Source organism: Bradyrhizobium sp. 192, from assembly GCF_023100965.1.
Lineage (GTDB): Bacteria > Pseudomonadota > Alphaproteobacteria > Rhizobiales > Xanthobacteraceae > Bradyrhizobium > Bradyrhizobium symbiodeficiens.
In genome coordinates, this window is record NZ_CP064690.1 from 7,897,180 (window position 1) to 7,953,556 (window position 56,377).

The 56,377-nt window shown below is 64.9% G+C and carries 49 protein-coding genes, 1 tRNA gene and 1 pseudogene (2 of these 51 running past the window's edge); 31 read left to right on the forward strand and 20 right to left on the reverse strand.

What is annotated here, in order from left to right; genetic code table 11:
- The 3 genes from IVB24_RS37115 to IVB24_RS37125 form a co-directional block, all read left to right on the forward strand.
- A protein-coding gene (locus IVB24_RS37115) for a TetR/AcrR family transcriptional regulator (RefSeq protein ID WP_166476996.1) crosses the window boundary here: on the forward strand, positions 1-107 show its 3' end. The gene continues 526 nt to the left of window position 1, outside the view; the window shows 107 of its 633 coding nt (coding positions 527-633); its start codon lies beyond the left edge, outside the window; it ends in the stop codon at positions 105-107.
- A 146-nt stretch (positions 108-253) separates the two neighbouring features.
- Entirely contained in the window at positions 254-1,525 is a 1,272-nt protein-coding gene (locus IVB24_RS37120; protein WP_247771518.1) for a DUF892 family protein, read from the forward strand.
- 142 nt (positions 1,526-1,667) lie between these two features.
- Positions 1,668-3,287: an ABC transporter substrate-binding protein gene (locus IVB24_RS37125; protein ID WP_247771519.1), complete on the forward strand. Its 1,620-nt coding sequence runs from the start codon at positions 1,668-1,670 to the stop codon at positions 3,285-3,287.
- Here the strand turns inward: IVB24_RS37125 and IVB24_RS37130 are convergent.
- Positions 3,263-4,627 (reverse strand): glycoside hydrolase family 3 N-terminal domain-containing protein, encoded by a 1,365-nt coding sequence (locus tag IVB24_RS37130; protein ID WP_247771520.1) that lies wholly within the window; start codon positions 4,625-4,627, stop codon positions 3,263-3,265. The genes IVB24_RS37125 and IVB24_RS37130 overlap by 25 nt on opposite strands.
- Positions 4,628-4,817: 190 nt before the next feature.
- On the opposite strand from IVB24_RS37130, the gene IVB24_RS37135 reads away from it, so the two are divergent.
- From IVB24_RS37135 to IVB24_RS37145, 3 genes are read left to right on the forward strand one after another with little or no spacing between them, the layout of a single operon-like run.
- Positions 4,818-6,326: a DUF4173 domain-containing protein gene (locus tag IVB24_RS37135; RefSeq protein WP_247771521.1), complete on the forward strand. Its 1,509-nt coding sequence runs from the start codon at positions 4,818-4,820 to the stop codon at positions 6,324-6,326.
- Positions 6,327-6,338: 12 nt separating this feature from the next.
- Entirely contained in the window at positions 6,339-7,043 is a 705-nt protein-coding gene (locus IVB24_RS37140; protein ID WP_247771522.1) for a response regulator transcription factor, read from the forward strand.
- The gene (locus IVB24_RS37145) at positions 7,040-8,626 is read left to right on the forward strand and encodes an ATP-binding protein (RefSeq protein ID WP_247771523.1); all 1,587 of its coding nucleotides are present in this window, start codon (positions 7,040-7,042) and stop codon (positions 8,624-8,626) included. Before IVB24_RS37140 ends, IVB24_RS37145 begins: the two co-directional genes overlap by 4 nt.
- On the opposite strand, the gene IVB24_RS37150 is transcribed toward IVB24_RS37145, so the two are convergent.
- The gene (locus IVB24_RS37150; RefSeq protein ID WP_162848615.1) at positions 8,623-8,763 is read right to left on the reverse strand and encodes a hypothetical protein; all 141 of its coding nucleotides are present in this window, start codon (positions 8,761-8,763) and stop codon (positions 8,623-8,625) included. The genes IVB24_RS37145 and IVB24_RS37150 overlap by 4 nt on opposite strands.
- Positions 8,764-8,842: 79 nt before the next feature.
- Here IVB24_RS37150 and IVB24_RS37155 point away from each other — a divergent pair, with 79 nt between their 5' ends.
- The 4 genes from IVB24_RS37155 to IVB24_RS37170 all read left to right on the forward strand — a co-directional run bounded on the left by IVB24_RS37155 (position 8,843) and on the right by IVB24_RS37170 (position 11,614).
- On the forward strand, positions 8,843-9,412 hold the full coding sequence (locus IVB24_RS37155) for an alpha-ketoglutarate-dependent dioxygenase AlkB (RefSeq protein ID WP_247771524.1): 570 nt from the start codon (positions 8,843-8,845) through the stop codon (positions 9,410-9,412).
- A 201-nt stretch (positions 9,413-9,613) separates the two neighbouring features.
- A complete protein-coding gene (locus IVB24_RS37160) occupies positions 9,614-10,021 on the forward strand; it encodes a DUF3606 domain-containing protein (RefSeq protein ID WP_247771525.1) in 408 nt (135 codons plus the stop codon).
- 24 nt (positions 10,022-10,045) lie between these two features.
- Positions 10,046-10,540: a hypothetical protein gene (locus IVB24_RS37165; protein ID WP_166467237.1), complete on the forward strand. Its 495-nt coding sequence runs from the start codon at positions 10,046-10,048 to the stop codon at positions 10,538-10,540.
- Positions 10,541-10,684: 144 nt separating this feature from the next.
- Positions 10,685-11,614: a carboxylesterase family protein gene (locus tag IVB24_RS37170; RefSeq protein WP_346771386.1), complete on the forward strand. Its 930-nt coding sequence runs from the start codon at positions 10,685-10,687 to the stop codon at positions 11,612-11,614.
- A gap of 73 nt (positions 11,615-11,687) precedes the next feature.
- Here IVB24_RS37170 and IVB24_RS37175 read toward each other — a convergent pair whose 3' ends face one another.
- Complete coding sequence (locus tag IVB24_RS37175; protein ID WP_162308345.1) at positions 11,688-13,250, reverse strand: adenylate/guanylate cyclase domain-containing protein; 1,563 nt, start codon at positions 13,248-13,250, stop codon at positions 11,688-11,690.
- A 191-nt stretch (positions 13,251-13,441) separates the two neighbouring features.
- Here IVB24_RS37175 and IVB24_RS37180 point away from each other — a divergent pair, with 191 nt between their 5' ends.
- A complete protein-coding gene (locus IVB24_RS37180) occupies positions 13,442-14,533 on the forward strand; it encodes an enolase C-terminal domain-like protein (protein ID WP_247771527.1) in 1,092 nt (363 codons plus the stop codon).
- 9 nt (positions 14,534-14,542) lie between these two features.
- Here IVB24_RS37180 and IVB24_RS37185 read toward each other — a convergent pair whose 3' ends face one another.
- Entirely contained in the window at positions 14,543-14,965 is a 423-nt protein-coding gene (locus IVB24_RS37185; RefSeq protein ID WP_247771528.1) for a RidA family protein, read from the reverse strand.
- Positions 14,966-15,180: 215 nt separating this feature from the next.
- On the opposite strand from IVB24_RS37185, the gene IVB24_RS37190 reads away from it, so the two are divergent.
- Positions 15,181-15,642: an NUDIX hydrolase gene (locus IVB24_RS37190; RefSeq protein WP_166467240.1), complete on the forward strand. Its 462-nt coding sequence runs from the start codon at positions 15,181-15,183 to the stop codon at positions 15,640-15,642.
- Between the two features lie 80 nt (positions 15,643-15,722).
- Here IVB24_RS37190 and IVB24_RS37195 read toward each other — a convergent pair.
- Both IVB24_RS37195 and IVB24_RS37200 read right to left on the reverse strand, forming a co-directional pair.
- Positions 15,723-15,797: transfer RNA gene (locus tag IVB24_RS37195), tRNA-Val, on the reverse strand.
- Positions 15,798-15,872: 75 nt separating this feature from the next.
- Positions 15,873-16,232, reverse strand: coding sequence for a response regulator (locus tag IVB24_RS37200; protein ID WP_007597092.1), 360 nt, complete (start codon positions 16,230-16,232; stop codon positions 15,873-15,875).
- A gap of 330 nt (positions 16,233-16,562) precedes the next feature.
- Here IVB24_RS37200 and IVB24_RS37205 point away from each other — a divergent pair, with 330 nt between their 5' ends.
- The 3 genes from IVB24_RS37205 to IVB24_RS37215 all read left to right on the forward strand — a co-directional run bounded on the left by IVB24_RS37205 (position 16,563) and on the right by IVB24_RS37215 (position 19,771).
- Positions 16,563-17,453 (forward strand): N-formylglutamate amidohydrolase, encoded by an 891-nt coding sequence (locus tag IVB24_RS37205; RefSeq protein WP_212280575.1) that lies wholly within the window; start codon positions 16,563-16,565, stop codon positions 17,451-17,453.
- Positions 17,454-18,005: 552 nt separating this feature from the next.
- Positions 18,006-18,788, forward strand: coding sequence for a histidinol-phosphatase (hisN, locus tag IVB24_RS37210; RefSeq protein ID WP_094973180.1), 783 nt, complete (start codon positions 18,006-18,008; stop codon positions 18,786-18,788).
- Between the two features lie 17 nt (positions 18,789-18,805).
- Complete coding sequence (locus IVB24_RS37215) at positions 18,806-19,771, forward strand: tripartite tricarboxylate transporter substrate binding protein (RefSeq protein WP_247771529.1); 966 nt, start codon at positions 18,806-18,808, stop codon at positions 19,769-19,771.
- A 107-nt stretch (positions 19,772-19,878) separates the two neighbouring features.
- Here IVB24_RS37215 and IVB24_RS37220 read toward each other — a convergent pair whose 3' ends face one another.
- Positions 19,879-20,769: a LysR substrate-binding domain-containing protein gene (locus IVB24_RS37220; RefSeq protein ID WP_094973182.1), complete on the reverse strand. Its 891-nt coding sequence runs from the start codon at positions 20,767-20,769 to the stop codon at positions 19,879-19,881.
- Between the two features lie 89 nt (positions 20,770-20,858).
- Between IVB24_RS37220 and IVB24_RS37225 the strand changes: the two genes are divergently transcribed.
- Complete coding sequence (locus tag IVB24_RS37225) at positions 20,859-21,611, forward strand: sulfite exporter TauE/SafE family protein (RefSeq protein ID WP_247771530.1); 753 nt, start codon at positions 20,859-20,861, stop codon at positions 21,609-21,611.
- Positions 21,612-21,666: 55 nt separating this feature from the next.
- On the opposite strand, the gene IVB24_RS37230 is transcribed toward IVB24_RS37225, so the two are convergent.
- On the reverse strand, positions 21,667-22,299 hold the full coding sequence (locus IVB24_RS37230) for a LysE family translocator (protein WP_094973184.1): 633 nt from the start codon (positions 22,297-22,299) through the stop codon (positions 21,667-21,669).
- 220 nt (positions 22,300-22,519) lie between these two features.
- Here IVB24_RS37230 and IVB24_RS37235 point away from each other — a divergent pair, with 220 nt between their 5' ends.
- Both IVB24_RS37235 and IVB24_RS37240 read left to right on the forward strand, forming a co-directional pair.
- Positions 22,520-24,316 carry a tetratricopeptide repeat protein gene (locus IVB24_RS37235; RefSeq protein ID WP_247771531.1) on the forward strand — a complete coding sequence of 599 codons (1,797 nt, stop codon included), beginning with the start codon at positions 22,520-22,522 and terminating at the stop codon, positions 24,314-24,316.
- Positions 24,317-24,511: 195 nt separating this feature from the next.
- Positions 24,512-27,277 carry a di-heme-cytochrome C peroxidase gene (locus IVB24_RS37240; RefSeq protein ID WP_247771532.1) on the forward strand — a complete coding sequence of 922 codons (2,766 nt, stop codon included), beginning with the start codon at positions 24,512-24,514 and terminating at the stop codon, positions 27,275-27,277.
- Positions 27,278-27,326: 49 nt separating this feature from the next.
- Here the strand turns inward: IVB24_RS37240 and IVB24_RS37245 are convergent, their stop codons facing one another.
- Complete coding sequence (locus tag IVB24_RS37245) at positions 27,327-28,274, reverse strand: alpha/beta hydrolase (protein ID WP_094973187.1); 948 nt, start codon at positions 28,272-28,274, stop codon at positions 27,327-27,329.
- Between the two features lie 219 nt (positions 28,275-28,493).
- Here IVB24_RS37245 and IVB24_RS37250 point away from each other — a divergent pair, with 219 nt between their 5' ends.
- The 3 genes from IVB24_RS37250 to IVB24_RS37260 all read left to right on the forward strand — a co-directional run bounded on the left by IVB24_RS37250 (position 28,494) and on the right by IVB24_RS37260 (position 31,060).
- The gene (locus IVB24_RS37250; protein WP_247771533.1) at positions 28,494-28,964 is read left to right on the forward strand and encodes an Hsp20 family protein; all 471 of its coding nucleotides are present in this window, start codon (positions 28,494-28,496) and stop codon (positions 28,962-28,964) included.
- A 151-nt stretch (positions 28,965-29,115) separates the two neighbouring features.
- Positions 29,116-29,886: an alpha/beta hydrolase gene (locus IVB24_RS37255; RefSeq protein WP_140482603.1), complete on the forward strand. Its 771-nt coding sequence runs from the start codon at positions 29,116-29,118 to the stop codon at positions 29,884-29,886.
- 222 nt (positions 29,887-30,108) lie between these two features.
- Positions 30,109-31,060, forward strand: a protein-coding gene (locus IVB24_RS37260; protein ID WP_247768038.1) for an IS630 family transposase whose coding sequence is annotated in 2 segments (ribosomal slippage) — positions 30,109-30,449 and positions 30,448-31,060 — 954 coding nt in all. Because the reading frame shifts where the segments join, the coding sequence is not laid out codon by codon here.
- A 12-nt stretch (positions 31,061-31,072) separates the two neighbouring features.
- Here IVB24_RS37260 and IVB24_RS37265 read toward each other — a convergent pair.
- A complete protein-coding gene (locus IVB24_RS37265; RefSeq protein WP_247771534.1) occupies positions 31,073-31,846 on the reverse strand; it encodes a hypothetical protein in 774 nt (257 codons plus the stop codon).
- Positions 31,847-32,336: 490 nt separating this feature from the next.
- On the opposite strand from IVB24_RS37265, the gene gltB reads away from it, so the two are divergent.
- Both gltB and IVB24_RS37275 read left to right on the forward strand, forming a co-directional pair.
- Positions 32,337-37,082, forward strand: coding sequence for a glutamate synthase large subunit (gltB, locus tag IVB24_RS37270; protein WP_247771535.1), 4,746 nt, complete (start codon positions 32,337-32,339; stop codon positions 37,080-37,082).
- A gap of 157 nt (positions 37,083-37,239) precedes the next feature.
- A complete protein-coding gene (locus tag IVB24_RS37275) occupies positions 37,240-38,691 on the forward strand; it encodes a glutamate synthase subunit beta (protein ID WP_140482597.1) in 1,452 nt (483 codons plus the stop codon).
- A 164-nt stretch (positions 38,692-38,855) separates the two neighbouring features.
- On the opposite strand, the gene IVB24_RS37280 is transcribed toward IVB24_RS37275, so the two are convergent.
- Positions 38,856-40,613 (reverse strand): outer membrane beta-barrel protein, encoded by a 1,758-nt coding sequence (locus IVB24_RS37280; RefSeq protein WP_247771536.1) that lies wholly within the window; start codon positions 40,611-40,613, stop codon positions 38,856-38,858.
- A 192-nt stretch (positions 40,614-40,805) separates the two neighbouring features.
- On the opposite strand from IVB24_RS37280, the gene IVB24_RS37285 reads away from it, so the two are divergent.
- A complete protein-coding gene (locus IVB24_RS37285; RefSeq protein ID WP_247771537.1) occupies positions 40,806-41,813 on the forward strand; it encodes a KpsF/GutQ family sugar-phosphate isomerase in 1,008 nt (335 codons plus the stop codon).
- Between the two features lie 157 nt (positions 41,814-41,970).
- Here the strand turns inward: IVB24_RS37285 and IVB24_RS37290 are convergent, their stop codons facing one another.
- Positions 41,971-42,528, reverse strand: a complete 558-nt coding sequence (locus tag IVB24_RS37290) for a carboxymuconolactone decarboxylase family protein (protein ID WP_247771538.1) — start codon at positions 42,526-42,528, stop codon at positions 41,971-41,973.
- 72 nt (positions 42,529-42,600) lie between these two features.
- On the opposite strand from IVB24_RS37290, the gene IVB24_RS37295 reads away from it, so the two are divergent.
- Positions 42,601-42,966: a winged helix-turn-helix transcriptional regulator gene (locus IVB24_RS37295; protein WP_247771539.1), complete on the forward strand. Its 366-nt coding sequence runs from the start codon at positions 42,601-42,603 to the stop codon at positions 42,964-42,966.
- Positions 42,967-42,990: 24 nt separating this feature from the next.
- Here IVB24_RS37295 and IVB24_RS37300 read toward each other — a convergent pair whose 3' ends face one another.
- The 4 genes and pseudogenes from IVB24_RS37300 to hemH form a co-directional block, all read right to left on the reverse strand.
- Entirely contained in the window at positions 42,991-43,434 is a 444-nt protein-coding gene (locus IVB24_RS37300; protein ID WP_094973196.1) for an NfeD family protein, read from the reverse strand.
- 54 nt (positions 43,435-43,488) lie between these two features.
- A pseudogene (locus tag IVB24_RS37305) lies at positions 43,489-44,490 on the reverse strand (SPFH domain-containing protein).
- 225 nt (positions 44,491-44,715) lie between these two features.
- Positions 44,716-45,684 carry an ABC transporter substrate-binding protein gene (locus IVB24_RS37310; protein ID WP_247771540.1) on the reverse strand — a complete coding sequence of 323 codons (969 nt, stop codon included), beginning with the start codon at positions 45,682-45,684 and terminating at the stop codon, positions 44,716-44,718.
- Positions 45,685-45,692: 8 nt separating this feature from the next.
- A complete protein-coding gene (hemH, locus tag IVB24_RS37315; RefSeq protein ID WP_247771541.1) occupies positions 45,693-46,730 on the reverse strand; it encodes a ferrochelatase in 1,038 nt (345 codons plus the stop codon).
- Positions 46,731-46,814: 84 nt separating this feature from the next.
- Between hemH and IVB24_RS37320 the strand changes: the two genes are divergently transcribed.
- Entirely contained in the window at positions 46,815-47,213 is a 399-nt protein-coding gene (locus IVB24_RS37320) for an MAPEG family protein (RefSeq protein ID WP_094973200.1), read from the forward strand.
- 150 nt (positions 47,214-47,363) lie between these two features.
- Here the strand turns inward: IVB24_RS37320 and IVB24_RS37325 are convergent, their stop codons facing one another.
- Genes IVB24_RS37325 through IVB24_RS37335 form a run of 3 tightly spaced genes read right to left on the reverse strand, consistent with a single transcriptional unit; the run spans position 47,364 to position 51,204 of the window.
- The gene (locus IVB24_RS37325; protein ID WP_247771542.1) at positions 47,364-48,488 is read right to left on the reverse strand and encodes a nickel/cobalt transporter; all 1,125 of its coding nucleotides are present in this window, start codon (positions 48,486-48,488) and stop codon (positions 47,364-47,366) included.
- Positions 48,485-49,123: a DUF1007 family protein gene (locus tag IVB24_RS37330; RefSeq protein WP_140482577.1), complete on the reverse strand. Its 639-nt coding sequence runs from the start codon at positions 49,121-49,123 to the stop codon at positions 48,485-48,487. Before IVB24_RS37330 ends, IVB24_RS37325 begins: the two co-directional genes overlap by 4 nt.
- Positions 49,123-51,204: a M3 family metallopeptidase gene (locus IVB24_RS37335; RefSeq protein ID WP_247771543.1), complete on the reverse strand. Its 2,082-nt coding sequence runs from the start codon at positions 51,202-51,204 to the stop codon at positions 49,123-49,125. Before IVB24_RS37335 ends, IVB24_RS37330 begins: the two co-directional genes overlap by 1 nt.
- A gap of 138 nt (positions 51,205-51,342) precedes the next feature.
- Here IVB24_RS37335 and IVB24_RS37340 point away from each other — a divergent pair, with 138 nt between their 5' ends.
- The 5 genes from IVB24_RS37340 (at position 51,343) to IVB24_RS37360 (ending at position 56,188) form a co-directional block, all read left to right on the forward strand.
- Complete coding sequence (locus IVB24_RS37340; RefSeq protein WP_094973204.1) at positions 51,343-51,597, forward strand: hypothetical protein; 255 nt, start codon at positions 51,343-51,345, stop codon at positions 51,595-51,597.
- 684 nt (positions 51,598-52,281) lie between these two features.
- Positions 52,282-53,424 (forward strand): type III PLP-dependent enzyme, encoded by a 1,143-nt coding sequence (locus IVB24_RS37345; RefSeq protein ID WP_094895989.1) that lies wholly within the window; start codon positions 52,282-52,284, stop codon positions 53,422-53,424.
- A gap of 130 nt (positions 53,425-53,554) precedes the next feature.
- Positions 53,555-54,142 (forward strand): N-acetyltransferase, encoded by a 588-nt coding sequence (locus IVB24_RS37350; protein WP_247771544.1) that lies wholly within the window; start codon positions 53,555-53,557, stop codon positions 54,140-54,142.
- A gap of 147 nt (positions 54,143-54,289) precedes the next feature.
- Positions 54,290-54,679, forward strand: a complete 390-nt coding sequence (locus IVB24_RS37355) for a RidA family protein (RefSeq protein WP_247771545.1) — start codon at positions 54,290-54,292, stop codon at positions 54,677-54,679.
- A gap of 66 nt (positions 54,680-54,745) precedes the next feature.
- Positions 54,746-56,188 (forward strand): homospermidine synthase, encoded by a 1,443-nt coding sequence (locus tag IVB24_RS37360; protein WP_247771546.1) that lies wholly within the window; start codon positions 54,746-54,748, stop codon positions 56,186-56,188.
- Between the two features lie 113 nt (positions 56,189-56,301).
- On the opposite strand, the gene IVB24_RS37365 is transcribed toward IVB24_RS37360, so the two are convergent.
- On the reverse strand, positions 56,302-56,377 hold the 3' portion of the coding sequence (locus IVB24_RS37365; RefSeq protein ID WP_247771547.1) for a hypothetical protein. It continues 251 nt past the right edge of the window; only the last 76 of its 327 coding nucleotides appear in the window; the start codon falls outside the window, past its right edge; its stop codon occupies positions 56,302-56,304.

Here is a 56,377-nt window from a genome sequence, read left to right on the forward strand (position 1 = left end):
CGGTGCCGCTGCCGGCGCTGCGCAAGGAAATCGCAGGCCTCGTGCGCGCGATGATTGACGGACTGATCGCGCAGGCCGGGCAGAGCCGCGCAGCAGTGGGACCGTAGAGACCTCGCGGGCATCAACGAACGCGCAGACGCGCTCCGCTTCACGTCTTCGCGCAGCGCCGGATCTGAATCTCGACGAGAGCTAGGAACGAACATTCCGAGGGCCGGTTGACGCGCATAGTTTCCCTCAGAGCGCGAGCCCTCCCATGTATCACCACGTCAAGAAACTGATGTTCACCGTGCGTGTCGACGAACCCGATCCACGCTTCGGCAATATGCTGCTCGAGCAGTTCGGCGGCGCCAATGGGGAACTCGCGGCCGCGATGCAATATTCGATTCAAGGTTTGAATTGCGAGGATCCCGACCGCAAGGATCTCCTGATGGATATCGGAACCGAAGAGCTCAGCCATCTCGAAGTCGTCGGTTGTCTTGCGCGCATGCATCTTGCGCCTTCGAAGAACGACCGCCAGGCGGCAGAGGCCGATCCGCTGATTGCGATCGCCGGCGGCGGCGGCGTCAATCTGTTCAATTCACAAGGCAATCCCTGGACCGCCGACTATCTCAAGATCACCGGCGAGCTCGACGTCGATCTCCGCAGCAACATCGCCGCCGAGGCGCGCGCGAAGATCGTCTATGAACGGCTGATCAATTTCTGCGACGACGCCGGCAGCAAGGACGCGCTCCAGTTCCTGATGACGCGGGAAATCACTCATATGAAGGCGTTCGCGCGCGCGCTCGAAAGCCTGTCGAAGCCGGCCTTCAGCATCGGCAGGCTCGCGCCGACGCCCGGCCTCGTGAACCAGTACTTCAACGATTCCACCGGCAGCGGCGACCACGGCGAAATCGACACCCGCGGTCCCTGGAACGAGGGCGAGGACTGGGTGTTCACGGAATCGCCCGCTCTGCAGTCCACCGATGCCGGCGCCGGCACATCCATTGTGACGGAGAGCTCATCGCCCGTGGACGAGGCGGGCCTGACCGATCTCCTGCTCCATGAACTGCGCGACATTCTCCATGCCGAGAAGCAGTTGACCAAGGCGCTTCCCAAGATGGCGCAGGCCGCCCGCTTCGACCAGCTGCGGGAATTGTTCGAACTGCATCTGGCCGAGACCGAGAATCAGGTCGAGCGCATCAACGAATGCTTCGAACTGCTCGGCGAGACCGCACGCGCCAAACCCTGCAAGGGCATGATGGGCCTCATCGAGGAAGGCCAGGAAGTCATGAAGGAAGCCGAAGACAAGGAAGACGCTGCCGCCGACCTCTCACTGATTTCTGCGGCTCAACGCGTCGAGCATTACGAGATGTCCGGCTACACCACCGCGCGTAATCTGGCGCAACAGCTCCGGCATAGCGCAGTGGTCGCCCTGCTCTCCAAATCCCTCGCCGAGGAAGAAAACGCCGATCTCCTGCTCAATCAGGTCGCGCGATCGCTGATGTCGGTTGCGAAGATGCCTGCCGCAGTGGAGCAGGCCGAATAGGAAGCGCCTGACGCAACGCACAGACAACACCGCCTCGCGCCCTCGCGCGGGGCGGTCGGCCACGGATACGGTACGATCGTTCGTGCCGGGTGGCACACACCTTGCCTCTCGATGCCGGATGATTGCCGGACAGGAGGCCTCCATGAGCCGTTCACCCTTCCATATGAGCCGCCGCAACGTGATTGGCGGCGTGGGTGCCGCCGGCATCAGTGCCGTTGCTCCGCCATTCGCTTGGGCGCAGGGACGTAGTGAGACGCTGCTGGTGGTGCAGGAGCTGGGTCCGAACTCGCTGGACATGCAGGGCGTCGGCTCCAACCAGACCGTAAATGGGCTATCGTGGAATTGCTACGACCGCCTGCTTTCCTACGGCTCCATGACGCTGCCGGACGGAACGCTGTCGTATGATCGCGAGAAGCTCGCGCCCGAACTGGCCGAGAGCTGGGAGGTCGCAGCCGACGGCATGTCCTGCACCTTCAAGCTTCGCAAGGACGCGAAATTCCACGACGGCACGCCTGTCACCGCCAAGGACGTCAAATGGTCGTTCGACCGTGCGGTGAAGGTTGGCGGCTTTCCGACCTCTCAGATGTCGGCGGGATCGCTGGAAAAGCCCGAACAGTTCGTGGTCGTGGACGATCACACCTTCCGCATCGACTATGTCCGCAAGGACAAGATGCTGCTGTTCAACGTCGCCGTGGTCGTGCCCTTCATCATCAACTCGGAACTGGCGAAGAAGAATGCTAGTCCGGAAGACCCCTGGGCATTGACGTGGCTCAGGAACAACGAGGCCGGCGGCGGCGCCTACAGGATCGAAAGCTGGAAGCCCGGCAGCGAGACCGTGCTGGCGCGTTTCGACGACTGGAAGAGCGGACCCTTGCCGAAGATCAGGCGCGTGATCGCACGCGACGTTCCCTCCGGCGGAACGCGCCGCGCCATGCTGGAGCGAGGCGATGCCGACTTGTCGAGCGGCTTTGCGCCGCGCGATTTCGACCAGCTCATCAGGGAAGGCAAAGTCAGGGTATCGGGCGTGCCGATCCCCAATGCGCTCTGGTACGTTGCTCTGAACACCGCAAAGCCGCCTTTCGACAATATGAAGCTGCGCCAGGCCATCGCCTGGGCGATGCCATATGAGCAGATCCAGAGCAGCGCGTTCTTCGGCCGTGCCGTTCCGATGTACGAAGGAGCGGCAGAAGTCTCAAAGCCGGTCTGGCCGCAGCCGTTTCCCTATGCCACCGACCTCGACAAGGCCAAGGCCTTGATCAAGGAAGCTGGCTTCGGGTCCGGCCTGGAGACGACCTTGTCGCTCGACACAGGCACCGCGACCGTCGGCGAACCCACGGCGATCTTGATCCAGGAGAGCCTCGCCAAGATCGGCATCGAGGCATCGATCGAAAAGATCCCCGGTGCCAACTGGCGCACGACGCTGAACAAGAAGGAGCTGCCGCTCGCGCTCAACCGTTTCAGCGGCTGGCTCGACTATCCCGAATATTACTTCTATTGGAATTTCCACGGCAACAATTCGATCTTCAACATCTCCTCCTACCAGAACAAGGAGATGGACGCGCTGATCGACAAGGCCCGCTTCACCGCTGATACGGCCGAATACGACAAGGCGGTGAAGGATTTCATCGCGCTCTGCATCCGCGACGTGCCGGTCGTTCCGCTCAACCAGCCGATCCACGACGTCGCCATGCAGAAGGGCATCACCGGCTACGAGTTCTGGTTTCACCGCGAGCCGGACTACCGCCAATTTTCGAAGGGCTGATGCCGCTCGACGACGCGGAGCACAACTGACGCAGCCCGCGCCTGCTCGATCGAAAAACCTCGCGTCAGCCGCGCCTCACTCGCGCGCAGCGCTGCTGTATCCAGCATGCCTTTCCGCGAGCCTTCCAGCGCGCAGGCGAAGACGCGGTAGAATTGCGCGCCGTCATAGGCGACCAGCAGCAGGTCGACGCCGGCATTGATCGCCTCGACCACGGCCTTGCAGACGTCGTTCTGGTAGATTGCACCCATCACGAGGTCGTCGGTCATCACCACGCCCTGATAGCCCCATTTGTCACGGATGATGCCATCGACGACGCGCTTGGAGTGCGAGGCGGCGCGTTCGGGGTCGACCGCGGTGAGGGTGACATGGCCGATCATCAGTGCGCTGCGCGAATGCGACAGCACCTCGCGGAACGGAAGCCAGTCCGTGGCTTCCAATTCCGCAACCGGCGCGTCGAGATTGGCGCTGAAATGATGCGTGTCGGCGCGAACGCGGCCGATGCCCGGAAAATGCTTGAGCGTGGCACCGACGCCGGATTCTTCCAGCCCGCGCACATAGGCGCTCGCGATCGTGCCGACGACGGCCGGATCGGTTGCAATTGCGCGCTGGCCGATCAGCGTGTGGAAATCGAGGCGGTTGCGCCGCGCTGGCGGCTTGAGGTCGAGCACCGGCGCGAGATTGAGGTTGACGCCGAGGCCCGCAAGCTCGCGTCCGTGGATACGACCGAACTCTTCAGCCTTGGCCTGCTGGTCGTCGGGAGCGAGACCGGCGAGCGTCGCCGGCGCCGGCACCTTGGTCAGCGGCGGCGCCAGATGCCCGACGATGCCGCCCTCCTGGTCGGCGGCGACGACCAGCGGCGACAGGCCCGCCGCGCGCCGCTTGTCCTGAAGCGCCGAGATTTCCGCACGTAACGCCGCAACGGTTCGGCCCCGGATGTTGTGCCGGGTCACATAGACGCCGCCGATCAATCCCTGCTCGGCCAGCCTCGCGACCTCGGGAAACGAGGAATAGCCGACCATGAAATGAGGCCCGAGCTGTCGCGCCTCGGCGGCACTTGCGCCGAGGACGTCGTGCTTGCGCAGTTCGAACTTCAGATGCGCCGCGGACATCAGGACCGGCGGCAGGCACCAGAGCGTGACCAGCAGCTTGCCCGCGATGGTCCGCCGGCGCCCTCCGCGCAGCAGCAGGATGACGATCGCGATGCTTGCGACGACAAGCGCGATGTTTCCGGCGCCGCGCAACGGGACCAGATAGGGATCGTTCTTGTTCGCGGCCGCGAATACGACGACGGGCGCGGCAAGCCAGAGTAGAATGAGACCGATACGGCGGAGGAATTGCATGATGCATCACGCGCTGGGAGGGGCGAATGCTTCGCACCTATCAAAGCAATGCACGCCGGACGAGAGGCAAAAGCGCGCCTGCACGAAAACTGCAAAAGACTCCTGAAACCGTGCAGACGATGATCCCGGCTTCTGCACAAGCACCATTCAGACTTCGTGATGCCACCCATCACGAAAGGTCTTCCCGGATATGACAAGCCTGGCTTCGACAATCGTAGAGGAAATCAAGCCGATCGGTCATGCCTCGATCGCGGCCAAGGTCGGCCTCGCGCTGATGCTGGCCGCACTCGCCGACTGGCTGTTCTACGGACAGCGGATCGGGCTCTCGTTGACGCTCTTTGCGATCGCGCTCGCCGGGGTGTCGGCGCTCTTCAATCATGCGGCTCTGGACTTGCGCCGCGCGCTGATCGGCTCGGCCGTCCTCGTCGCCGGTCTGGTGCCTGTCATCGAGGAGCTCAACACCCTGTCGTTCCAGATCCTGATCGCGTCGCTCGCGATTGCGTTGCTGCTCGTAACCAATTCCGAAACGACCGGGCTCGCCGACCGCGCCCGCGCGCTGCGCAACTTGGTGCTGCTCGGGCCCTTCAGGTTCTTCCTCGATGCGCCCCAGGCGTTCAACGCGTCGGCGCTGACCCGCGGCATCGCGCGCTGGCTGCTGCCGGCAGCGCTGAGCACGGTCTTCGTCGCGCTGTTCGCCGCAGCCAATCCGGTGATCGAGCAATGGGTGTTCCTGCTCAATCCGAAGCTCATTCTGCAATATGTCAGCGTCCCGCGCGTGCTGTTCTGGGGCTTGATGCTGGCGCTGGTCTGGCCATTCATCCATGTGCGCTGGCGGCGCAAGACGAACGTCACCACCGCCGTCGCGGACGGTCCTGTACCGCCGCAGCTCCCGCCTCTGGTCTCGGTGGAGTTTCTTGGTCCCTCCACCATCCTGCGCTCGCTGATCCTGTTCAATTTGCTGTTCGCGGCGCAGTCCATTCTCGACGGGATCTATCTCTGGGGCCATGTGGCGCTGCCGGACAATCTGACCTATGCGGGCTACGCACATCGCGGAGCCTATCCGCTGATCGTGACCGCCCTGCTCGCCGCGGCCTTCGTGCTGGCGGCGATGCGCCCAGGCGGGCCGGCCGAGAACTCGAAGGTGATCCGGCCGCTGGTCTATCTCTGGGTCGGGCAGAACGTGCTTCTCGTCGCTTCCTCCATTCTTCGCCTCGACCTCTACGTCGACATCTACATGCTGACCTACTGGCGGATCGCGGCCTTCATCTGGATGGGGCTGGTCGCGCTCGGGCTGATCCTGATCGTGACCCGCATCGCCCTTAACCGGTCCAACCAATGGCTCGTCGGCGTCAATCTGGTTGCGCTGGCGATCGTGCTCTACGGCTGCTCGCTGGTGAACTTCAATGCCTTCATTGCCGACTACAATGTGAGCCACAGCCGGGAGGCATCCGGCAAAGGCCTGCAGATCGATATCAACTATCTCCTGACGCTCGGGCCGCAGGCACTGCCCGCGATCGACAAGGCCATCTTGCTGCGGTCTGGCAACCCCGAGAGCTGTCTTGTGTCGCGCCGCGACCGCCTTGTAGAACAGCAGCGCCGGGATCTGGCCTGGCGGAGCTGGGGCTTTCGGAGCTGGCGGCTGCAGCGCAGGCTGGACGCGCAGGCGAAAGATCAGTCCGGCAACCCGCCGGCGGGGTGAGCGGAGAGTTTCTTGGCGCATCGCATTCTCATCGTCGACGACGAAGGCCATATCCGCGAGGTCATCCGCGTCGCCCTGAAGAAGGCCGGCATGGACGTGATCGAGGCCCGCGACGGCAAGGAGGCGCTCGCCCGCTTTGCCGCCGACAGGCCCGATCTGATCGTGCTCGACATCGGCATGCCCGAGTTCGACGGCCTCGACGTCTGCCGCGAGATCCGCAAGAATTCCGACGTGCCGATCCTGTTCCTGTCGGCGCGCGACGAGGAGATCGACCGCATCCTCGGCCTCGAAATCGGCGGCGACGATTACGTGACGAAGCCGTTCAGCCCGCGCGAGCTGGTGGCGCGGGTCAATGTCATCCTCCGCCGGCTCAGCCCGCGCAATGGCGAGATCAAGGCTGGTCCCACCGCGCTGTCGCAAGGCGGCCTGCTGCTCGACCCCGAGCAGCATGTCGCGACCTTCTCAGGCACGCCGCTGAAGCTGACCGCGATCGAGTTCGGCATCCTGCGCGCGTTCCTGAGCCGGCCGACTTCGGTGTTCAACCGCGAGCAGCTGATGCGGGCAGCCTATCAGCTCAACATCCAGGTCTCCGACCGCACCATCGACAGCCACATCCGCAACATCCGCGCCAAGCTAGCGGCGCTGAATTGCGAGAACGTCATCGAGACCATCCACGGCGTCGGCTTCAAGCTCGGTCGCTGCGAGAAGGCGGCATGAGCCCGGCGCCGGACAAATGGCGGCCATCGCTGGGGCTCGTCATCTTTGCGGTGCTGACGACGGTCGGCGTGCTGCCGCTGGTCGGCCTGTTCTTCTTCCGCCTCTACGACAACCAGCTGATCCGCCAGACCCAGGCCGAGCTGATTGCGCAAAGCCGCGTGCTGGCGACGATCTATGCGCAGGAGGTCACGGCCAGGCTCGACAGCGGCCTGACGCTCGGCGCCGAGGTGCCGCCGAACGTGCTGCCCGACCCCGGCGATCAGGTCACGCCGATCCGCCCCGCGCTCGACCTCACCGCCAACGATCTGCTGCGGCGGCGACCGGATGCGCAGGCCGCGCCTCATCCCGCGCAGGCGGCCTATGTCGAGATCGGCGCAAGGCTGACGCCGATCATCCGCGAGACCCAGAAGGTGACGCTGGCGGGCTTTCGCATCCTCGATCCGCAAGGCGTCGTGATCGCCGGGCGCCAGGAGGTCGGCCAGTCGCTCGCCCATATCGAGGAGGTCGCCGACGCGCTGCACGGGCAATATCGCGCCACCTTGCGCAACCGCGTGCCGGACAAGCCGCCGCCGCCGATCTATTCCTTCAGCCGCGGCCTCGGCGTGCATGTGTTCTCGGCGATGCCCGTCATCGTCAACAACCGCGTGGCCGGCGTGATCTACACCACGCGAACGCCCAGCAACATCTTCGACCATCTCTACCAGGAGCGGGGCAAGTTCGTGCTGGCGGGGCTCGCCGTCATCCTCGGCACCATCGCGATCGGCCTGGTGTTCTCGCGCACCATCACGCTGCCGATGCGCGAGCTGATCGACCGCGCCGCGCGGATCGGCCGCGGTGACCGCGAGGCGTTCCGGCCCCTCCGGCACTACGGCACGCGGGAGTTCGCCCAGCTCTCGCACAGCTTCCTCGGCATGGCCGAGCAACTGGCGCGCCGCTCGGACTACATCGCGACGTTCTCGGCGCACCTCACCCACGAGCTGAAATCGCCGCTGACCTCGATCAAGGGCGCGGCCGAGCTGCTGCAGGATTCGGTTCAAGGCAAATCCGAGGGCCTGACACCGGCCGAACAGAAGACGTTCATCGCCAACATCCTGTCCGACACGCAGCGGCTGGAGGCGATGGCGCAGCGGCTGCGGGAGCTCGCCCGCGCCGAAAGCCTGCCGCAGAATGAGCGCACGGAGCTGGCGCCCGTGATCGCCGACCTCAAGAACCGGTTTCCGGCCAGCTCCATCGAGGCCAGCGGCAGCCTCGACCGCTCCATCGGCATGTCCGGAGAAAAGGCGCTGATCGTGCTGTCGCATCTCGCCGACAACGCGATGCGGCACAAGGCCGGGACAATCAGGCTGGAGGCTGTGGACGAACGCACGACCCTGCGTCTGACGGTGAGCAATGACGGCGAACCGATCTCGGCACCGAACCGCGACAGGATTTTTGATGCGTTCTTCACCACCCGCCGCGACCAGGGCGGCACCGGGATGGGGCTTGCGATCTCGCGCGCGGTGATGGCGAGCCATGGCGGCTCGATCAGGCTCAAGCCGACCGACGAGGGCGCGGCCTTCGAGCTCCAATTCCCTGTCGCCTAGATCGCGAACACCCAGGCGGCGACGATGGTGCCGATGGTGATCAAGCCGGCGATGGTCCAGCCGGCGGCATATTCGAGCTCAGGATGACCGGTCGCCCGCATGATCTCTGTCGGATCGGCGGTATGCTTGTGTGCCATGACAGCCTCGCATGTTTCTCCCCGCGTCATATGTAAGTCGCATCAGCCGCCAATAGGTTCCATCACGGAAATGCGAGGAATGACGCAGCTTGGCTTGTTCGCCGTCCCTGACGAAGGTCCGGCCGGCCTTCGCCACACGGACAATTTTATCGAACCCGCCGTCGAGCAATCCTTGGTCGGCCGCATCACGGCATTGCCGCTCGAGCGCTTCCAGTTCGGGGCGTTCGAGGGCAACCGCCGGGTGGCGTCCTTCGGCTATCGCTATGATTACACGTTGCAGCGGCTCGCCGAGGCGGAGCCGATCCCGGACTGGCTCATGCCCATCGCGCGTCAGGCCGAGGCCTGGGCGAAGCTGCCGGAGGCCAGCGTCCGGCAGGTACTCTGTACCGAGTATGAGGCCGGCGTCGGCATCGGCTGGCACCGCGACAAGCCGCACTTCGACAAAATCCTCGGCCTGTCGCTCGGCTCGGCCTGCAAATTCCGCTTCCGCCGCCGCAGCGGCGACAAATGGCAGCGCCACACGCTCGAGGCCCGCCCGCGCTCGCTCTACATGATGGAGGGCGAGGCGCGCTCGCAATGGGAGCACAGCATTCCGCCGGTCGAGGCGCACCGTTACTCCATCACGTTCCGGACGATGAGGCAGGCGTAGCGCGGCCGGCAATCAAAAAATGCGAAAACAACCCCATGCAAAGTAGAACGCCCGTTCAGCCCGAGGCGCGGCCACGCCGCACAAGGGTTTGACACATCGGTGCAAAACCGCCGCCTTGCGCAATCACCGCAGGCTTGCCGTCTTGCCTTCCGAATCCGGTTGCATGCTAGATTGGCACGCATTCCACGGCAGGAGGGAAGCATGGCCGACAACAAGGCAAAGCGCGGCGGGACCGATCGGGCGCTGATTGCGCTCACCGAAAAATATGAACTCGCCTACTGGTCGAAGAAGTTCAAGGTGACCCCGGCCAAGCTGAAATACGCCGTCAAGAAGGTCGGCCACTCCGCCAAGAAGGTCGAGGCGTATATCAAGCTCCAGAAGCACCGCGCCTCCGACAAGAGCCGGATCGCGCTCAGCGAGGCCTATGAGGTCCGCTACTGGTCGAAGAAATTCAAGATCACCCCGGCCAAGCTGAAGGCTGCCGTCGCCGCGGCCGGCCATTCCGCGAAGAAGGTCGGGGCCTATCTCGCCGCCCAGAAGGCGGCGAAGAAGGCCAAGACGGCCAAGAAGACGACCAAAAAGGTGGCCAAGCGCAAGAAGACGGCCTGAGATTTCCGGTCCATGGAGGCAAGCATGCGATCCGGTCGATTTATCTTCAGCTGCACCCTCGTCCTTGTGAGCCTGTCCGGCATCGCCGGGGCGTCCGGCGCCACGCCGGCAAAAGTCTCCGGCGCGACGGCGCTGGCACTCGCGGGCGTGATCGCGCCGCTGTCGCCGGATCTGTCGGGCGCCGAGAGGAAGGCGGTTGCGATGCTGTTCGCCGGTGGCAGCGACGTTCCCTACAAAAAGGCGATCGTGGTCACCGCTGACAGGATCGTCTGTCGTACCGGCAATGTCGATATCACCGTTCGCAATTGCGAGGTGACCTTCGGCAAGACAGTGAGGACCGTGAACGGCTCCACCGCCAACGAGATCTTCGCCACCGAGGCCTTGGCCGGCATCCCGCCGGACGGTGCCGCGGGATCGAACTTCGAGAGCCTGACCCGGCTGAGCTGCACGATCGATCCCAACGCGATCAGGCGCAAGGACGGAAGCGGAGCGGACTGCACGTTCCAGCCGGGAAACTGAGCTTGGCTTTGGCTTGGCTTGAAGCGAAGTTCGGCGGGCGAACCAAAGGCGCCGTGAAATCGCCTCAAGGCGAACGAATAAGGCGAATTGAAAAGACAGGCCAAACCTGCGAACCAATATGAGGGGCGCAAGGCCGGCATCGAAATGAAGAATTACCTCGCTTTTTTCCTGTTTCTGACCATCACGACCGCCTCCGCGCATGGCCCGTTGCCGGCGCGGTTGACGGCGCCCTCCGACCTCGTTCGGACAGGCCTGACCGATTCCGACACCACGGCTGGCGGCACCGCGCGGCTGTGCGAGCAGGTCACCTTCTCCCGGGGCCTGCGCTACGGCGAGAGCGAAGCCAACGTGCTCGACGTCGCCGCCAGCACGACCAAGGCGGATACGCCGCGGCCGGTGCTGCTGTTCGTGGCCGGCGACACGTTCACTGGGGACCACGCCGCGCCTGAGCTATCGCGCCAGATCCAGGACCAGGTCATGTGCTTTGCCGCCCGCAACGAGATGATCGGGGTGCGCGTCAACTATCGCCTGGCTCCCGGCGCGACCTGGCCGATGGGAGCAACCGACGTGGCGGCGGCGCTGTCCTGGGTCCACGGAAATATCGACCTGTTCAACGGCGATGCCCGCGAGATCGTCGCGATCGGCTACGGCGCCGGCGCGTTCCATGTCGCAACCCTGCTGGCGCATCCCGAGCTCCAGGCCGACCGCGCCGATGTCGCTGCCGTCGTGCTGGTGTCCGGCATCTACCGCGTCGGCAAGGACGCCAGCGACAGCGAGAAGGCCTATCTCGGCGGCGACGCCAGCCAGTACAACACCCGCTCGGTCTTCCCCGGCATCCTTAATGTCGATGTGCCGATCGTGCTGGCCTGGGCTGCGGACGATTCCGCCGGTGTCGTCGCGCAGGGCGAGACCCTGAAGAAGACCCTCTGCGGCGCCGGCCACTGCCCGCGCGCCTCGCTGCTGCGCAGCCGCGACGGCATCGCGAGCGCCTTCGGCCTCGACGGCTCCGGCGACAGTCTTGCGGAGCCGACAATGCTGCTGGTGAAGCAGCTGGAGGCGCGGGGGCTGCCGTAGGCGAGTCGCTGCTCGCTTATCGACTGCTCACACTATTTGCTGTGGGGACTCTTCCGATCAGAGAACCGCTCGTTCACGCCGGCTTCAGCGAGGCCAGCGCGTTTTCCAGCAGCGAGCGCACGCGGGCGGCATCGCCGGACTTCACCACGGCCGGATCCAGATAAAGCTCCAGCCCCGGCGCGCGCTCGGTGATGACGCCGCTGCGCTCCGCCGCCGCGTCGTTCAGTGCGTCGACGGAATAGGGAATGACCTCGCGGCTGATGCCCTTCATCGTGATCGCCGGCAGGGCGTGGGCGCGGACGATGTCGGTGACGAGCGCGAAGGTCTCGTAGCTCAGCACGATGCCGCCGGGTTCGGCGATCGACTGCAGGCGCGCGGCGAGGTTCGCCTCCGCACCGATGATGGTGTAATCCATGCGGTCGCTGCTGCCGAAATTGCCGACATTGCAATAGCCGGAATTGATGCCCATGCGCGAGCGGAACGGCTGCTCGATGCCGGACGCCCGCCATTTCGCATTCAGCTCGGAAAGGCGCTGTTGCATGCGCCATGCCATCTGCAGGCACGCCTGCGCATCGGCGCGATCACCCCTGCTCTCGGGATCGCCGAAAAAGATCAGCATGGCATCGCCGATGAACTTGTCGATGGTGCCGCCATATTCGTGCGCGATCGCCGACATCTCGGTGAAATATTCATTGAGGAGCTGGGTCAATTGCTCCGGCTGCAGCCGCTCGGCAGTCGCCGTAAAATTCTGGATGTCGGAGAAGAAAATGGTGAGCTTCTTGCGCTCGGTGTGAATGGTGACGTCCTTCTGGCCGGAGAAGATGCTCTTGTAGACCTGGGGCGGGATGTAGCGCGAGATCTTCATCGACAGCGAGGCCAGGAAGTCGTTGGCGGATTCGAGCTCCTTGTTCATGCCCTTGATGCGGCTGGCCTGGCGGCGCTGCAGCGACAGGAACGCCAGGCCGCTGCCCGCGGCGATCAGGAAATAGGCCAGCAGGAACTTAAACGAGAAGATGTTGGCGGCGATCGGCTGCGCGATGATCACCTCCTGGATGCCTCTGACGTCGCCAACCTTCCAATCCCTCTTCGGGCTCTCGGGATGGCTGTTGTGGCAGCTCACGCAGGCCGGGCCCATCGTGACGGGGGCGACGAGGCGGACCTTGTCGTTGAACAGCGAAGTCTCCGTCTCCACGATCTTCTGCTCGGGATCTTTCCGCAGCGCATCGAGCGCATCCTTCTCGAACTTGTCGAGCTGGTGCGGGGCGCGGTTCTGGAACGGGAAATCGGAGACGAAGCGGTAGGTGATGTTCTCCTGCTGCGCCCCGATCACCCGTCCGAGTTCCAGTGACAGCGTCGCCGGGATCGGGATCGCGCCGGGGATGGATTCGTAATTGTGCACGACCTTGGTGGTGCCATCGGGGTTGGCCAGCACGCGCCCGACCACGTTGGAGGCGTAATAGCCGCGCACGCTGGTGATGACCGAATTGAGATCGACCGCCTGCCGGCGCAGCGCCGTCTTGCTCAGCTCGGTCAGGTCCAGCCACACCGCGAGCGGCAAAGCGAGCAGGAGGAATGCGATCACGGTGCCCGTGAGCAGGCCGCTCTTGCGCTGTTCTTCGGAGATCTCTCGTTTCACTCTGTGGCTCCGTTGTAAGCGATTTTGTCGCAAATTGCCCGAAATATGCGACAAGGAATGCCGCGGCACAGAGCCAATAAACGACGGCCGGCGCAACCCAATTCTATGGTGGTCGGGCAAGACGGCTTTTCGTTTGATCACGGATGCTTAAGATCGGGGCCGACCTGCATCCGCCCCGCCGGGAGAGACCCATGACCGAGACCATTCGCATCAAACGCTTCCATGCGCGGCCCGTGATCGTGCCGATGAACCTGCCGCTGCAGACCTCGACCGGCTCAGTCGCCAGGGCGCCACTGGTGCTGATCGACTGCGAGACCGACCGGGGCGCGGTCGGGCACGCCTATCTGTTCTCGATCACGCCATCGGCGTTGAAGCCGCTGACGGCGATGGTCACGGAAATGTCAGAGCTGCTCGCCGGCGACGAGCTGCTGCCGTTCGAGATCGAACGCAAGCTGACCCAGCGCTTCACCCTGCTCGGCCTCGCCGGCCTGCAGCGGCTGGCGCAATCCGGCATCGACATGGCCGCCTGGGACGCGCTCGCACGAGCCAAGGGCCTGCCGCTGGCCCGGCTGCTCGGCGGCGCGCCGAAGCCGGTGAGGGCCTACAATTCGAAGGGTCTCGGCATCATGCCGGCGGGGGCCGCGGTCGAGGAGGCACACAAGCTGCTGGCCGAAGGATTCCAGGCCGCCAAGATCCGCGTCGGCCGGCCCGATGCGCGCGAAGACCTCGCCGTGGTCCGCGCCGTGCGCAAGGCCATCGGCGATCATGTGACGCTGATGTGCGACTACAACCAGGCGCTGACGGTGACGGAGGCGATCCGCCGCGGCGAGATGCTCGACGACGAGGGCCTGACCTGGATCGAGGAGCCGATCCGCCACGACGATTATGCCGGCTGCGCCCGCATTGCGGACGCACTGCGCACGCCCGTCCAGATCGGCGAGAACTTTGACAGCGCCTTTTCGATGCAATCCGCGCTCTCGGCGGAAGCCTGCGACTACGTGATGCCCGACGTGCAGCGCATCGGCGGCGTCACCGGCTGGCTGCGCGCCGCCGCGCTCGCCCATGCCGCCGGCATCGAGATGTCAACGCATCTGTTCTCGGAAGTCAGCGCGCATCTGCTTTGCGTAACGCCGACGGCGCATTGGCTGGAATATGTCGATTGGGCCGACGCGGTACTGTCGACGCGGCTGACGATCAAGGACGGCTTTGCACTGCCGAACGAAGAGCCCGGCAACGGGATCGGGTGGGACGAGGCAGCGGTCGCCAAATACCTCGTGGGATAAGGCTGCCTGCTACGACCGAACAGCGGCGATCATGCTCAACTCGACCGGCGCTCCTCGCGGCAGCTCGGCGACGCCGACGGACGTGCGCGTATGACGACCGCGCTCGCCGAGGCATTCGATCAGCCGGTCGGAGGCACCGTTCATGACCTGCGACTGCTGGGTGAATCCGGGCGCCGAGGCGACGTAGCCCACGAGCTGCAGGACCTGGACGATCCTGTCCTCGCCGCCTGTTGCATGGTTGATGGCGGAAACGCAGAGATCGGCGCAGAGCGCAGCAGCCTCTTGCGCGGACGCGACATCGACGCCTGCTCCGACCTTGCCCACATACAGCAGATCTTCGCCGCGACGCGGCAGCTGGCCACTGACATAGGCGAGTCCGCCATGGATGATTACCGGCAAATAGTTTCCGCCGGGCTTGTTCACGCCGCTCATCTCGATGCCCTGCCTCGTCAAAGTCCGGCGAACGATGCATTGCGCTGAAGGGCAAGGCGCCGGATTGTCGTCGCTGTGGTGGACTGGACATTGGCAGCCGACACGCCGCGGATCAAGGCTGCGAAGCTTGGGCAGATCGGAGATGGGGCGGGCTCGGCCGGCGACACTTGCCTGCCCGAATTGCGCAGTGCTGGCAGGCGCGATAACGATCCTCCATGACCACATGGCGCCCGCATCCTCACATCCGCGTCGTCGCGCTCGGACTGCACTGGCGCGACGGCCGGCTGCTCGCGGCCGAGATTCGCGATGATGCGAACCGGATCAAGGGCGTACGCCCGCTCGGCGGCGAAATCGAGTTCGGCGAGAGCTGGCAGGCGGCTCTCATCCGAGAGTTCGACGAGGAGCTCGGCATCGACGTCAGCATCACGAGCGAGCCGCTGGTGATGGAGAACATCTTCGTGCACGAGGGCGCGACCGGCCACGAGGTGATGTTCATCGTGGAGGTCGCATTCCCGGATGGTGCGTTCGCCGGTCAGGACCGCATCGACTTCCGCGAGGACAACGGTGAGGAGATCATCGCGCGCTGGTTCGACCTCGCCGAGCTCGACGCCGAGGGTGGACCCTGCCTCTATCCGACCGGGTTGAAGGGCCTGCTACTCGAAGGCAAGGACAGGTGAGGGTTTCTACCTTCGAGCTGCGCCGGACACGCTTCGCCGCCATCAGCTGGGCTGTGCCACGCGAAGCCGTAGGCGAAGCGTGGTGGGCGCGACAGGGATCGAACCTGTGACCCCTACCATGTCAAGGTAGTGCTCTCCCGCTGAGCTACGCGCCCTAATAGTCCACTTGCGTCGGGTGGGGTCCCTATAACGGACGAGGAGACCCTGTGCAAGGACGGAACAAGGCCGATTTAGGCGGCCAGCATCTTGTTCACTTCGCTGACCAATTCGCGCAGATGCACGGGCTTGGACAGCACCTTGGCGTTCTTGGGGGCGTCCGAATCCGAGTTCAGGGCGACCGCGGCGAAGCCGGTGATGAACATGATCTTGATGTCGGGATCGAGTTCCGAGGCCCGGCGGGCAAGCTCGATGCCGTCCATCTCCGGCATCACGATGTCGGTGAGCAGCATCTCGAACGGCTCTTCCCGCAGCCGTTGATAGGCGGCCATGCCGTTGTCATGGGACGATACCTGAAAACCGGCGTTTTCCAGCGCCTTGACCAGGAAACGGCGCATGTCGTTGTCGTCTTCGGCGAGCAGGATCTTTGGCATGGCAGGAATCGTCGCATCCCCAGAGGATATCAGCAGAGATCACTAAGCCCGACAGAGGGTAAATTTGGGGTGAAAATCTTTACCCTGAGCCAGCCGCGCTGCCAGACTCTTGTGAACCGGAAAACCGCTCGAAGCAATCGAGCCGCGCCGGCCCATCCCCGCCTCCCTGCCCACACGGTTAAGACGTGTTCCAATGACCATCACATCTTTTCGCTTGGCAGAATGGTTGCGATTCCCGACAATGACGACACATAAGAGCCGCTCGATCGGCCGAATCGATGCGGTCTGGCCACTGCCAGATCCCGGCGCGAAGGGACGAAGCCTGAGAAGATGACCCGGTTTGACGGCGAGATGTCGCCAGCCTTCGAGATCTTTGAGCCCGCGCAATGGCGCGCGCCCGTCATCTTCAACTCGCCCCATTCCGGCTCGACCTATCCGGACGAATTCCTCGCGGCGTCCAGAATCGACCTGCCGACGCTGCGGCGGTCCGAAGATTCCTTCATGGACGAGCTGATCGGCCATCTCAGCGAGCGCGGCTTTCCGACCGTGCGGGTCAACTTTCCCCGCTCCTATGTCGACGTCAACCGCGAGCCCTATGAGCTCGATCCCCGCATGTTCAGCGGACGGCTGCCGAGCTTTGCCAATACCCGCTCGATGCGGGTCGCCGGCGGTCTCGGCACCATTCCGCGCGTGGTCGGCGACGGCCAGGAGATCTACCGCGAGCGCCTCCTGGTCGACGATGCGCTGGGGCGGATCGAGACGCTGTACAAGCCCTACCACCGCGCGCTGCGCCGGCTGATCAACAAGGTGCACCAGATGTTCGGCACCGTGGTGCTGGTCGACTGCCATTCGATGCCTTCGGTCGGCGTGAGCAGGGACGAGCCGCGCCGGCCCGACGTCGTGATCGGCGACCGCTACGGCACGAGCTGCACCCCGCTGCTGCCCGACCGGGTCGAGGAGACCATGACCGGGCTCGGCTATTCGATCGGCCGCAACAAGCCCTATGCGGGCGGCTTCATCACCGAGCATTACGGCAATCCCGCGAGCGGCCTGCACGCGGTGCAGCTCGAGCTCAACCGCGCGATCTATATGGATGAGCGGCGGCGCGAGCGGGGTGCGCGCTTTGCGCAAGTGGCGTCCGACTTCGGCGTTCTCGCCGACGTGCTGGCGACCACGATTCCGTTCGGCGATCTCGGCCCGTTCCAGGCCGCGGCGGAATAGGCGCCGGCATTTCTTTCGTCAGATCGTGTTGTGCTTGACTGGCGCGAACGCGTCTTCGCTTCGCTTTCGCTGCGCACTTCGAAACGAAGACACCTGCGCAAAGAAAGAAAACACCTGCTCAAAGAAAAAAGGGCCGCTTCTGATGAAGAAGCGGCCCAAGTCTAGGGAGGAAACGCCCAAGGAGGGCAGCGGTAACGCAGAGCGCTACCGCACCGCAACAATATGCGACCGCGCCGCACAAAGTGCAAGGGCTTTTGAGCCGTTTCCCATGCAATCTGCACATGGCTCAATTGCTTCTACGGAAACCCAGATTCAGTTTCTTTGATAAGGAAATTCAATGGGTTGATAGTCATTTGCATACGAACAAGGCATGATCGGAACTAAGTTTTCAACTCTATGATCGATATTTGGCCAGCAGGTGACTTGGATGGGGCAGCGAGCTTCTGCATCCAAAATACCAGGGTGCAAATTCAAGACAGCGCTGCACGCGGGCTGAGAATTGAGCTAGGCAAGAAGGAGCTTCATTCCACTTTCGCTTTGAGGATTCGGCCTGTGACGGTGATCGACTTCTCCGCCTTCATCGGACGGCTCGCCACCGCCTCCGGCGAAACCATCCTGCCGTTCTTCCGCACCTCGCTGTCGATCGACGACAAGAGCAAGACCCGGGAATTCGACCCCGTCACGGAGGCCGATCGCGCCGCCGAGGCGGTGATGCGGCGCCTGATCAAGGCCAACTTCCCCCAGCACGGCATCGTCGGCGAGGAATTCGGCAACGAGCGCGAGGACGCCGACTATGTCTGGGTGCTCGACCCCATCGACGGCACCAAATCCTTCATCGGCGGCTTTCCGATCTGGGGGACGCTGATCGCACTGCTGCACAAGGGTGTGCCGGTGTACGGCATGATGCACCAGCCCTTCATCGGCGAGCGTTTCTCCGGCGACAATGGTTCGGCCATCTACAAGGGCCCGTCCGGCGAGCGCCGGCTTCAGGTCCGCCGCTGCGCCTCGCTTTCGGAGGCCACGACCTACACCACCAGCCCGCTGCTGATGAACGAGCGCGACCGCGCCATTTTCAGCCGTATCGAGAAGGGCGCCCGCCTGTCGCGCTATGGCGGCGACTGCTACTCCTATTGCATGCTGGCGGCAGGCCATGTCGATCTCGTGGTCGAGACCGAGCTCAAGCCTTACGATATCGCGGCGCTGATCCCGATCGTGACCGGCGCCGGCGGCGTCGTCACCACCTGGGAAGGCCAGCCGGCCCAGGGCGGCGGCCGCATCGTAGCGGCCGGCGACGCCAGAGTTCACGAAGAAGCACTGAAACTGCTCAACGGGTAAGAGGGCGGGGAGCCTGCATGAAAACTCGCCGCACGCTCCTCCTCGCAATCCTGCTTCTGCTGCCGACGCTGGCGTCCGCGCAGAATTTTCCCACCAAACCGATCAAGCTGATCGTGCCGTTCCCGGCCGGCGGGCCCAACGACATCATCGCGCGTGTGATCGGCCAGCGCATGTCGGAGCTGTCAGGCCAGCCGGTGCTGATCGACAATCGCGGCGGCCAGGGCGGCGTGCTCGGCACCGACGCGGTGTCGAAGGCCGCGCCGGACGGTTACACCATCGCGATTTCCAGCGCCGGCGCGCTCGCGATCAGCCCGAGCATGGACAAGGTCGCCTACGACACCTTGAGCGATCTCACGCCGGTGACGCTGGTCGCGACCGTGCCGGAAATGCTCGTGGTCGCCACCAACGTGCCGGCGAAGGACATCGGCGAGCTGATTGCGCTGGCCAAGGCGCAGCCCGGAAAGCTCAACTTTGCCTCCTCCGGTCCCGGCAGCCTGCCGCACCTTGCCGGTGAATTGTTCAGGCTGACGGCCAGGATCGACATCGTGCACGTGCCCTATCGCGGCGCGGCGCCGGCGGTGAACGATCTGCTCGGCCAGCAGGTGCAGATGACGTTCCTCGATCTCCCCGTGCTGCTGCCGCAGGTCAAGGCGGGCGCCTTGCGGCCGATCGCGATCGGCTCGGCCGCGCGCGCGCCGACGGCACCCGATGTGCCGACCCTCTCGGAAGCCGGTTTTCCCGATCTGCGCGTCGAGAACTGGTACGGCATGGTCGCGCCGAAGGGCACGCCGAACGAGATCGTCTCCGCGCTGCACGGCCTGGCCACGAACGCCATGGCGGATCCGGCGGTGAAGGAGAAGCTCGCGGCGCAAGGCGCGACGCTGGTCGGCGACGAGCCGGAGCATTTCCGGCAGTTCATCGCGGACGAGACGAAGAAGTGGGCGAAGGTGATCAAGGACGCCGGCGTGGAGACGGCGAAGTAGACACCACACCGTCATGGCCGGGCCTGTCCCGGCCATCCATGCCATCCTCCAGGTACGAAGAACGTGGATGCCCGGGACAAGCCCGGGCATGACGAGATTGTGGTGCTTCACACCGCCTCCGCCCTTAAATGCTCCACCAGCAGCTTCGCCGGCCGCGGCAGCGCCTTGAAGCTGCGCGCGCAGATTACGAGGCGGCGGTTGGCGAAGGCATCGCGCAGGCGGACGATGGCGAGCGGCATCAGCTTCGCGCAGCGGCGGGCGGCGGCTTCGGGCACGAGGGCAACGCCGACATCGGCGGCGACCATCTGGCAGATCGCGTCGAAATCGCGCAGGCGCGCGCGGAAATGCGGGCGCATGCCGAGCCTCGCCGCGTGCTTCGAAATATGCATCTGGAGCGCGGTGGCGCTGGTCAGGCCGACGAAGTCGCACGTCCCCGCTTCCTGGAAGTCAATCTGGCGGCGGCCGGCGAACGGGCCACGTTTCGACGTCACCAGCGCCAGGCGATCCTCGCTGAACAGGAAGCGCTCGATGTGGTCGGGCAGCGCGTGCTCGGCGGCGAAGCCGAGATCGGCCGCGCCCGCGGTGATTGCGGCTGCGATGTCGGTGCTTTCGCGCTCCTCGATGTCGACTGCGACATCGCGATGCTCGCGCAGGAAGCCGGCCAGCGCCTTCGGCAGATGCTCCGACAGGCCCGACGTGTTGGCGAGGAAGTGCACGCTGGCGCGCACGCCCGAGGCAAAGCCGGCGAGATCGCCGCGCATGGCGTCGATCTGGTGGATCACGAGCCGCGCATGGTCGAGCAGGCTCTCGCCGGCCGCGGTCAGTTCGACGCCGCGCCGTCCGCGCTTGAGCAGCGCGACGCCAAGCGCGTCCTCCAGCCCCTTGATGCGCGCGCTGGCCGAGGCCAGGGCCAGATGCGACCGCTCCGCGCCGCGGGTGATGCTGCGCTGGTCGGCGACCGCGATGAAGAGCTGGAGGTCGACGAGGTCGAAACGCATGGCAGGTCTCCGCAGACTTCGTCTGAAACGAAGGCTTACTCCGTAACCTCCAGATTGTGCGCCGGCGCGGCTTCGGTCAATGTGCCCGGATGGTCGACCCGCTTCTCATCCTCATCGCCGCCGTCTTCCTCCTCGCCGGATTCGTCAAGGGCGTGGTCGGGCTCGGCCTGCCGACGGTGTCCATGGGCCTGCTCGCGGTGAGCATGGCACCAAGCCGCGCGATCGCCATCGTCATCGTGCCCGCCATCGTCACCAACATCTGGCAGACCTTCGTCGGCCCCTATCTGCGCGACATCCTGAGGCGGCTGTGGCCGTTGATGATCGGCACCGTGATCGGCTGCTGGCTCAATGCCGGCGCGCTGACCGGCCCGCATGCCCGCTATGGCACGATCGTGCTCGGCGTCCTCCTGGTGATCTACGCCATCATCGGGCTGAACAAATTCCAGTTCCACGTCGCGCCGAAGAACGAGAAATGGGTCGGCGGCGTGGTCGGCGTGATCACCGGCGTGATCTCGGCCTCGACAGGCGTGCAGGTCATCCCCTCGATGCCGTTCATGCAGGCGATCGGCATGGAGAAGGACGAGCTGGTGCAGGCGCTCGGCGTGTTCTTCACGACGGCGACGCTGGCGCTCGCCTTCAACCTCACCGCCAGCGGATTGCTGACGCCGGCCAATGCCGTGCCCGGCGCCGTTGGCATGGCCATGGCCTTTGCCGGCATGTTCGTCGGCCAATCGGTACGCGCACGAATGCCGGCCGAAGCGTTCCGCCGCTGGTTCCTGATCGCGATGATCCTGCTCGGCGTTTATCTCGCCGGCAGCGCGCTGGCGAAGGAGTTTGCGTAGAGCGTTTGCAGGCTGGGTTGCACGACCCCGGCTCCCATCATTCGTTCGAATGAGCTTACCGCGTCTCCAGCATGGCGACGCGGATGCCGAGATAGATGAAGAGGCCGCCGAGCGCGCGGTTGACCCAGGCGATCGCGCCTTCGGACTCGCGCAGGCGGTGGGCGGCTTTGGCCGCGAACGCGGCCAGCACCAGGCACCAAAGCGTCCCTGTAAAGATGAAGATCAGGCCGAGCGTCAGGAAGGCGAGCGGCTTGTGTGCGGAATCGGCTGCGACGAATTGCGGCAGGAAGGCCAGGAAGAACAGCGCGACCTTGGGATTGAGCGCATTGGTGAAGACCCCCTGGAGGAAGACCCGCCGCAGCGAGCTCCGCACCGGCTCGTCGAGCGCCGCCGCCAGCACCGGGCGCGACCACAGCATCTGAAGCCCGGTGAACACGAGATAGGCCGCGCCGACCAGCTTCAGGATCGAGAAGGCGGTCGACGAGGCCATCAGCAGGGCCGAAAGGCCGATCGCAGCGGCCGCGACATGAACAAAACAGCCGCAACTGATGCCGAATGCGGCCGCGGCTCCGCCCCGCCAACCCATCTGCATGCTGCGGCCAATGACGTAGACGGAATCAGGCCCTGGCGTGATGTTGAGCAGCACGCCCGACAGGATGAAGAGCCAGATTTCGTGAATGCCCAGCATGCGAGGTGCCTCTGCCGCCGTCCGGGCGGTCGCAGTTCCGCTTAGTCGGTTCGCCCCTCGCCGTCCACCGCCGGAATTGCGTTGGATTTGCCTCGAATTTGCAGGACGGATCATACTTCCGCTCGGCCGCATCTGGATTATAAAGGCTGGTTGTTGAAATGCGGGATTCGAGGCGACTGCCACGCTGCGGCCGGTTTGCCTTCCCTTGGAGTCCGGGACTATGGAAAGACGTCTGGCTGCCATCGTCTGCGCCGATGTCGCCGGCTATTCGCGCATGATGGGCAGCGACGAGGCCGGCACCCATGCTGCCTTCAAGGCCCATCGCAGCGCGATCCATCCCATCATCCTCAATCACGGCGGCCGCGTCGTGAAGAACACCGGCGACGGCTTCCTGCTGGAATTCCCCTCGATCGTCGGCGCCACCGAGGCCGCCATCGCGATGCAGACGCTGATGGCGGAGCGTAACCGCCATCTGCCGGCCGACCGCACCATGCAGTTCCGCCTCGGCATCCACATGGGCGACGTCATTGCCGACGAGGACGAAGTGTTCGGTGACGATGTCAACATTGCCGTCCGCCTGGAATCGGTGGCGAGCCCCGGCGGCTTTGCGATCTCGGCCAAGGCCTACAAGGAGGCGAGCAAGCATCTCACCGTGCCGCTGGTCGATGCCGGCAATCATCGCTTCAAGAACATCAAGGATCCGGTCGGGGTCTGGACCTGGACAGCCGAGGGTGCGCCGGCGCTCGCGCCCGAGCTTCGGGAGGCGTCCGCCCTCTCGCAGCAGTACCGCACCGCGATCGTCGGCGTGCTGCCCTTCGCCAATCTCAGCGATGCCCAGGACGAGTATTTCTCCGACGGCCTCACCGAGGATCTGATCCACGCGCTGTCGCTGCAATCCTTCTATCGCGTGCTGAGCCGCAACTCGACCTTCGCCTTCAAGGGCACGAACACCAGCACCCGCCTGATCGCACGCGAGATCGACGCCACCTACCTGGTCCAGGGTTCGGTGCGGCGCGCCGGAGCCAAGATCCGCGTCACCGCCGAGCTGATCGCGCCGGAAACCGGCGAGCAGCTCTGGACCGGCCGCTACGACCGCGACATCGGCGACTTCTTCGCGATGCAGGACGAGATCACGACCAATCTGTCCGCCGCCATCGCCACCGAGATCGTCCGGGCGGAAGCCTCGGCGCCCGCGCGGCTCTCGACGGACGTCACCGCCTGGGATCGCTTCCTCAAGGGACTGTCGCATTACTACCGGCAGACCAAGGAGGACCTGACTGCCGCCGTCGACCTGTTCCGGGAAGCCATCAGGGTCGATCCCAAACTGTCGATCGCGCACGCCTATCTCGCCACAATCCAGATCCAGAGCATCCAGTTCGGCTGGGTCAAGGGCACGCGCGAGATGTGGGCCGAGGCGATGAACCTCGCTGAGACCAGCGTCCGGCTCGACCCGCGCTCGTCCTTTACGTTCTCCATCCTGTCCTGGGCACATGCCATGGAAGGGCATTACGAGGCAGCGATGGACGCGGCCAAGCGCGCAGTCGCGCTCAATCCCTACGACATGGGCGCGCGCGGTGTGCTCGGCATCTGCCATTTCGTCATCGGCGAGCACCGTGAGGCGATCGAGCTGTTCTCGATGGCCGCGCAGCGCGACAACAGCGACCCGCGCTACCAATGGGCGGCGCTGAACGCCTTCAGTCATTATCTGTTGCGCCAATATGACGCGACCCTGTCATGGGCGCGCGAGCAGCTCTACATCAACCCGAACCACGTGCAGGCGCTGGCGATCCGCGCCGCGGCCCTGGCACAATTGGGGCGGAGCGCCGAGGCGAGCGAGGCGACCGGCGTGCTGATGGGCAACTACCCAACTCTCAATGTCGATCGTCACTTGCGCAACTTCCACTGGAAACGGCCCGAGGATCTCGCCCACTATCGCGAAGGGCTGCTGAAGGCCGGCGTGCCGCTCGCCAAGCTGACCCTGGTGCAAAGCGACCTCAAACGCGCCGCCGAGTCCTGACGGGCAGGCCATAGGCCCCCCGCAGCCATTCCCTCAATTCTTTGGCCAGAACCTGCCTGCCCTTGTTGATGGGACAGTGAATTGGGCCACACTTCGCCACACGCTGAAGTAGTATAATACGTTGTCGGTTTGTTTGAACTTTCCGCGCTTGATCGGCGCCTCATTCACGATTCGCTGTTTTCAGGATTTTGGGCCATGCATGACCCCGTTTCGAAACCGCCGCTCGCCCCCTCGATCCAGGTCTCGCCGAACAATCCCTGCCCCTTCCTGCGCGGCCTCGTCGGCGAGGGCTTTGTCGAGGGCGGTACTGTCCCGCTCGGCAAGCTGTCGGAGACGATCGCGAACGCGACCGGCGAAACCGGGCTGAAGAAGGCGTCCGCCCGGCTCCAGGTCCGCGGCGTGGCGCTGATCGCCAACGGTCTCGGTCACATCCTCAAAAGCATCTTTTCGGGCGCACAGCTCGATGCGCTGCGCGGCGGCCCGCTGGACAAGCGCGGTGCCGGCTCGCGCATCCTCGGCGTCGACGGCAAGGTCAACGAGGGCGAGATCGCGCGGTTCGCGAGCTTCGGCCGGACTTACACCGATCCGAACGGCGGCTCCGAGCTGGGCCTCAACGCCTCGGAAATCGAAATCTTCATGCGCGACAACCTCAAGCGCGCCGGCAGCGCCGCACGCTGGTACTACCCGCTGCTGATGAAGTTCGAATGGCCAATCCTCCTGAAGATCATCGGCAAAGGCACGGGCGAGGATCGCTATCTCGGCGTTGCCGACGTCCGCACGCTGTTCAACGAGCGGCAACTCCCCGCGCGGATCAACCAGCGGCTCGTATCGCAACCGATACTGTCGACCTGCCAGCGCGTGGTGCGGGGTGCCCTCAAGCTTGCAGCCCTGCTGATCGCCATTGGCCTCGTTACCCTCGTCGCGGTGGCCGAATTCCCCAATCAGGTTCGTGCCGTGCTGCCGCAGAAGGGAATTCTCGTAAATCTCTTGCCGCCGCCCTTGCCCGCGGTCCCGGAGGCCAAGGCCGCCTTCTGGCTCGAGCAGAACTGGTCGCTGAAGGACCGGCACTGGTTCCATCATGCCAGTCAGGGCACCGCGACCTTCCCGGTGCCCTATGAATGGTTCATGGCGCTGGAGCAGCCGCGCCTCCATCTGTTCTCGAAGCCGGGCATGATCAAGGAGAGCGCCTATCTCGAACGCTTCGGCTTCATCCCTAGCCCGCAATCGGTTCAGACCGACACCACGACACTGCGCCGCTTCGGTTACGCCAATGTCTATGAAACGACGCAGGCGCCGGACTGGTCGACCAGATGGACGCCGGCGGAGAACGTCGACGGACTGCCGGTCGGCTTCGCACGGATGACCGGCGTCGTCGATCCCGCGACCGGCCGTCGCGAGGAGGACAAGATCGGGCTGACCTGCGCGGCCTGCCACACCGGCCAGATCCATTACCAGGGCGTGGACGTGCGCTTCGACGGCGGCCCGGCCATGACCGACCTGAAGAAGCTCGAACTCTCGACCGGCCTGTCGATCGCCTACACGCTGTATGTCCCGTTCCGCTTCCAGCGCTTTGCCGATCGCGTGCTCGGCCCCGATGCCAGCAAGACAGACCGCGCCGCGCTCAAGCAGAAGCTCAGCGCGATCGGCACATTCCTGATCGACTGGGCGAAAACCCAGCAAAAGACGGTTGAAAGCAAGAAGACCTGGAACGGCAGGCAGCAGCAGGACACGGAAGAAGGGTTCGGCCGGCTCGACGCCCTCAATCGCATCGGCAACCAGGTCTTCTCGCAGGATCTCGCGCTGAGCGGGATCAAGGGATTCGAGAAGAACCTGCACGCCCAGGATGCGCCGGTCAGCTACCCCGCGATCTGGACCGTGCCCTGGTTCAAATTCGCCCAATACGACGCCTCGATCGAGCAGCCGTTGATCCGCAACGCCGGCGAAGCGCTCGGCGTGACGGCGCTGCTCAACCTGTCCGACGCCTATCCGGAGGACCGGCTGTGGCGGTCCTCCGTGAACATCAGGACACTCGGCTGGATCGAGGACATGCTGAGAGGCCCCGATCCTTTCAAGCCCGCGGATCCTTCCGCCGGCCCGAAGTTCGGCGGCCTGCTCGCGCCAAAATGGCCTTCGCAGATCCTCGGCGATGCATGGCGGTTGAAGCCCGATCGCGTCGAGCGCGGCCGCGCCATCTACGCCGAGATGTGCTCCGGGTGCCACCTTCCGGCCATCGACACCCCAGCCTTCTGGTCATCGAAGCATTGGGAGCCGAGCGGCGACAGCAAGGTCCTGAACGCGGTCACGATTCCCCTCAAGGAGATCAACACCGATCCCGAACAATCCCTCGTTCTCAGCAACAGGATCGTCGACGTGCCCGGCTTCCTGAAGGTGAATACGGCCGACCTCCAGACATGGTGGCAATGCGACATTCCGACCGCGAGCAAATCGCCCAATGAGATGGTCTACGCGCTCGGCCTCATGACGGTGGTCGACCTCGTCGCCCGCAAATGGATGGACGACGAGAAGGTCCCGGACGCCGAACGGGCGAAAATATGGAATCTCGCGCGCAAGAACTGTCTCAATCCGGCGCCCGACCCGCGCTATCGCGCGCGGCCGTTGAACGGCATCTGGGCAACGGCGCCTTACCTGCACAACGGTTCGGTGCCTTCGCTCTATTGGTTGCTGAAGCCGGCGAGCGAGCGCCCGACCAAATTCTGCATGGGCCGCCGCGACTATGATCCCGTGACCGTCGGCTTTGCGGTGACCGCGGATGAGACGTGCAAGACGGGCGAAACGCAGTTCTCGGCGGGGTCGGAGAAGGACCCGATCCAGGGCAACAGCGTGCTCGGCCATTCCTTCGAGCGCAGGGAAGGCGAACCGAAGCGCGACGGCGTGATCGGGCGGATGTTCAAGGACGATGCCGAGCGCTACGATCTGATCGAGTATCTGAAGACGTTGTAGCTGATCTTCACCTAGCTAGCCCGCTTGCGGGGAGAGGGAGAAGACCCCCTCACTTGAACAGCGGCGTGCCCGGCACGAAGGCGTCGAAGGCGGCCCAGAATTGGGAGCGGTAGCGGTCCTGCTCCTGGAGGATCTCGTGCTTGGCGCCGGCGATCACGAGATGGGAGCCGGCGCGTAAGTGATAGGCGAACTCCTCGATCGCCGCGGTCGAGACCACGGCGTCGTTGGACGCCGCCAGCATCAGGATCGGCTGGCGGATCTGCGAGGGGTAGTTCGTGCGCTTGAAGGTGTGCATCGCGCGGAAGGCGGTATCGGCCCAGGCAACCGTCGGTGACGCCAGCCCGAGCGTCGGATCCTCCTCCAGGATCGCGGCATTGCGTGCATAGCGCACCGGATCGCTGGTCACGGGATTGTTGATGAAGGGATCGAGCCCGGTGAGGCGGTCGCTGCCGCCGGGGACATAACGGCCGCCCTGCCCGAGCAGGCGCATGGTCTTGAGCAGCGCGCGCACCGGAAGCGAGGTGGTGCGGCCGGGCAGGTCGATCATCGGCGCCGACAACACCATGCGGTCGAACCAGCGCTTGCCCGCATGCGCCACCCGCAGCATCACCGTGCCGCCCATGGAGTGGGCCAGCGCGAAGAACGGCGGTGGGCAATCGGGCAGCACGACCTGCTGCACGAAGGCCTCCACGTCGACCTCGAAATCGGAGAAGTCGCGTACATAGCCCTTGCGCGGGTCGCGCAGGCGGCGCGAGGAATGGCCCTGCCCGCGCCAGTCGATCATGGCCACCGCAAAGCCGCGGTCGCGCAGATCGCGCACGGTCTCGAAATATTTCTCGATCTGCTCGCTGCGTCCTGTGAAGACGCAGACCGTGCCCTTGCGGTTCGCCGGCGGCGCCCAGCGCGCAAAGCGCAGTTCGGCGCCATCCGGCGTCTTGATGGTACCGCTGACGACGTCTTCGGGGACGGGATTGGACGGGATCGAGACCAGCGTCATGATGGGAGGTGGTTGGGCGCGACGTGCTGCAAATCAGGAGCGGGAGCGCCGAAAAGGCGCCAATTCCGCCCTCTTGAACGCCGTTCCCCTGAACCCATATCACCTTGGTGCAGGCCGCTACCAGTGTTTCGAAACCGGAACATCAGGCTGCACACAGACGAAAGCCCGGCCCGATTGGCGGGCGGGTTACCCAACAGTCGCTCAATGGAGGACTTGACCATGCGTACCTACGACCTCACCCCGTTCTATCGTTCCACTGTCGGCTTCGACCGCCTCTTCAGCCTGCTCGACCAGGCCGGTTCGGATGGTAGCCCCGGTTATCCCCCCTACAACATCGAGCGTACCGGCGAGAACGCCTACCGCATCACCGTTGCGGTCTCGGGCTTCGCCAAGGACGAGCTCTCGATCGTCGCGAAGGAAAACACGCTGACGATCAAGGGCGAGAAGGTCGCCAACGAGAACAGCAAGGCCGAAGTGCTCTACCGCGGCATCGCCGCGCGTGCCTTCGAGCGCGCATTCCAGCTTGCCGACTTCGTCCAGGTGAAGGACGCCTCGCTCGAGAACGGCCTGCTTCACGTCGACCTCGTCCGTGAGATTCCAGAGGCGAAGAAACCGCGCCAGATTGCGATCAATACCGGTGCGCAAGGCGCACAGGTGATCGAGAACTCGGCCACGCAAGTCGCCGCTTAAATCGTACACGCCACTTCCAGGTTACGAAAACGCCCCGGTGCCCCGGGGCGTTTTTATTTTGCGCTGCATCACAGACCGGTGAGGACGCGTAACTTCGCCGCCGCACGCTCCGTCCTTTGGACATCGCATCAGAAGAAGACGGAGAACGATCATGACACTTTGGCGCAGCCTTTTCGTCGCCGCGAGCCTGCTGACGGCCCCCATCAGTTTTGCCCATGCGCAGACGCCGCAAACGGTGAAGGCGAAAAACGTCGTGCTGGTGCACGGTGCCTGGGCCGACGGGTCGAGCTGGTCGGAGGTGATCCCGATCCTCCAGGCCGCAGGCCTGCATGTCACCGCCGTGCAGAATCCGCTGTCGTCGCTCGCGGACTCGGTCGAGGCGACCAGGCGCGCGCTGGCCGAGCAGGACGGGCCGACCGTGCTGGTCGCGCATTCCTGGGGCGGCACCGTGATCAGCCAGGTCGGCACCGATCCGAAGGTGACTGGCCTCGTCTATGTCGCCGCCCGCGCACCCGATGCGAACGAGGATTTCGTCGCGCTGTCGAAGCAATTTCCGACCGGCCCGGTGCGCGCCGGCGTCGTCGAGCGCGACGGTTACACCAAGCTCTCGGAAGATGCCTTCCTGAAATACTTCGCCAATGGCGTGAAGCCCGAGCAGGCCAAGGAGCTCTACGCCGTGCAATGGCCGACCGCGGCCTCGATCTTCGCCGGCCGCACCACGGAAGCGGCGTGGCATTCGAAGCCGAGCTGGTACGCGGTGTCGAAGAACGACTACACGATCAATCCCGATTTCGAACGCTTCCTCGCCAAGCGGATGAACGCGACCACCGTTGAGCTCGATGCCGGCCACCTCTCGCTGGTATCGCATCCGAAGGAGGTGGCGGATTTGATCCTGGACGCCGCGGGGTATCCGCGGAGCTGAGGCGCGAGTGCTGAGATGCAAAAAGCGCCTGAGCACTCAAGGCGCCTTTTGTTCTGCTCAACTCTCTCCCCTGGGTCGTCCCCGTGAAGACGGGGATCCAGGACTCCGGGAAGCAGTTTGGCGGCAGCTAGAGCATTTTCCAACCTGTCGGAATCGGTAGGGGATTCCCTTGCGAGGCAAATCGTGATTCACCCTGAGGGCTGGTGATGGAGGCCAGCCCCCATGGCTAAACCGCTGTCGCCGGACCTTCGCATTCGTATTATTCGGGCTGTGGAAGATGAAGGCATGAGCCGTCGGGGCGCCGCTGTTCGGTTCGGCGTGGCGCCCTCGACAGCGATCGAACTGGTTGGCGAGTGGCGAAGGACCGGCGCCTGTGAGGCGGGAACGCAGGGCGGAGACCGGCGTTCAGCTCGGATCGAGGGTCACGCTGCGGAGATCCTCTCCCTGGTCAAGGTTACGCCTGACATGACGCTGGCCGAGATCGCTGACCATCTCTTCAAAGTCCACGGCGAGCGTTTCGTGCCGAGCGTGATCTGGCGATTCTTCGATCGTCGCAACATCACGTTCAAAAAAAACATCGCACGCCAGCGAGCAGGATCGGCCGGACGTGGCCGCTGAACGCGCAGCGTGGAAGGCGTCTCAGCCTGAGATCGGCATCCATCGGTTGGTGTTCATCGACGAGACGGGGGCTTCGACCAAAATGGCGCGGCGCTACGGCCGTTCGCCGTACGGCCAGCGCTGTGTCGCCGCGATCCCGCATGGTCATTGGAAGACGACGACCTTCGTCGGCGCGCTTAGAGCGACCGGTATGACCGCGCCGATGGTCCTCGACGGCCCCATGGATGGTCCGGCGTTCGAGGCTTACGTGACGCAAGTCCTGGTACCGACACTCAAGCCCGGCGACATCGTGGTGATGGACAATCTCGCAGCACACAAGCGGACCGAGATCGCCATCGCAATCGACGCGGCGGGCGCTCAGCTCCTCTATCTCCCGCCTTATTCGCCCGACCTCAATCCGATCGAAATGGCCTTCGCAAAGCTCAAAGCCGCCCTGCGAAAGGCCGCCGCCAGATCAATCCAGGCTTTGGACAATGCTATCGCCCTCACCACAGCCGCCTTCACCGCCCAAGAGTGCCTGAACTTCTTCGCCGCGGCAGGTTATGATCGCGCCTGATCAGAATCTGCTCTAATCTAGCCCCTGTGCCGCAGGCATCTCCTGCGTAGGCAGGATCGCCGGAGCAGGCTTGGCCTGCCCGACGGTCGACGCAGCGGCCTCGGCCGGCTTGGCCGCCGCTGTCGCGGTCTGCTGCGCAGGTTGAGGCTTCGGCGCTTCAGCCTGCTGAGCCACAGGCTCGGCCGGCTTGGCTGCGACCGGCGTCTGCCCGCGTGGCGGGGCGGCCCTGGGCAACGGCACGGTGCGGCTCGCCACGTGCGGGATCAAGGCCGGTGGGCGAGGCGGGCCGGCGCGGATCACGGTCGGCGGCGGTAGCGCGCTTTGCCGGCCATAGGGTCCGATTGCGGGCTCCTCGACGGCGGGGGCCATGCCGTAGGCGTCGGCGGCCGGCATGAAACGGATGATCCGCCCGTCGCGCGCATCGATGACGAGCCGGCCGTCGTCGCCGCGACGGTCGATCACCGCGATGGTGTAGACGCTGCCGCGCAGGCGCGGGATGCCGAGCGGCGAGAAGCCGTTTTCGCGCAAGACCGCATAGACCTCGGTCGATGGCAGCAGCGCCGGACCGCGCTCTTCGTAGCCATAGTTGTAACCATAGCCTTGGCCGTAACGCGACGGTGGTGGCGGGGCGGCTTCGGGCGGCGCATAGGGTCCGTCGAAATCCGACACCGCGATCACCCCTCTCGCGATACCGTTCGCGGGAGCTTGCGCCAAAACCTGCCCGTGCCCGGCGCTGATGGCGAGCACCAGCGTGGCGGCAGCCACACATCCTGTGAAAAACTTCATGGTCGACACGCTCCTGTCAGGCCCCCGAAGGCGTCGCGCTCTTTCGCTTCTCGTGGCGTGGCGCGCCTTTCGAGGGGTTGATCCGAAGCTTCATTCGGGATTTCGGCGCCCACAGGGCCGGATCAGGGCGCGTTTGCTTCAAAACAGCGGCTGCGCAACTTTCGGAAAGCGATTGATTGACATATCGGGAATCGGGACTTCCGCGCGCTTGTGTGATAGACAAAAATTTGGCAAGGTGACGGTTAGGACAGGAAGACTGTCTCAATTTTGCTTGCGATTCCGGCATAGGGATTGCAACGAAAGTCGGTGCTTTCGAGCGCCATAAGGCAACAGGCAAAGCCGTTCTCGGGGACGAAGAACGCCTAGCCTGAATTTAAGAAAATGCGGCTCGCAGCGGACGAGCGGTGACCCAGAGGCGGGTGCCGCGGTACGCCCAAGGTGCGCCGAAGGTGGCGGTGAGGCAGCTTGCCGCATGGAGAGGATTGGAACAATGAACGGGTCGCAATTCGAGAGCGCAAACATCGTGGCAGAACAGCTGTCGGCGACGGTCGCTTCGAAAACGACTGATCCGATCACTTCACCGATTCAGGAACACAATTCGCGCCCGCCAGCCGTTGGCCTCTATGATCCGAGCCTGGAGAAGGATTCCTGCGGCGTCGGCTTCATCGCCAACATCAAGGGCAAGAAGTCCCACGAGATCGTGGCGGATGCGCTGAGCATCCTCTGCAACCTCGAGCACCGTGGCGCCGTCGGCGCGGACCCGCGTGCCGGCGACGGCGCCGGCATCCTGGTGCAGATCCCGCACGCCTTCTTCAGCCGCAAGGCCGGAGAGCTCGGCTTCGCGCTGCCTCAGCCCGGCGAATATGCCATCGGCGCGCTGTTCATGCCGCGCGACACCGCATGGCGCAACGTCATCAAGAGCATCATCGCCGACCAGATCAAGGAAGAGGGCCTGACCCTGCTCGGCTGGCGCGACGTGCCGACCGACAATTCCTCGCTCGGCGTCACCGTGAAGCCGACCGAGCCCGCCTGCATGCAGGTGTTCATCGGCCGCAACGGCACCGCCAGGACCGAGGACGATTTCGAGCGCCGGCTCTACATCCTGCGCAAGTCGATCTCGCAGGCGATCTACCAGCGTCGCGACCGCGGGCTTGCAGGCTATTACCCCTGCTCGATGTCCTGCCGCACCGTGATCTACAAGGGCATGTTCCTCGCCGACCAGCTTGGCAAGTACTATCCGGATCTGCACGAGAAGGATTTCGAGAGCGCGCTGGCGCTGGTTCACCAGCGCTTCTCGACCAACACCTTCCCGGCCTGGTCGCTGGCGCATCCCTATCGCATGATCGCGCATAACGGCGAGATCAACACGCTGCGCGGCAACACCAACTGGATGGCGGCGCGCCAGGCCTCCGTCAGCTCCGAGCTCTACGGCAAGGACATCAACCGGCTCTGGCCGATCTCCTACGAAGGCCAGTCGGACACCGCCTGCTTCGACAACGCGCTCGAATTCCTGGTGCAGGGCGGCTACTCGCTGCCGCACGCCGTCATGATGATGATTCCGGAGGCGTGGGCCGGCAATCCCCTGATGGACGAGAAGCGTCGCGCCTTCTACGAATATCACGCCGCGCTGATGGAGCCGTGGGACGGCCCCGCCGCGATCGCCTTCACCGACGGCCGTCAGATCGGCGCCACGCTCGACCGCAACGGCCTGCGGCCGGCGCGCTATCTCGTCACCAAGGACGACCGCATCGTGATGGCGTCCGAAATGGGCGTGCTGACGATCCCCGAGGACCAGATCATCACCAAGTGGCGGCTGCAGCCCGGCAAGATGCTGCTGGTCGACCTCGAACAGGGCCGTCTGATCCCCGACGACGAGATCAAGGCCGAGCTCGCCCGGAGCCATCCCTACAAGGAGTGGCTGGAGCGGACCCAGATCGTGCTGGAAGAGCTGCCGAAGGTGCCGACGACAGGCGTGCGCTCAAACCTGTCGCTGCTCGATCGCCAGCAGGCGTTCGGCTACAGCCAGGAAGACATCGCGATCCTGATGACGCCGATGGCGGCCACCGGCGAAGAAGCGGCAGGCTCAATGGGCAACGACACGCCGATCTCGGCGCTGTCGGACAAGGCCAAGCCGCTGTTCACCTACTTCAAGCAGAACTTCGCGCAGGTCACCAATCCGCCGATCGATCCGATCCGCGAAGAGCTGGTGATGAGCCTCGTCTCCATCATCGGGCCGCGGCCGAACCTGTTCGACCTGCAGGGCATGGCCACGACGAAGCGTCTCGAAGCGCGCCAGCCGATCCTGACCGATGCGGACCTCGAAAAGATCCGTTCGATCTCGGACGTTGCCGACACCCACTTCAAGTCGCGTACGCTCGACACCACATTCCACGCCGGTCTCGGCGCGGCCGGCATGGACCAGGTGCTGGATGAGCTCTGCGCGCGCGCCGAAAGCGCGGTGCGCGAGGGCGTCAACATCATCATCCTGTCCGACCGCATGGTCGGCACCGACCGCGTGCCGATCCCGTCGCTGCTGGCCTGCGCCGCCGTGCATCATCACCTGATCCGCACCGGCCTGCGCACCTCGGTCGGCCTCGTCGTCGAATCCGGCGAGCCGCGCGAAGTGCATCACTTCGCCTGCCTTGCCGGCTACGGCGCCGAAGCGATCAATCCGTATCTCGCGTTCGAGACCATCGTCGCGATGAAGGACCGCCTGCCCGGCTCGCTCGACGACTACGAGATCGTCAAGCGCTACATCAAGTCGATCGGCAAGGGCCTTTTGAAGGTGATGTCCAAGATGGGCATCTCGACCTACCAATCCTATTGCGGCGCGCAGATTTTCGACGCGGTCGGTCTCAAGGCCGAGTTCGTCGGAAAATTCTTCGCCGGCACGCATACCCGCGTCGAGGGCGTGGGCCTCGGCGAGATCGCCGAGGAGGCGGTGCGCCGTCATGCCGACGCGTTCGGCGAGGCTCTGGTCTACAAGAGCGCGCTCGATGTCGGCGGTGAATATGCCTATCGCAGCCGCGGCGAGGACCATGCATGGACCGCCGAGTCGGTCGGGCTGCTGCAGCACGCCGCCCGCGGCAACTCGCTGGAGCGCTATCGCGCCTTCGCCAAGATCCTCAACGAGCAGTCGGAGCGGCTTCTGACGCTGCGCGGCCTGTTCCGGATCAAGAACGCCGACGAGGAGAAGCGCAAGCCGGTCCCCCTCGACCAGGTCGAGCCGGCCAAGGACATCGTCAAGCGTTTCGCCACCGGCGCGATGAGCTTCGGCTCGATCTCGCGCGAGGCGCACACCACGCTTGCGATCGCCATGAACCGGATCGGCGGCAAGTCGAACACCGGCGAAGGCGGCGAGGAAGCCGACCGCTTCAAGCCGCTGCCGAACGGCGACAGCATGCGCTCGGCGATCAAGCAGGTCGCCTCGGGCCGCTTCGGCGTCACCACGGAGTATCTCGTCAACTCCGACATGATGCAGATCAAGATGGCGCAGGGCGCCAAGCCCGGCGAAGGCGGCCAGCTGCCCGGCCACAAGGTCGACGCGACCATCGCCAAGGTGCGTCACTCGACCCCGGGCGTCGGCCTGATCTCGCCGCCGCCGCATCACGACATCTACTCGATCGAGGATCTGGCGCAGCTGATCTATGACCTCAAGAACGTCAACCCGACGGGCGACGTCTCGGTCAAGCTCGTCTCCGAGATCGGCGTCGGCACGGTCGCCGCGGGTGTCGCCAAGGCGCGCGCGGACCATGTCACCATCGCAGGCTTCGAAGGCGGCACCGGCGCTTCGCCGCTGACCTCGATCAAGCATGCCGGCTCGCCGTGGGAGATCGGCCTCGCCGAAACCCACCAGACGCTGGTGCGCGAGCGGCTGCGCAGCCGCATCGTGGTCCAGGTCGACGGCGGCTTCCGCACCGGCCGTGACGTCGTGATCGGCGCGCTGCTCGGCGCTGACGAGTTCGGCTTCGCCACCGCGCCCTTGATTGCGGCCGGCTGCATCATGATGCGCAAGTGTCATCTCAACACCTGCCCGGTCGGCGTCGCGACGCAAGACCCCGTGCTGCGCAAGCGCTTCACCGGCCAGCCCGAGCACGTCATCAACTACTTCTTCTTCGTCGCCGAGGAAGTCCGCGAGATCATGGCCTCGCTCGGCTTCCGCAGCTTCAACGAGATGATCGGCCAGGTTCAGCTGCTCGACCAGACCAAGCTGGTCGCGCACTGGAAGGCCAAGGGCCTCGACTTCTCCAAGCTGTTCGTCAAGCAGAAGGAAGAGAAGGGCCAGAAGATCTATCACTCCGAGCGCCAGAACCATCATCTGGAAGCCGTGCTCGACCGCACGCTGATCGAGCAGGCCAGGCCTGCGCTCGACCGCGGCGCGCCGGTGAAGATCGAGGCCACGATCAACAGCACCAACCGCTCCGCGGGCGCGATGCTGTCGGGCGCCGTCGCCAAGATCTACGGCCATGCCGGCCTGCCGCACGACACCATCCATGTCAGCCTCAAGGGCACCGCGGGCCAGGCCTTCGGCGCGTGGCTCGCCCACGGCGTCACCTTCGAGCTCGAGGGTGAAGGCAACGACTATGTCGGCAAGGGCCTCTCGGGCGGCAAGATCATCGTCAAGCCGCCTGCCAACAGCAGCATCGTGCCGGAAGAAAGCATCATCGTCGGCAACACCGTGATGTATGGCGCGATCCAGGGCGAGTGCTACTTCCGCGGCATCGCCGGTGAACGTTTCGCCGTGCGCAATTCGGGGGCCGTCGCGGTCGTCGAGGGCGCAGGCGATCATTGCTGCGAGTACATGACCGGCGGCATCGTGGTCGTGCTGGGCAAGACCGGGCGCAACTTCGCGGCCGGCATGTCGGGCGGCATCGCCTACGTGCTCGACGAGACCGGCGATTTCGACCGTCTCTGCAACATGGCGATGGTCGAGCTCGAGCCCGTGCTGTCGGAGGAGATGATCAACGCCGACACTTATCACGCCTCCGGCGACCTCGAGGCGCACGGCCGGGTCGACGTGTTCAAGAACCTGCTCGCCTCCGACGTCGAGCGGCTGCACGTCCTGATCTCGCGCCACGCGAAAGCCACCGGCTCCAAGCGCGCCGCCGACATCCTGGCCAATTGGAAGCAATGGCTGCCCAAATTCCGCAAGGTGATGCCGGTCGAGTACCGGCGCGCGCTGCGCGAAATGGCCGCCAATGCGGACGCCGAGCCGAAAATCGCGATCGGGGCGTAGGAAAAAGCCTCATGGTGAGGAGGCGCGAAGCGCCGTCTCGAACCATGAGACAGCCATCCGGGCCTTCATCCTTCGAGACGCGGCGCGAAGAGCGCCCCGCTCCTCAGGATGAGGGGAGAGAGAACAAAGAATTCAAGCGGCAGGGACTTCGGGTTTAATGGGCAAGATCACGGGTTTTCTCGAAATCGAACGGCATGACCGCAAGTACACCCCGGTCGCCGAGCGCGTGAAGCATTACAACGAGTTCGTCGTTCCCTTGACCGAAAAGGAAACGCGCGACCAGGCCGCGCGCTGCATGAATTGCGGCATTCCCTATTGCCACGGCACCGGCTCGGTCGCGCCCGGCACGCCCGGCTGCCCGGTCAACAACCAGATCCCCGACTGGAACGACCTCGTCTACCAGGGCAATTGGGAAGAAGCCTCGCGCAATCTGCACTCGACCAACAACTTCCCGGAGTTCACGGGACGTATCTGTCCGGCGCCGTGCGAGGCGTCCTGCACGCTCAACATCGACGACAACCCCGTCACCATCAAGACCATCGAATGCGCGATCGTCGACCGCGCCTGGGACAATGGCTGGCTGAAGCCCGAGATCGCCGCCCACAAGACCGGCAAGAAGGTCGCCGTGATCGGCTCGGGCCCGGCCGGCATGGCCTGCGCGCAGCAACTCGCGCGCGCCGGCCACGACGTGCACCTGTTCGAGAAATACGCCAAGGCCGGTGGCCTGCTGCGCTACGGCATCCCCGACTTCAAGATGGAAAAGGGCGTCATCGACCGCCGTGTGGCGCAGATGGAAGGCGAAGGCGTCACCTTCCACTACAACAGCCATGTCGGCACCGAGGGCAATGTCGATCCGCGCGAGATGCTCAACGAGTACGACGCGGTGGCGCTGACCGGCGGCGCGGAAGCTCCGCGCGACCTGCCGATTCCCGGCCGCGAGCTCCAGGGCATCCACTACGCCATGGACTTCCTGCCGCAGCAGAACCGCCGCGTCTCCAGCGAGCCCCTGAACGGCGTCCAGGAGATCCTGGCCGGCGGCAAGCACGTCGTCGTCATCGGCGGCGGCGACACAGGATCCGACTGCATCGGCACCTCGCTGCGCCAGGGCGCGCTTTCGGTGACCCAGCTCGAGATCATGCCCGCTCCGCCCGAGCGCGAGAACAAGGGCCTGACCTGGCCGAACTGGCCGCTGAAGATGCGGACGTCCTCCAGCCAGGCCGAAGGCGCAATCCGCGAATTCGCCGTGCTGACGCAGAAGTTCTCGGGCGAGAACGGCCAAGTCAAGAAGCTGCACTGCGTCCACGTCGACGACAAGTTCAAGCCGATTGCCGGCACCGAATTCGAGCTCGATGCCGATCTCGTCCTGCTCGCGATGGGCTTCGTGCACCCTGTGCACGAGGGCCTGCTGAAGCAGCTCGCGGTCGAGCTCGACCCCCGCGGCAACGTCAAGGCCAACACGCTGGACTACCAGACCTCGCGTCCGAACGTGTTCAGCGCGGGCGACATGCGTCGCGGCCAGTCGCTGGTGGTCTGGGCGATCCGCGAAGGACGGCTGTGCGCACGGTCGATCGATACTTTCCTGATGGGGAAGACGGACCTGCCGCGGTAGGTTCTGTCATTCCGGGGCGCGCCACTTGGCGCGAGCCCGGAATCCATCCGGCCCCAGCGCTCATGGATGAATGGATTCCGGGCTCGCGCTTCGCGCGCCCCGCAATGCCTGCAGAAAGGGCCCCGCCTTGTCGCACGGAATGCGCGCAGCGGCATGCCCGCCCCTTAATTCTGCAACCTCACGCCCACCAACATCACCGTGCCCTGCGAGCTCGATCCCGGCTGGTTCGAATCCAGGATGTCGTGGCGCAGCGTGCCCTTGATCCAGATGTTGCGGTTGAGCTTGTAGATCAGATTGCCTTCGAGCGAGTAGGTCTTGTCGTTGCGATTCTGGCCCTGGTAGTCGTAGGTACCGTAGGTGAACTTGCCGACAGCGGTGAGCCAGCGGCGGAAGTCGTGATCGACTTCGGCGGCGTAGGTGCGCACCAGGACGCCGGAGGAGCCTGGGATCGTGGTCTCGGCGATCTGCGTGTCGGTGAAGAATTTCACCGTGGTGAGGCCGCTCGCATTCCAGATCAGCGAGCCCGTAGTAAGGAAGCCCGCAAGTTGGCTGAGGCGCGGGTCGGTATAGTTGCGCGCGGAATAGCCGACCGAGATTTCGCCGATGAGGATGCGCGAGAATTCAAAGGACGAGCCGACCTTGGCGTAGCCGCCGTTCGAATCGCGGAAAAAGCCGTTGCGATCGGCGGCCTGGTCGTGAACGCGGGTGTCACCCTGGATCTCGACGAACGGCTTCAGGCCCGGCTTGAGGTCGTAGGAGAAGCGCCCGATGCCGCCATACTGGTTGAAGTCGCGATCGCCGTTCCCAAAGGTCGAGCCGTCGGTGAGCTTGGAGTCCGTGTAGGCGGTGCGATCGACGGTGCCGCCGGCGGCGACCTGGAAGCGATTGAAGGTCTGGTCGAAGCCGACAGTGGTGCCGTAGGCAGCGTAGACAGGATATCTCTGCAGGCCGGCCTGCACGTTGGGGCTGCCGGGATTGTCAGTGGCGAGCCGCAAGCGCAGCTGCGAGGTCAGCTTGAGATCGCGGCTGACATCGAGCCGGCCATCGACATGGCCGGTGAAGTCGGGGCGGTCGGCTTCGACCGGCGAAGGCGAGGCAAAGCCGTCGATCGTCGCCGGCATGTTTTGGGTGTAGCCGGAGAACGAGCCGCGCAGGTCAGCCACCAGCGCGTGGCGCTCCCAGTCCGAGACCACGAGGAGATCGGGCGCGACGACATAGACCGGGGAGCCGACCGGCTTGTTCAGACGCGTGGGATTGGTGTCGTAGCCGGTGGAGAGCTCGAGCCCACCTTTGATCAGGAAACTGCCGGCGTAATCGCCGACGGCGCCAAACGCGTCGTCATCAGCCTTGAGGCGGCGGCGCAGCGGCTGGCCGGGCACGGTGCCCGCCATCGCCGCCGGCACCGGCGCCTTGTTGGCGGAGGCGGATGGCGGCGGCGCAATCTTCGGCAGGCCGAGCGTCGACGGCGGCGGCGCCGTGGTCGGCACCGGCGAGCCGGGACCGGCAGCGCGCTTCGGCTTCGGCTGGCCCGGATAGAGCTTGGGTTGCTGCCGCTTGCGGTTGAGCGAATCGTAGCCGGAGCTGCTCGCGCCGGTGGCGGCAGGTAGACCATAAGTCGGGACCTGACCGATGCGCGAGGTCGCCGGCTTCTCGCGGGCCTTGCGCGGATCGGCATTGGGATCGGGCAGCGCCGGCAACGCATCTGACGGCGCCTGCGGCACGCCGGCGGTGCGGCGGGTCGGCAGCGTCTCGGGCGAAGCGAATCCGCCGCGGTTGGGATTGAACAGGTCGGGCGTGAGACTCTGGGCGGCCGCGGGCCCGCTTCCGAGGGCCGTCAGCGCAAGACCCGGCACAAGGCACGGCAAAGCGGCGCGCAGGAATTGCGCGCGTTTGCTCCGGCCAATGCCTGGAGACGACCCCACGATGGAATAACTCCAACGAAATCAAACACTTTCACGACGGTCTCCACCGGGAGGCGGGAACCACCGTTAATGGAGTTAAACAATTATGGTTAATGACCGGTTGAGGGTGTCGGCGCGCTCGTCGCCTCCAGAGCCGCGGCGTGCTAAGGAGGCGCCGACCGGGCGAACGCCCCCTCCTCCCTGGACCAGAACATGCCGAGTTCGAAACCGCTGATGACCGCATCATCCGGCCCCATCCCCGACAGCGTCGAATCCGCGCTCCGCACGCTGGAGACGGAGAGCGGCGGCATCAACGCACTCGCCGCCGCCCTGCGCGGCCCGCTGGGCGCGACATTCGCGAAAGCCGTCGATCTGATCCGCTACGCCAAGGGCCGCGTCATCGTCACCGGGCTCGGCAAGTCAGGCCATATGGGGCGCAAGATCGCCGCAACGCTGGCCTCGACCGGCACGCCGGCGTTCTTCGTGCACGCCGCCGAGGCCGGCCACGGCGACCTCGGCATGATCACCACCGACGACGTCATCATGGCGCTGTCCTGGTCCGGCGAGCAGCCGGAGATGAAGAACCTCGTGAACTACTCGGCGCGCTTTGCGATTCCCATGATCGCGGTGACGTCGAATGCCGCCTCCTCGCTGGGACAGGCCGCCGACCTAGTGATCGAGCTGCCGAAGGCGCGCGAGGCCTGCCCGCACAATCTGGCGCCGACCACCTCGACGCTGATGCAGGCCGCGATCGGCGACGCCCTCGCGATCGCGTTGCTCGAAGGCCGCGGCTTCACCGCGCTGGAGTTCGCGCATTTCCACCCCGGCGGCAAGCTCGGCGCGATGCTGAAATTCGTCCGCGACTACATGCGCACGGGTGCCGAGATCCCGGTCAAGCCCCTGGGCACCAAGATGTCGGACGCCGTGGTCGAGATGTCGGCCAAGGGCCTCGGCTGCGTCTGCATCGTCAACGCAGCGAACGAGGTCGCGGGCATCATCACCGACGGCGACCTGCGCCGCCACATGCGTCCCGACCTGCTGACGGCATCGGTCGACGACATCATGACGAAGCAGCCGAAAACGGTGCCGCCCTCGATGCTCGCCACCGAGATGATCGAGGTGCTGAACACACGCAAGATCACGACGCTGGTCGTGACCGAGGCCGGCAAGGTGGTGGGCATCGTGCATCTGCACGATCTGCTGCGCGCGGGCGTGGCCTGATCTGTCATCCCGGGGCATCACGAAGCGATGAGCCCGGGATCCATCGGGCCACAGAGTTTGTCTCTCGATGGGTTCTCAGATGCGCAATTGCGCATCATAGCTCGCGCCAAGTGGCGCGCCCCGGAATGACGGGGAGTGTGCGTACGCTCTCCGCCCGTTAGAGCGGGGCCGGAAACCGCGCTGCCATTTCCTCCAGCGGCAGCTTCAACCCGTTCGCCAGATACGACACCGTGCGATAGAAGCCGCACAGCAGCATGATCTCCAAAATCTGCGCCTCGTCGTAATGCGCCGACAGCGCGGCAAACTCTTCATCGCTCAACGTTGCGCGGTAATGCAGCGCATCGACCGCTGCGATCAGCGCCTGCTCGCCCGGTGACCAACATGACGACGCGGCATCGCCCTGCACCGTGGCACGCACCTCGTCTTCGGTGAGCTTCGCCGGCCCGGCAAAGATCGCGACATGCACGCCCCATTCATACTCGCATTGATTCAGCGCGCAGGTGCGGTCGATGACGATCTCGCGCTGGCGCAAGGAGAGCGGGCCGGGATCGAGCAGGCCGCCGGCTCGAAACTTGTCCCAGGCGCGGCTGTGGCCTGCCATCACCCGGAACAGCAGCAGCGGCGGCGCGCCGCGCATGATACGGTCGAACTGCGCCTGGATCTCCGGGGGATAAGGCGGGGTGAGCGGGGCGATGCGCGGTTTGAATTGGGACATTGGCCGCCTCCTTTGCTACTTTTGTTGTAGCAGGACGCTACACTATCTGTAGCACGACGCAAGGGGGAGACAATGGCAAGGCAGGCGGCATCAGGAAGCGTCCGCGGCTCGCACAGCGGGCGGCCGGTCATGGCGCTGCTGGACCTGCTCGGCCGGCGCTGGAGCCTGCGAATATTGTGGGAATTGCGCGGCGAGCCCCTCACCTCCCGCGCGTTACGCACTGCGTGCGACGAGGCCTCGCCGACGGTGCTGCAGGCGCGACTGACGGAGTTGCGCGAGGCGGGGTTCGTGGAGCTGGGCGAAGGCGGAGGCTATGGGCTGACCGCACTCGGGCGGGAGTTGTGCGGGATGGTCATGCCGCTGCACCGGTTCGCGGAGAGGTGGAAGCCTTCTCCCTCGCCCCGCTTGCGGGGCCGCGACGAGCGCCGCTCGCGCTGAGAGCGTCGGGGCGAGGCGAAGAAGCTACGCCGCGCCCACGGTCAGGTTCGCACCATCCACCTGCACCACCTTCACCCGCGTTCCCGCCGGCGTATCGGGGCCCGCGACGCGCCACACCGTGTCGCCGATGCGCATGGTGCCGCTGCCGTCGACGATCGGCTTCTCCAGCGTGAACTCGCGCCCGAGCAGCGCATCGGCGCGCTTGTTGAGGAACGGACTGGCGCTCGCATCCGGCTTCGGCCGGGCGAGACGGCGCCACACCGGCACGGCGGCAGCGGCGAACAGTGCGAACATCACGAGCTGGATCTGCCACGACAGGGCGACCGTGAACGAGATCAGGCCGACGAGCAGCGCGGCAAGTCCCAGCCAGAACAGGAAGATACCCGGCGCCAGCACCTCCAGCGCCATCAGGATGAAGCCGAAGATCAGCCAGTTCCAGGTGCCCAGCGATACGAACATGTCGGTCATGACACGACCTTCTATCATGGTGCATGCCCCTGTCGAAGGGGCATGCGCCGGTGACTATCCCTGCCGCGGCGGCACCGCCGGCGGCGTGCCGCCTGACGGCACCGAGCTCGGACGGCGCGCGGCGGCAGCAGCGGAAGCCGCGCTTTCGCCGAACGTTGCCTTGGCGATCTCGCCGATGCCGGCGAGCGAGCCCAGCATGCTCATCGCCTCGACCGGAAGCATGATGACCTTCTGGTTCGGCGAGTCGGCCAGTTGCCCGAACGCCTTGATGTATTTGTCGGCGATGAAGTAATTCAGCGCAGCCACGTCGCCCTTGGAAATCGCTTCGCTGACCATCTGGGTCGCCTTGGCCTCGGCCTCGGCAGACCGCTCGCGGGCTTCGGCATCGCGGAACGCGGCTTCCTTGCGACCTTCGGCCTGGAGGATCTGGCCCTGCTTGGCGCCCTCGGCGCGCAGGATCTCGGACTGGCGCTGGCCTTCGGCGGCGAGAATGTCGGCGCGCTTGACGCGCTCGGCCTTCATCTGCCGGCCCATGGCTTCGACGAGGTCGGCCGGCGGCACAATGTCCTTAATCTCGATGCGGTTGACTTTCAGGCCCCAGGGCGAGACCGCGGCATCGACCACGCGCAGCAGGCGCTCGTTGATCTCGTCGCGGTGCGACAGCACCTGGTCGAGATCCATCGAGCCCATCACGGAACGGATGTTCGTCATGGTCAGGACGGTGACGGCCTAGGTCAGGTTGGAGACCTCGTAGCTCGCTTTGGCAGCATCGAACACCTGGTAGAAAGCAACGCCGTCCACCGTCACGGTGGCGTTGTCCTTGGTGATGACCTCCTGCTCGGGGATGTCGATCACCTGCTCCATCATGTTGATCTTGCGTCCGACGCGATCGAAATAGGGCACGATCAAATTGAGTCCGGGGCTCAGCGTCTGAGTGTATTTGCCGAACCGCTCGATGGTCCAGTCATAGCCCTGCGGCACCGTCTTCACGCCGGCGACCAGCGTGACGATGACGAGCAACACCAGAACAATCGCGAAAATGTCGAAGCCGCTCATATTTCCTCCAAGGCAGGAAAACGACCTTTCCCGCGTCGTATGTTGGTCGGTATCGCAACCCTACCGGTTCAGCGGTCGCAATTCACGTCGGTATCGGCTCAATTCTGCACAAGTCGTCCAGGTAGGGAATGGCCACGATATGTATTTGCGAGGGGCCCTTGAAAGCGTTCAGGCGCAAGCCTAGCGGCGAAAGTTAACGAATCCGAAACGGCTCGTTGGACGACTTCATTCGATGACGTCATCCGCGAGGGCGATGAGGCCCGGGTGAACTGTCACGCCGAATTCCCTGGCGGTCTTGAGGTTGACCGTGAGCTCGAACTTGGTGGGGTTCTGCACTGGCAGGTCGGCTGGCCGCGCCCCCTTCAGGATGCGATCGATATAGTCCGCGGCACGGCGGAGCTGCTCGGCGCTGTCGGTGCTGTAGGACATCAGCCCACCCTCATCGACGAAGGTGCGGCTCCAGAACACCGCCGGCGCGCGCGCCTGCGCGATTGCGGCCAGGAGCTGGCCGCGATTGGCCATGGTGAAGAAGTCCGGCAGGATCAAAAAGCCGCCGTCCCTCCGCGAAGCCAGCGCGGAGATGGAAGCCGCGTCATGTACCGGCGCGGGCTCGACCGTCACATGGAGCGTCCGCGCGGCGTCCTCGACGGTGCGCAGCATCAGGGGCGCGAACGGCGCCGTGGCGGGATTGTAGACGACGACAACGCGGGACGGTTTCGGGGTGACCTGCGTCAGCATCTCCAGCCATTTGCCGGCCAGCGGGCCGTCGTAATCGGTGAAACCGGTGACGTTGCCGCCGGGATGCGCGAGGGTTTCGACAAAGCCCTGGCTGACGGGATCGGTGACGACGGCGAACATGATCGGGATCGTCGTGCTGCGCCGGCGCAGCTCCTCGACCGAGGGCGTGCCGAGCGCGAGCAGGACGTCGGGCTTGAGCGCGATCAACTCGCCAGCGAGCCGTGCGATGCGGGCGCGGTCGCCGCCGCCGCTGCGCCAGTCGATCTCGAGGTTGTCGCGCTTTTTCCAGCCGAGGCCGGCGAGCGCCTCGGCCAGGCGGGCCTGGCCTATCACGTCGTCGGAGGCGATGACGGAGAGCACGCCGAGCCGGCGCACCGCGCCCGGCTGCTGCGCCAGGACCGGGGCCGGCAGCGCCGCGATCATCCCAAGAAGCGCCAGACACTCACGGCGGTTCATGGGACGCCTCAGATCCAGCCCTGGAGCTCGCGCAGCACGAGGGTGCGGATCACGTCCATGCCGGGGGCGCTGTCGTTAAGGCAGGGGATTGCGGAAAACGCCTCACCGCCGTTGTGCTTGAAGATCTCGGCGTTCTCCTGCGCGATCTCCTCCAGCGTCTCCAGGCAGTCGGAGGAAAAGCCTGGCGTCACCACGGCGAGGCGGCGCACGCCTTCCTTCGCGAGCCGCTCCATGGTCTTGTCGGTGTAGGGCTGGAGCCACTCGGCATTGCCGAAGCGCGACTGGAAGGTCAGCAGCAGCTTCGTCTCGTCCATACCGAGCCGGCGACGCAGCGCCGCCGTGGTGGCGATGCAGTGGCTCTGATAGGGATCGCCCTTCTCGACATAGGATTTCGGCATGCCGTGGAACGACGCCACGATCAGCTCCGGCTTGAAGGATAGCGTCGCCAGATGGGTCTCGATCGAGACCGCAAGCGCCTCGATATAGGCCGCGTCCTCGTAATAAGGCGGCGTCACCCGCAGCGTCGGCTGGTTACGCAAACGGGCGAGCACCCGGAACACTTTGTCGCAGACCGTCGCCGAGGTCGAGGCGGAATATTGCGGATAGAGCGGGACCGCCAGGATGCGCTCGCAGCCTTTCGCGATCAGCGCGTCGATGCCGGATTTGATCGAGGGATTGCCGTAGCGCATCGCCCAGTCCACCACGACGTGAGCGCGGTCCGACAGGGCGGCGGCCAGCTTGTCGCTCTGCGACCGCGTAATGGTCTTCAGCGGTGACTCGTTCTTCTCGGTGTTCCAGATCTTCTGGTAGTCGAGCGCCTTGGCGCGGGGACGGCTGCGCAGGATGATCCCGTTCAGCACGGCTTTCCAGATCAGGCCCTGGTCCTCGATGACGCGGGCGTCCGAGAGGAACTCCTTGAGATAGACCCGCACGCCCGGCGCATCGGCCGTGTCGGGCGTTCCGAGATTGATCAGGAGCACGCCAGCGCGCGGCAGGACGGATTGAGCGGCCGGTCTCGCGGCCTCGCTGGGAACGACACTGGTCATGGCTCTGTGGGTCGCGCGTTGGTCTGAACTTGTCAAGATGAGGCCGGTTTCGTTAGGGTCGCACCCCGGGCGGGGGGAGAAAAGATGACACTCGCGGAATGGTGCGTCTTCGGAGCGCTGCTGCTCTATCTGTCTACGATCGCCGCGATCAAATGGATCAGGTTTCGGCGCTTCGACAATTCCCGGCCGCGCGACCCCGCCTTCTACGATGACGCGCTCTCGCAGCGCGCGCTCGGCGCACACCAGAACGGCATCGAGACCTTCCCGTTCTTCGCCTTCGCGGTACTTCTCGCCGAATACCGGGACTCACCGCAGCGGCTGATCGACGAGCTCGCGGCACTTTTCCTCATCGTGCGCCTCGCCTATGTGCTGACCTATCTCGGCAACCGCCCGACGCTGCGCTCGATCCTTTGGACCATCGGCTTTGCGATCAATCTCGGGATCTTCTTCATGCCGGCGCTGAAGCGGTTCTTGCCGGTGTGAGCCCCGCGTCCCGGTCTCGGTGCAGCGCGCCTGCGCTGCTCCGCAGAGTCGGGCCCCAGAAAGCTACAGGCCACCGTCCGGAGAGATGGGCCCCGGCTCTGCAGCGCATCGTCGAAGGGGCGCTGCGCTGCGTCCGGGCCACGAGTGTGCCTAGAAACACGTGGTCCGTTCAGCCGCGATGTAGCCCAACAAGAGACCTGTGCCGAGCAGCAGCACGACGCCCGCGGCCGCGAATTCGATGCCGCGCATGAACAGCGCACCGCCGCCGTCGCGCCCGGCGCTGAGGCGGGTGGCAATGTCCTTGGCGGAGACGGCGACGACCGCGATGGCCGCGACCGTGATCGCGGTGCCGATCCCCATCAGGAAGGTCGCGGCGATGCCGGCCCAGAACAGGCCCTGGGCCAGCGCGAACACCAGCACCAGGATCGCGCCCGAGCAGGGGCGGATGCCGACGGTGAGGATCGCGGCGAACCCGCGCCGCCAGCCGCCGGGGCCGGCAAGCTCGCTCGGCGTGGGGCCATGGGAATGGCCGCAATGTTCGTCATGGACGTGGTCATGCCCGTGATGGGCCTGGGCGTGCGCATGATCATGATCATGATCGTGGCGATGTCCGTGATCGTGATGATCGTGGGCATCATGATGATGGTGATGACCGTGATCATGGTCGTGCGGCACGCCGGCGAGGGCCGGCACCGGCTGGACCGCTTGCAGCGCCCTGATGAACGTGCGGCCCTTGACCCACACCAGCCGCAGGCCGAACAGCGCAATCAGGCCATAGCTCGCGATCTCGATCGCGCCTTCCGCCTTGCACATGGTTTTCGCGGTCGCATTCAGCACCCAGGCCGAAATGCCGACGATCAGGATCGCCACCAGCGACTGCATCAGCGCCGAGGCGAACGACAGTGCGATGCCGCGCCGCGCGGTCTCGCGGTTGGCGACGAGGTAGGAAGCGATCACCGCCTTGCCGTGGCCAGGGCCGGCGGCGTGGAAGATGCCGTACGCAAAGGAGATGAAGAGCAGCGTCCACACCGCCGAGCCGTCGGACTTGGCGGCGCGGATGGTCGACGACATCTGGCGATAGAATTCCGACTGCTTTGCCAAGAGCCAGCCGATGATCCCGCTGGCCTGGGGTTCAGCGGCCTGCGGCGGCTTCGGCGCGCCGAACGGATTCTGCGCGAGGACATCGTGAAGCGCGGCATCGGCCACCGCCAGCACGGCGGCAAGCGCGGCGCAGGCAACAAGCCCGCGGGCAAGCGGGGAGAGCTTTGGCTTCAAGGGCAATCCACCGTGATCTTGTTGGCGAACATCATGCCGAAATTGCTGTTTTCGCCGTTCAGGAACGTCTGCTCATTGAGCTTCTGGGCCGTGGCCGAGCCGTCGCTGGGCCGATCGAGCTTCATCTGGCAGCCGGCGGGCGCACCGACCAGCTTGACCGGATTGTCCTTGGCCATCTGGAAGTCGATGAAGTAGGAGCGGTCGAACACTTCGAGCACCAGTTGCTTGGGCTTGACCGGGTTCTTCAGCGGCAGCGTGAAGTGCAGGGTCAGCACCGTGTCCTTGTAGTCGAGGAAGTAGTCGACCGGCTCGTTAAAACGCTCCTTCTTGCCGTCGGCTCGCGCAAAGGTGAAGTAGGCGTATTCCTTCAGCGACTCGACATTGGTCTGCGCCAGCGGCCCGAGCTCCTCGCGCGTATAGGCGCCCTTGGTCTTGCTCTCGAGCCCCTGCACCGCATAGGCCGAGAACATGTCGTCGAACTTCCAGGCGTGACGGACGCCGGTGATCGAGCCGTCGCCGGCGTAGAGCAGCTCGCTGGTCGCGGTGATCCAGACATGCGGATGCGCGTGCGCCGCGCCCGCCGCGAGTGACAGGCCGGCAGCGAGCAGCAAGCCGAATAGGGCGCGCACGCCCATCAGGCGGCCTTCGCTTCGTCGAGCAGGCCGCGGCGGCGGAGCAGCGCGTCGGGTTCCGGAGGACGACCGCGGAAAGCCTCATAGGCGGCTTCCGGATCGAGCGATCCGCCACTCGAATAGATGTCGTCATGCAGACGCTTGGCGACGGCGGGATCGAAGATGTCGCCGGCCTCCTCGAACGCGCCGAAGGCGTCGGCGTCCATCACCTCCGACCACATGTAGCTGTAATAGCCGGCGGCATAATGATCGCCGGTGAAGATGTGGCCGAACTGGGTCGGACGGTGACGCAGCGCGATCTCCTCGGGCATGCCGATCTTCTCCAGCTCGCGTCTCTCGAAGGCGCGGACATCCTGCGCGGCGGCGGCCGGCTGGGTGTGGAATTCGAGATCGATCAGCGCCGAGGAGACGAACTCGACCGTGGCAAAGCCCTGGTTGAATTTTCGCGCGGCCAGGAAGCGTTGCAGCAGCTCGTCGGGCAGCGGCTCGCCTGTCTGGTAATGACGGGCGAATTTCTGCAGCACCTCGGGCCGCTCCTGCCAGTGCTCGTAGAGCTGCGACGGCAGCTCGACGAAATCGGTGAACACGGAGGTGCCCGACAGCGACGGATAGGTCACGTTGGAGAGCATGCCGTGCAGGCCGTGGCCGAACTCGTGGAACAGGGTGCGGGCATCGTCGGGCGACAGCAGCGAAGGCTCGCCGCCGGCGCCCTTGGCGAAATTGCAGATGTTGAGAACCAGCGGCGCGACCTCGCCGTCGAGCTTTTGCTGGTCGCGCAGCGAGGTCATCCAGGCGCCGGAGCGCTTCGACGGCCGGGCGAAGTAGTCGCCGTAGAACAGCGCCTTGTGCTTGCCGTCCGGCCCCTTCATCTCCCAGACCCGAACGTCGGGATGCCAGAGCGGAACGTCCTTGCGCTCATCGAAGGTGACGCCGAACAGGCGCGTGGCGCAGTCGAAGGCGGCGGCGATCATGTTGTCGAGCGAAAGATACGGCTTGATCGCGGAATCGTCGAAATTGGCGCGCTGAAGGCGCAGCTTTTCGGCGTAGAAGCGCCAGTCCCAGGGGGCAAGCTTGAAATTGCCGCCCTCTTCCGCGATCAGCGCCTGCATGTCGTCGCGGTCGGCAAGCGCCCGCGCCCGCGCCGGCTTCCAGACCCGTTCCAAGAGGCTCCGCACCGCGTCCGGCGTCTTGGCCATGGAGTCCTCCAGCCTGTAAGCGGCGAAGGTCGGATAGCCCAGCAGCTTGGCGCTCTCTTCGCGCAGCTTCAGGACCTCGACGATGGTTCCATTGTTGTCGTTGGCATTGCCGTTGTCGCCCCGCGCGGTGAAAGCCTTATAGGCCTTCTCGCGCAGATCACGCCGGGCGGAGCTCTTCAGGAACTGTTCGACCGAGGAGCGCGACAGCGTGACGATGGCCTTGCCTTCCATGCCGCGCTCTTCTGCCGCAGCCTTGGCGCTGGCGACGAAGCTCTCCGGCAGGCCCTGGCGGTCGGCCTCCCCCAGCTCCATGACCCAGTCCTGCTCGTCGCCGAGCAGATGATGGCTGAAGCTGGTGCCGAGCTGGGCGAGCCTCTCGTTGATCTCGGCCATCCGCGTCTTGGCCTCATCGGAGAGGCCGGCGCCGGCGCGGTGGAAACGGGTATAGGTGCGCTCCAGCAGGCGAAGCTGCTCTGGAGAAAGATCCAGCTTGGCGCGGTTCTCGTGCAGCTGGGCGATGCGGCCGAACAGCACGGCGTTCATCATGATCGGATTCCAGTGCCTTGCCATCCGCAGCGAGACCTCCTTGTCGATCTCCAGGATGGCCGGGTTGGAATGCGCCGACACGAGGTCGTAGAACACGGACGCCACCTTGCTCAGCAGCTTGCCCGAGCGCTCCAGCGCCGTGATGGTGTTGGCGAAGTCGACCGCCGCCGGATCGCTGGTGATCGCCGCGATCTCGGCGGAATGGTCGGCAAAGGCCTGCTCGAAGGCCGGCAGGAAGTGCTCCGGCTCGATCTCGTCGAAGGGCGGGGTCGCAAACGGCGTCACCCAGGCCTTCAGCAGCGGGTTGGTCTCGGAGTCCGTAATTTGGCGGGGTTCTGACATCACAAGTCCCAATTTCATGGCTCAATTGTTGCGGCCAGCTATAGCACGCGATGGGGCTTTTTTGGGCCATTTGCCCTTGCTCCCGGCCGCCTTTTCGAGGAGATTGCGGCCCTCGACAGACCCCGGACCCCTGAGCTCATGAACGCGCCTTCCTCCTCTTCCCGTCAGATCGCCTGGCCAAGCGTCATCACCGTCATCAGCGCCGCCATCCTGATCGGCGCCGAGGTGTTCGGCGCGGCGTTCGCCGGCGGCTGGGCGCTCGCGATCCTGTTCGGGCTCGGCGATCAGGGCACGCACATCCTGCAGGCCGTGCTGTTCGCGCTCGGCGTGCTCGTGATGACCGCGTTCATCCGCACAGCTCAGCGCATCGAGCCCTTCACGAAGCGCGGCTGACGTTGCTCGCGCGAGTGACGCGCGCTACTCGGCTCAAAAACTTAACGCTCGTTCATCTTCCGCGTCGCTCGCGCAACACTGCGCAAGCAGATGTTAGGCAATTCTGTTCTCAGCCTAAAAAAATTCTTGCGAAGCAGAGTCAAAACGCCTATGTGCGCTCTTGCCCAATTTCGCACGTGCCTGTGGTCGTGTGTCAGTCGGTAGGTATCCGGACAAGAGGCCGGACAGCCGCCAAGGGGTGAAGAAGCCGAGGGGCTCTTCGGAAGTGCGGAAGTCAAAGACCGAAAGTCGCAAGACATGAAGGTCGGAAGACGAAGCAAACCCGGAGCGTCCAGCATCTCTCTCAAGAGATGCCTTGTCGAAGGTGACTTCACTTTTTGCAACCGTGACTGGCAGCCGGAGGCGAACCGGCGCACCCCGCTCTCAACGGGGGACGCGACTTAAAGCAACGACGGATCGGGCTTTTTTGGTCTCTACCGGCATTCCAACGCCGGCGCGGGCTACTGAAAAGGCTTGTCCTTCATTGCCAGGTGTGCGGGCGGGAAATTCCCAACCAATCCACGGCAGCACAGTCTGATTTGAGTCTTTGGCTCGTCGCGCCTCCATCGCGCGATCTGGCCGGGGCGCTTATCCGACGACATTTTTTGAACGGATCCCCGTCGCTGGGCCGTTTGGGAGAGTGCTATGACCGAACGTATTCAGGAATTCCTGCGCAACCGCCGCAGCGAGGGCCAGGACACCGAGCCTTGCCTCGTGGTCGACCTCGAAGTCGTGCGCGACAATTACCAGACCTTCGCCAAGGCGCTGCCCGACAGCCGTGTGTTCTATGCCGTCAAGGCGAACCCGGCGCCGGAAGTGCTGTCGCTGCTCGCGTCCATGGGCTCCTGCTTCGACACCGCGACGGTCGCCGAGATCGAGATGGCGCTGGCCGCGGGTGCGACGCCCGACCGCATCTCCTTCGGCAACACGATCAAGAAGGAGCGCGACATCGCGCGCGCCTTCGCGCTCGGCATTCGCCTGTTCGCTGTCGATTGCACCGCCGAAATCGAGAAGATCGCCCGTGCCGCTCCCGGCGCGAAGGTGTTCTGCCGTATCCTCTATGACTGCGCCGGTGCCGAGTGGCCGCTGTCGCGCAAGTTCGGCTGCGACCCGGAAATGGCCGTCGAGGTGCTCGACGCTGCCAAGCGCCTGGGTCTGGAGCCGTGCGGCATCTCCTTCCATGTCGGCTCGCAGCAGCGCAAGGTGAAGGCGTGGGACCGTGCGCTGGCGATGGCCTCGCAGGTGTTCCGCGACTGCGCCGAGCGCGGCATCAACCTGACCATGGTCAACATGGGCGGCGGCTTCCCGACCAAGTATCTGAAGGACGTGCCGCCGGTCGTGACCTACGGCCGATCGATCTTCCGCGCGCTGCGCAAGCACTTCGGCAACCAGATTCCGGAGACCATCATCGAGCCGGGCCGCGGCATGGTGGGCAACGCCGGCATCATCGAATCCGAGGTCGTGCTCATCTCGAAGAAGAGCGACGAGGACGAGGTGCGCTGGGTGTATCTCGACATCGGCAAGTTCGGCGGTCTCGCGGAGACGATGGACGAGTCGATCCGCTACGCCATCCGCACCCGTCACGACGGCGCGGACATGACGCCGTGCGTGCTCGCAGGTCCGACCTGCGACAGCGCCGACGTGCTGTACGAGAAGAGCCCGTATCCGCTCCCCGTCACGCTTGAGATCGGCGACAAGGTGCTGATCGAAGGCACCGGGGCCTATACGTCGACCTACTCGGCGGTGGCGTTCAACGGCATCCCGCCGCTGAGGACGTACCACATCTGATCCGCCTCTTTCTCTGAGGCCTGACGAACCCGGGAGCCGGCTTGCCGGCTCCTCCCCTTACATTGCCATTCTGACGACGCTTGAGCCCGCGTGCCATTGGTGCACGGATTCAAGCGGGGACTGACGCGCCATGACTGCTTTTCGGAAGCCACAGATCGCCCTCACCTTGAAAGCCGCTCCGTTCGTGATCCGCGCGGAGCGTGCTGCCGACGTCGCTGTGCGTGAAGCGCTGCTCGATGCCTGCTTTGGCGAGACCCGCCACGGCCGCACCTGCCAGCGCCTGCGCGATGGACGCGCACCTGCCGCGGGGCTTGCCCTGTCGGCGGTGCGCGAGGGCAACCTCGTGGGAACCGTGCGGCTGTGGCACGTCAGCGCCGGAGGCAGGCCCGCTCTGGTCCTCGGACCACTGGCGGTGGATCCTGCCTGCCGCGAGCTCGGGATCGGCGCCGCGCTGATGCATCAAGCGCTGGCCGCCGCCCGGGCGCGCGGGCATGAAGCCGTCATCCTGCTCGGCGACGCCCCCTATTATGCCCGCTTTGGCTTCTCGGGCGAGAAGACGGCTGAGCTCTCGCTGCCCGGCCCGTTCGAACGCGATCGCTTGCTGGCGATCGAATTCACCGGCGGTGCGCTCGATGGCGCCGAGGGGATGATCGTCCCGACCGGCGCGCCGCTGTCCAAACGGAGGTCGGTTCGTCCCCTCCAGGCGCACGCGGCCTGAGGGATTGCCATGATGGCGACGACCGCAGCCGCGTAAAGCGGCAACGGCTAGCTGCGCCCCGACTGACGCCTGTTCTTTCGGGGTTGCGTGAGCCCCGGAAACGCCCTTTAACCCCGCGAAACACCCCTTTCAGTCGAGGTCCAAAACATGTCCCGTCGCCTGATCTCCACCGGCTCTCTGCTCGAGAAGTCCGTCGGCTACAGCCGCGCCGTGGTCGACGGCGAGTTCGCCTTCGTCGCGGGAACCACCGGCTATGACTACACCACGATGACGATGCCGGCAGACGTCACGAGCCAGTCACGCAACTGCTTCAAGACCATCGCAGCCGCCCTGAAGGAGGGCGGATTCGAGATGGCCGATATCGTCCGCGCGACCTACTACGTCACCGACGCCAGCTCCATCGATGCCCACTTTGCCGTCTGTGGCGAGGTCCTCGGTGACATCAGGCCGGCGGCGACATTGCTGGTCGTCAGCGCCCTCGCCAAGCCCGAGATGAAGGTCGAGATCGAAGTCACCGCCAAGCGCCGCAGCGTCTGAAGCGCCGCAGCGCCTGATCCATCCCCTCGCCATTTGTTTGCCAGCACGTTCCGGAGAAACCATCCCATGAGCCCCGCCTCGCAGATCCACGCGAAGATCACCGGTCCCATCGTCATGGTCGGCTTCGGCTCCATCGGCAAAGGCACGCTGCCGCTGATCGAGCGGCACCTCGACTACGACAAGTCGCGCGTGACCGTGATCGATCCCAAGGACGAGGGCCGCAAGGCGCATTGCGAGAAGCAGAATGTGCGCTTCATCCAGAAGGCCGTGACAAAAGACAATTATCGCGAGTTGCTGACGCCGCTGCTCACCGAAGGCGGCGGCCAGGGCTTTTGCGTCAATCTGTCGGTCGATACCGGCTCGACCGACATCATGGAGCTCTGCAACGAGCTCGGCGCGCTTTATATCGACACCGTCAACGAGCCCTGGCTCGGCTTCTATTTTGATGCCTCCAAGGGCCCGGAGGCACGCTCAAATTACGCCCTGCGCGAAGCGACGCTGGCCGCCAAGCGCGCGCGCCCCGCAGGCTCGACGACGGCCGTCTCCTGCTGCGGCGCAAATCCCGGCATGGTCTCCTTCTTCGTCAAGCAGGCGCTGCTCAATGTCGCCGCTGACCTCAAGCTCAACGCCCCCAAGCCCAAGACCAAGGCCGAATGGGCGGATCTGATGCGGCAGGCCGGCATTAAGGGCATCCACATCGCCGAACGTGACACCCAGCGCTCCAAGACGCCGAAGGAGCCCGACGTCTTCGTCAACACCTGGTCCGTGGAAGGTTTCCTGTCGGAAGGCGTGCAGCCGTCCGAACTCGGTTGGGGCACCCACGAAAAATGGATGCCGGAGAATGCGCGGACCCACGAAGCCGGCTGCGGCGCTGCCATCTATCTGATGCAGCCCGGCGCCAACACGCGCGTGCGGACCTGGTGCCCAACCCGCGGCGCGCAATATGGCTTCCTCGTCACCCACAACGAGTCGATCTCGATCGCCGATTACTTCACCGTGCGCGACGCCTCGGGCAACGCGGTCTACCGGCCGACCTGCCATTATGCCTATCATCCGGCCGACGATGCCGTGCTGTCGCTGCATGAAATGTTCGGCCGTGCCGCGAAGATGCAGGAGAAGCACCATATCCTCGACGAGAACGAGATCGTCGACGGCATCGACGAGCTCGGTGTGCTGCTGTTCGGCCACGACAACAATGCCTATTGGTTCGGCTCGCAGCTCTCCATCGAGGAAACCCGCAAGCTCGCGCCCTATCAGAACGCCACAGGCCTGCAGGTGACCTCCGCCGTGCTCGGCGGCATGGTATGGGCGCTGGAGAACCCGAACGAAGGCATCGTCGAAGCCGACGAGATGGATTTCGATCGCCTGCTGGAAATCCAGCTGCCCTATCTCGGCCCGGTCAAGGGTTTCTACACCGACTGGACGCCGCTGACGGACCGGCCGGGCCTGTTCCCGGAAGATATCGACACCAGCGATCCCTGGCAGTTCCGGAATATCTTGGTGCGGTAATCACCGCCGTCATGCCCGGGCTTGTCCCGGGCATCCACGGACTTGCTTTGCAGCATGCCAAAAACGTGGATGGCCGGGACAAGCCCGGCCGTGACGCTGCTAGCGCGAACTCCCTACTTCTTCTCCATCGGCGGCGCGATCTTCTCGGCCGGTGCTGGCGGCAGTGCCGGCTTGGTCGCCGTGCCCTGG

What these genes read in the sequence shown, in the direction of transcription:
- IVB24_RS37120 (WP_247771518.1), top strand. Translation starts at nt 254, where the DNA reads ATGTATCACCACGTCAAGAAACTGATGTTCACCGTGCGTGTCGACGAA.
- IVB24_RS37125 (WP_247771519.1), top strand. Translation starts at nt 1,668, where the DNA reads ATGAGCCGTTCACCCTTCCATATGAGCCGCCGCAACGTGATTGGCGGC.
- IVB24_RS37130 (WP_247771520.1), bottom strand. Translation starts at nt 4,627, where the DNA reads ATGCAATTCCTCCGCCGTATCGGTCTCATTCTACTCTGGCTTGCCGCG.
- IVB24_RS37135 (WP_247771521.1), top strand. Translation starts at nt 4,818, where the DNA reads ATGACAAGCCTGGCTTCGACAATCGTAGAGGAAATCAAGCCGATCGGT.
- IVB24_RS37145 (WP_247771523.1), top strand. Translation starts at nt 7,040, where the DNA reads ATGAGCCCGGCGCCGGACAAATGGCGGCCATCGCTGGGGCTCGTCATC.
- IVB24_RS37150 (WP_162848615.1), bottom strand. Translation starts at nt 8,763, where the DNA reads ATGGCACACAAGCATACCGCCGATCCGACAGAGATCATGCGGGCGACC.
- IVB24_RS37155 (WP_247771524.1), top strand. Translation starts at nt 8,843, where the DNA reads ATGACGCAGCTTGGCTTGTTCGCCGTCCCTGACGAAGGTCCGGCCGGC.
- IVB24_RS37160 (WP_247771525.1), top strand. Translation starts at nt 9,614, where the DNA reads ATGGCCGACAACAAGGCAAAGCGCGGCGGGACCGATCGGGCGCTGATT.
- IVB24_RS37165 (WP_166467237.1), top strand. Translation starts at nt 10,046, where the DNA reads ATGCGATCCGGTCGATTTATCTTCAGCTGCACCCTCGTCCTTGTGAGC.
- IVB24_RS37170 (WP_346771386.1), top strand. Translation starts at nt 10,685, where the DNA reads ATGAAGAATTACCTCGCTTTTTTCCTGTTTCTGACCATCACGACCGCC.
- IVB24_RS37180 (WP_247771527.1), top strand. Translation starts at nt 13,442, where the DNA reads ATGACCGAGACCATTCGCATCAAACGCTTCCATGCGCGGCCCGTGATC.
- IVB24_RS37185 (WP_247771528.1), bottom strand. Translation starts at nt 14,965, where the DNA reads ATGAGCGGCGTGAACAAGCCCGGCGGAAACTATTTGCCGGTAATCATC.
- IVB24_RS37190 (WP_166467240.1), top strand. Translation starts at nt 15,181, where the DNA reads ATGACCACATGGCGCCCGCATCCTCACATCCGCGTCGTCGCGCTCGGA.
- IVB24_RS37200 (WP_007597092.1), bottom strand. Translation starts at nt 16,232, where the DNA reads ATGCCAAAGATCCTGCTCGCCGAAGACGACAACGACATGCGCCGTTTC.
- IVB24_RS37205 (WP_212280575.1), top strand. Translation starts at nt 16,563, where the DNA reads ATGACCCGGTTTGACGGCGAGATGTCGCCAGCCTTCGAGATCTTTGAG.
- IVB24_RS37215 (WP_247771529.1), top strand. Translation starts at nt 18,806, where the DNA reads ATGAAAACTCGCCGCACGCTCCTCCTCGCAATCCTGCTTCTGCTGCCG.
- IVB24_RS37220 (WP_094973182.1), bottom strand. Translation starts at nt 20,769, where the DNA reads ATGCGTTTCGACCTCGTCGACCTCCAGCTCTTCATCGCGGTCGCCGAC.
- IVB24_RS37225 (WP_247771530.1), top strand. Translation starts at nt 20,859, where the DNA reads ATGGTCGACCCGCTTCTCATCCTCATCGCCGCCGTCTTCCTCCTCGCC.
- IVB24_RS37230 (WP_094973184.1), bottom strand. Translation starts at nt 22,299, where the DNA reads ATGCTGGGCATTCACGAAATCTGGCTCTTCATCCTGTCGGGCGTGCTG.
- IVB24_RS37235 (WP_247771531.1), top strand. Translation starts at nt 22,520, where the DNA reads ATGGAAAGACGTCTGGCTGCCATCGTCTGCGCCGATGTCGCCGGCTAT.
- IVB24_RS37240 (WP_247771532.1), top strand. Translation starts at nt 24,512, where the DNA reads ATGCATGACCCCGTTTCGAAACCGCCGCTCGCCCCCTCGATCCAGGTC.
- IVB24_RS37245 (WP_094973187.1), bottom strand. Translation starts at nt 28,274, where the DNA reads ATGACGCTGGTCTCGATCCCGTCCAATCCCGTCCCCGAAGACGTCGTC.
- IVB24_RS37250 (WP_247771533.1), top strand. Translation starts at nt 28,494, where the DNA reads ATGCGTACCTACGACCTCACCCCGTTCTATCGTTCCACTGTCGGCTTC.
- IVB24_RS37255 (WP_140482603.1), top strand. Translation starts at nt 29,116, where the DNA reads ATGACACTTTGGCGCAGCCTTTTCGTCGCCGCGAGCCTGCTGACGGCC.
- IVB24_RS37265 (WP_247771534.1), bottom strand. Translation starts at nt 31,846, where the DNA reads ATGAAGTTTTTCACAGGATGTGTGGCTGCCGCCACGCTGGTGCTCGCC.
- gltB (WP_247771535.1), top strand. Translation starts at nt 32,337, where the DNA reads ATGAACGGGTCGCAATTCGAGAGCGCAAACATCGTGGCAGAACAGCTG.
- IVB24_RS37275 (WP_140482597.1), top strand. Translation starts at nt 37,240, where the DNA reads ATGGGCAAGATCACGGGTTTTCTCGAAATCGAACGGCATGACCGCAAG.
- IVB24_RS37285 (WP_247771537.1), top strand. Translation starts at nt 40,806, where the DNA reads ATGCCGAGTTCGAAACCGCTGATGACCGCATCATCCGGCCCCATCCCC.
- IVB24_RS37290 (WP_247771538.1), bottom strand. Translation starts at nt 42,528, where the DNA reads ATGTCCCAATTCAAACCGCGCATCGCCCCGCTCACCCCGCCTTATCCC.
- IVB24_RS37295 (WP_247771539.1), top strand. Translation starts at nt 42,601, where the DNA reads ATGGCAAGGCAGGCGGCATCAGGAAGCGTCCGCGGCTCGCACAGCGGG.
- IVB24_RS37300 (WP_094973196.1), bottom strand. Translation starts at nt 43,434, where the DNA reads ATGACCGACATGTTCGTATCGCTGGGCACCTGGAACTGGCTGATCTTC.
- IVB24_RS37310 (WP_247771540.1), bottom strand. Translation starts at nt 45,684, where the DNA reads ATGAACCGCCGTGAGTGTCTGGCGCTTCTTGGGATGATCGCGGCGCTG.
- hemH (WP_247771541.1), bottom strand. Translation starts at nt 46,730, where the DNA reads ATGACCAGTGTCGTTCCCAGCGAGGCCGCGAGACCGGCCGCTCAATCC.
- IVB24_RS37320 (WP_094973200.1), top strand. Translation starts at nt 46,815, where the DNA reads ATGACACTCGCGGAATGGTGCGTCTTCGGAGCGCTGCTGCTCTATCTG.
- IVB24_RS37330 (WP_140482577.1), bottom strand. Translation starts at nt 49,123, where the DNA reads ATGGGCGTGCGCGCCCTATTCGGCTTGCTGCTCGCTGCCGGCCTGTCA.
- IVB24_RS37335 (WP_247771543.1), bottom strand. Translation starts at nt 51,204, where the DNA reads ATGTCAGAACCCCGCCAAATTACGGACTCCGAGACCAACCCGCTGCTG.
- IVB24_RS37340 (WP_094973204.1), top strand. Translation starts at nt 51,343, where the DNA reads ATGAACGCGCCTTCCTCCTCTTCCCGTCAGATCGCCTGGCCAAGCGTC.
- IVB24_RS37345 (WP_094895989.1), top strand. Translation starts at nt 52,282, where the DNA reads ATGACCGAACGTATTCAGGAATTCCTGCGCAACCGCCGCAGCGAGGGC.
- IVB24_RS37350 (WP_247771544.1), top strand. Translation starts at nt 53,555, where the DNA reads ATGACTGCTTTTCGGAAGCCACAGATCGCCCTCACCTTGAAAGCCGCT.
- IVB24_RS37355 (WP_247771545.1), top strand. Translation starts at nt 54,290, where the DNA reads ATGTCCCGTCGCCTGATCTCCACCGGCTCTCTGCTCGAGAAGTCCGTC.
- IVB24_RS37360 (WP_247771546.1), top strand. Translation starts at nt 54,746, where the DNA reads ATGAGCCCCGCCTCGCAGATCCACGCGAAGATCACCGGTCCCATCGTC.